This window comes from Bacillota bacterium, from assembly GCA_024653485.1.
GTDB lineage: Bacteria > Bacillota > SHA-98 > UBA4971 > UBA4971 > UBA6256.
Genome location: JANLFY010000001.1, coordinates 173,015 through 230,685, shown reverse-complemented (window position 1 = coordinate 230,685; position 57,671 = coordinate 173,015). Strand labels below are relative to the sequence as shown.

Sequence of the window (57,671 nt, the reverse complement as noted above, 5' to 3'; positions counted from 1 at the left end):
CCAACGACGTTCTTCGGATGGGTGGACGTGTACGTGTCCAGCGGAGACAACCCCAAAATGCCGACGCGGATCCCGTCCACGGTGACTATGAGAACGCCGGGGAGGATCGCACGCCCGTCAATCACTCTGATGGTGTTGGCCGACAGGAACGGGAAGTCAGCTTCGTTTGCCCTCTCGAGCAGCACCGGCTGGCCATAGTTGAACTCGTGGTTGCCGACGGCCATAGCCTGGACGCCGACTGCCTCCATCACCTCTATCATCGACTTCCCCTCGAAAAGGTTGACGATGTTGGTACCGTGAATGGAGTCGCCCGCGTTGAGTATGAGGACGTTCTCGCCCTCCTTGGCAACGATGTCTTCCACGAGAGTCGCCAGCTTGATCATGCCTCCGATTGCCTCGTTCGAACCCGATGGTTTGAAGGCCTCAAGTCTCCCGTGGACGTCGTTAGTGTACAGGATGACGATATGGCCGCTGGCGGGCGCCGCCGCCGCCGGCAGGACACAAACCACAGAAAGCAGGAACACTAGTACCCCGACGCCCGCGATCCTCTTGGAACGCAGTGACAACGAAGCCATCAGCACCCCTCCTACGTAAGTAATGGAAACCTTCCTCTCAATTTGATTCTGCGCCACGATGTTTTCCCCTGCCGACGGGAGGGCGAACTTTGCGTCAGGGCGCGCGGTGACGTGAACTCCACAGCCTTGATCCGGACGGCTCAACGCGCCCGGTCACAGCCAAAGGCTGACCACGCTCTCAAGATTCGAGGATTCGGGAAAGACGAGGATCAGGCTTGTCGAGCACACGGAATACGAGGCGGGATGGATGACAGGCGAGACGGATGAGCGGAGAGATAAAGATGGTCGGGGCGAGAGGATTTGAACCTCCGACCTCCTGCGCCCAAGGCAGGCGCGCTGACCAAGCTGCGCTACGCCCCGAACTCCAGCGATGCTCGATGTTTTCTCAAGGTAAGATTCTACAGCAATTGCCGCGGAAAGTCAAAGGCTGACCGGGTCTTCCCACGTCCCGGTCCACTAGGTCTCACGCCTAATCTTGCACGTCCCGTGGACGGACGCCAGCCCCACGCACGCAGTTCTGGCATCACTTGGCTTCTTCCGGAGCTTGCCTGGAGCGTTTCAGCGCGTTCAACCCAACGAGGTCGCGCACTGCGGGGACGGCAGCCCTGAGAGCCCTAGCTCGGTGGCTGATTTGGTTCTTCGCCTCGAACCCGAGTTCGCCGAAGGTCGCTTCATAACCTTCGGGCACGAAGATCGGATCGTACCCGAACCCGCTAGACCCGCGGGGCTCGAAGGCTATTGTGCCCGCGCATTCACCCTCCGCTGTCCGCATCTGTCCTAAGGGGGACGCCACAGCCACGACGCACCGGAAGCGTGCGGTCCTCTCACGAACTGGCACGCCTTCGAGGAGTGAGAGCAGCTTGTCGCAATTGGCCTTGTCGCGGGACGCTCCCGCAGGGAGGTACTCCCCGGCGAACCTCGCGGACCTTACCCCCGGGGCGCCTCCGAGGGCGTCGACCTCGAGCCCCGAGTCATCTGCGAGCGCAACCTCTCCTGTAGCCTTCGACACGGCGAGGGCTTTCTTCATCGCGTTCTCAACGAAAGTTTCGCCGTCCTCCTCCACATCGCTGACCCAGGGGAAGTCAGCGCACGAGAGTATCTGGAGGTCTCCAAGCCCACTCGCCTCGAGGATTTCGCGCATCTCCTCGACTTTCCCGGGATTCTTGGTGGCAAGCACGAGTCGAGACATGTCAACGGCCCACCTTGCCCGCCAAGTCCTCGAGGACGTCCCGCTGGATCGCTATGAGGGTGTCGATGCCGCTCTTGGCAAGCCTCAGCATGCGATCGAGATCCGCCCTCGAAAACGGGCTACCCTCTGCGGTTCCTTGGATCTCCACCAGCTTGCCGCCCCCCGTCATGACCACGTTCATGTCCACGCTCGCGCGGGAGTCTTCGTCGAAGGAAAGGTCCACGACAAGCTCGCCATCGACGATGCCGACGCTTGTGGCCGCGATGAAGTCTCTTACTGGGAAATGTCCGGGCATCGCTTCCCCGGCGCCTTCTCTCGAGTCCCCGCGCGCACCGTCGCCCGTGCCGCACGTCAGGCGGGAGAGAGCCTCCACGAGAGCCACGAAAGACCCGGTGACGGCGGCAGTGCGGGTGCCTCCGTCTGCCTGTATCACGTCGCAATCTATCCACACGGTGCGCTCGCCGATGCTCTCGAGATCCACAACTGCCCGCAGCGCCCGCCCTATCAACCTCTGAATCTCGTAGGTCCTTCCCGACCTTCCCTTCGTGGCCTCCCGCGGATTTCGCTCGCTCGTAGCCCTGGGTAGCATTCCGTACTCAGCGGTCACCCACCCTTTGCCCTGCCCTTTCAGGAATTGGGGCACGCGATCCTCGATGGTGGCCGTGCACACGACCCGGGTGTCCCCCACCTCAATGAGCACCGAGCCTTCAGCGTATTTCATGTATCCCCTCGTGATCTTGACCGGACGGATCTCACTGCTAGCTCTATCGTCTCGCCTTGGCACGTCGCGACCGCCTCCCCATGTCTCCCTTCAGAAAGACCGGCCTATGCCGCGCTCCAGCCAGACCTGCCCCTGAGTGAACCTCGAGCACGTCAGCCCCGGTTGATCGAGCTTTCTCGTAGGTCCACCTTGGCGGCCCGCGGCAACCGCTTCCCCAGTAGTTTCTCCGCGACACGGGTGAATCCTTCAGGATCTCCGCTCACCGCGAACTGGTCGGGTCCGGTCCTCTCATGACTCGAGAGGCCTAGGTCGCGTAGTAGGACTGACGCAACCTCAACTGTCTCTCCCGCGGGGTCAACTATGGTGACGTCCGGCCCCACGATCCGCCTGATCGCGTCCTCCAGGAAGGGATAGTGAGTGCATCCGAGCACGAGAGTGTCGATGTCGGACTCCAGGAGGGGGGCAAGGTAGTCGCGGAGCGCCTCCTCGGCTTCGCGCGAGCAAGTCCGCCCGGCTTCTATGAGAGGGACCAACATCGGGCATGCTTTGGAGAAGACGGCCGCCTCGGGCATCAGCTCCCTTATTGCTCGCTCGTACGCGCCGCTCCTCGTAGTTCCCTCCGTGGCGATCACTCCTATCCTGCCGGCGCGCGTCGCGCTCACCGCGGAGCGAGCACCCGGCCTCAGCACCCCCACGAGCGGCACGTCGAATTCTCGCCCAACTTCGTCGAGCGCGAGGGCTGAAGTCGTGTTGCACGCAACTATGACCAACTTTGCTCCGAGCTTCCGTAGGTAAGAGATGATCTCTCTCGCGAATACCTCTATCTCCGCTGCGGGTCGTCCACCGTAGGGCACTCGCGCTGTGTCGCCGAAGTAGAGAACGCGTTCTTTCGGGAGCTTCCGCCACACCTCGCGTACCACAGTGAGGCCCCCCACGCCGGAATCGAACACGCCGATAGGCCTTGAATCCACCCGGGTCGCCTCCCACACGATGCTGCGATGCTTATTATATGCATGCTCAAACCGTCACCGCAACACCGGTGCAGCGAAAGGAGTGAAAGCAGGGAAACGGGGACGCGCAAAGCCAGTTACTTCGCGGGCTTGTCATCAGGGGTGTTTGCGGGAAGATCCGACGACCTTTCGTTCCTCGCGCGGGTCTCCAGCCTGTATCCCGAAGAGAGCACGGTTTCCGCTATCCTCGTGATGAGCTGGACCTGCTCTGGCGAAGCCCCCGCGACGAGGGTGAGGAGATCTTCCACCGGGGATTCGTCGTCTCCGAGAGACTTTACTAGAAGCGCCGGGTCGACCTGGAGGGCCTTGGCAATTGCGTCGAGGGTCTTGACAGACGGGGTTCTCTGGCCTCTTTCGAGCTGTCCCACGTAGCTGACGTGGAGGCCGGCGAGCTCAGCTAGGTCTTCTTGGGTCATGCGTCTCAAGCGGCGAAGTCTTCTGATGCGGCCGCCCGTGTGCTCGAAACCTCCGTCCAACCCGCTCACCTCAAGCATGATATTACCGGCACGTCTAGGGGAAGTGAAGACGCACACAGCGTAGAGCGGAGGCGCCTATGTGGTCGCCTTGCGCGTGTGGTTCCCGGCGCAACCGGGGGATACCCGAGTAGGCGGGTCTGGAGTCCCGTGCCGGGACATTCCGACCGGTCCAGCGGTCAGTCGCGGTGTCCCGCCTCCAGCCTGTCCATGCCCCCAGCCCGTCCATCCGGATCCCGGCAACGCATGCGTGCGCGATGCGGGCACCTGCGACCTCGTCTCCGCGGCGGCTCGCCGCCCGACGCGGCGAGGCTCTGCCTGCTATGTGCTCTTCCAGGGGAGGATTCACGCAGTGGAAGAGGAAATTGTTGAACGGAGTCGAAAGAGGTCCTGATAGCAGTCGAATGGTTGGAGGCCAAGAGTTGAGACTCCCACGCTGCCGCAACAACTGGCCGCTTCCGCTCGTCCTCGCCGCGTTCGTGTCCATAGTGGCGGGCTTCGTCACGCCTGCCTCGCGAGCACACGCCTCAGCGCCCGCTGTGACGCCTCAACTAAACCAGGAAAAGCCCACCGTACGCGTTCTCGCGGTGACCTACGCTGACGTGGAAGGGCACGGAACGGTGAGAGTGTCGCTGGAGGGCCCTGGAAAGCCAACATGGAAGTCGTTCCTCCTCAAGGACCCGGCGCGACTGGTCGTCGACATAGAAGGAGCAGTGCTGCCGTCGCGGCCCGAGCCACTCCAGGTGGGAGACGGCATAGTGGACAAGGTGCGAGTCGCCCAGTTCAGCTCGAACGTCGTGCGACTCGTGATAGACCTGTGCCAGGAATCCGCCCACTCGGTGACTTCGCCGGAGGAGAACCCCCACGAAATCGTCATCACGTTTCCCCAGCGTGTGACGGGGCTGGAATTCCGCGAGGTGGATGGCCGTGCCGAGGCCATCGTGAAAGGCACGGGCAAGCTCAAGTACAAGACCTCCATCCTCATCGATCCTCCGAGGATCGTCGTGGACCTGCCCGGTGCCGTTCTCGTAGGCAACCCCGGCCCCATGCCCGTGTCCCACGGAATAGCAAGGCAGATCCGAGCGAGCCAACACTCACCGGACACCGTGCGCGTAGTCGTTGACCTCGCCAAGGAGACGACATACTCCGTGTTCACTTCGTCAGACAGGCCGGGCGAGGTTGTGGTCGACTTCGGCCACCGCATCCTGGGCGCGGCCTTCGCCACTCACCTCAAGTCCACACGCGTGACAGTGAAGTCCACCGGCCTCCCGCCGGCGAAGATCACGCGCCTCGTAGAACCGCATAGGCTCGTCATGGATTTCGAGGACTCCGTGCTTGACGCGCCCGAAGGTTCCGTCGAAGTGGGAGACGGCACCATCGAAAGGATTCGCCTCGCCCAGTTTGGACCCATGACCGTGAGGGTCGTCGTGGACCTACCATATTACGTGGGCCACTATGAGCCTCCCAGGGAACTCGGGCCCGACGGATCGTGGGGCGAGACCGCCGTCGAGATTACGCGGTCGCCGCTCTACAAGAAGACGATAGTAGTAGACCCCGGGCACGGCGGCAGTGACCCCGGAGCGGTCGGAGCGACGGGACTGCAGGAGAAAGCCGTGACCCTGGACATCTCGAAGCGCGTCGCCGCCATGTTGAGCGAAGCGGGGGCCAAAGCCGTACTTACGCGCACCGACGACGTGAGCGTCTTTCTGCCCGAGCGCGTGAAGGTCGCTGCAGAGGAGCGCGCGGATATCTTCATCAGCGTACACGCGAACGCGGGAAGAACTGAGACGTCGTCAGGCACTGAAACGCTGTTCTGCTCCAGCGTTCCGATGAGCCGTCGGCTCGCGGAGCACGTCCAGACGAGCCTCGTGAGGGCAATAGGCCTTCCGGATAGGGGGGTACGCGAGAGGCCCGACCTGTACGTCATCCGAGAGGCGAAGATGCCTTCCTGCCTGGTCGAAGTGGTTTTCATGTCGAACCTCACCGAGGAGTTGCTCCTCATGGACCCCGGTTTCCGGGATAGGGCCGCCCGGGGAATCACGAAAGGCATCTGGAGCTACTTCGAATGGAGGATGGAGGCCGGGGCCGAGGAGGCGCGAGCGCAGCCCGGCGCAACAAGAGAGACCGCCGCGGAGACCGGGGCTGGGGCCGGAGCTGGCGCCGGGACTAGCGTCAGTCCCGCGAACGGGGAGAAAGACGCGGCCGGGCGCGAATCCGGATCGGGGAACGAATCCGGGAACGCCCCCCAGACGCGGGCCGGCGCTCCGGAGGAGCCCGCGCCCCACGCGGAGCCGAATCCATAGCCGGAAGCCGGAGACCGGAAGAAGCCCTCGGGGGCGGCGACAAAGACAGGCGCCGCGTCCCGACCTGCGGCAGCGGGCGACAGCGGGCGGCAGGTCAAGTGACCGGCGCGCTCTAGCTGTGCGACGGCTCCACCAGCTCAGCGTAGAGGTCTTTAGTCTTAAGGGCGACGGCGTCCCAGCTGAAACGGGCCTCCACGTGTTTTCGACCCGCCGCACCAAAGGACCGGGCTAGTTCACCGTCACGGAGCAGTGTGTTTATAGCCCGGGCAAGTGCCTGCGGATCGCCCGGCTCAACCAGGAACCCCGTTTCTCCGTCGACCACGACCTCAGGTATGCCGCCCACGGCCGACGCCACAACGGGAGTCTCGCACGCCATGGCCTCGAGGTTGATTATGCCGAACGGCTCATAAATGGAAGGGCAGCAGAACACGGCTGCGTTAGTATATAGCTCGATGATCTTGCGTTTTGGGACCATCTCCCGGATCAGCACGACATTGGGCCTGCCCGCCGTGCGCTCCACCACCTCACGCTCTATCTCCTCTGTGTCAGGCGCGCCCGCGCACAGCACGATCTGGACGTCCTCGGGCAAGTATGGGACGGCGTCGAGAAGGTGGATTATCCCTTTCTGTCTGCTCATCCGCCCCACGAAGAGCACGTACTTGTCGCCTACGCCGTACTCGCGGCGTGCGTCGTTCGTGCGGACTGGCTTATATTCGTCGAGGTCAATGCCATTGTGGATGACCCGGATGCGGTCCTCTGGAATAGTGTAGCACTTGAGGATGTCTTTCTTCATCCCCTCCGAGACCGCGATCACCCTGTCTGACGCCAGCACGCCGGTGCGCTCCATCCACCGGCTGAGCCTGTATGCCGGACCCAGCTGCTCCTCTTTCCACGGGCGGAGCGGCTCGAGGCTATGGATTGTGGTGACTAGCGGCTTCCCGTACAGCTCCTTCGCGTAGAACCCCGCCATGAACGTGTACCAGGTGTGACAATGGACCACGTCGGACTTGATCGGGTCTTTCACCATGGCGAGGTTGGTCGATAGCGGCAAGAGCGCCTTCGCGCAGCGCGGGTCGCCGTCTCTCGCCACGAGCTCCCACGGCTCATAAGCCCGCACCGTCATATCCTCCGGCCCCGTGCGTTCATCCCCGAAACACCTGACCTCCACGTCCACCGTCTTCGCCAGCGCCCGCGACAGGTAGTCCACGTGGACCCCGGCTCCGCCGTACACATTAGGCGGGTATTCGTTTGTCATCATCGTCACGGACAGCCGCCTCTCCATCGCAGCCATCGTCCTCCTCATCACTTGCACTCTGACCGTGCTAGGCAGAAGGCCCAGACTCCGCGTGGGCCTGCGTCACGGCCTCCCAACAAGGCCGCCGAGTTCCTCCATGCAATCCAGGACTCCCGCGATGGGGATCTCCACCCATGTGGGACGGTTCCAGAGCTCGTATCTCACCTCGTAGAGGGCTTTCTCCAGCTTGAAAGACGTGAGCAACAGCCTGAAGTCTTTGTCGTCCCCCGGCACGAGGTCCGGGGCGTCGCGCCGTATTCTCTGCAGGTAGCCCGCGAGGAACGCCGCTGCCGCTCGTCTGCCCCAAGCCCTCGCCCTCTGAAAGAGCGCATGCTCGATCTCCCCTCTTCCGGCGTGCGCCGGCGCGGCAGACGCACCTCCGCCATATTCCGACCGGTTCCCCTCAGGTGCTAGGACCGCCGAGTAGGCCACATAATCGAACGACCTCTGCATCCCCGCCACGTCCCGCAAGGGGCTCGCTCTCAGTCTCCTCTCCTCGGAAGGGCGCAAAGGCTCCCCTTCGAAGTCTATCACGACGAAGTCCTCGCCGCAGTTCCTAGCTTCCCCAGCAATCACCAGGAACTGGCCGAGGTGCAGGTCGCCGTGGATTCGGATCTTCTTGCCCAGGTCTCGACCGGATTCGAGGCCGCGGCACGCCCGCTTCACTAGCGCGATGAGGTCGTCTGCGCGTCGCGCCGCGTCGCGGATCATCCCGGTATACGGCTGTTCGTAGCGTCCCTCGGCCTGCCGGAGTGCTTTCATGGACTCACTCACCGACCCGCCCAGACTTTGCTCAAGGGCAAGGACGTCGCGGGAGTCCATGTCCACAGGACGAAACGCGTCATCACCCACGCGAGCGGAAGCGCAGTGAAGCTCGGCAGTTATCTCACCGAGGCGGGCCGCACTCCGATCCTTGCCACCTTCCCCCTCTGCCTCCCCGCCGCGAACGAAGGCGGCAGCGTCGGCGAGGAATCTTCGCCACGCTTCACCATGGTTTGGCACGAATTGCTGCACCAAGAAGATGGGGAAGGACGCCCCGTCGCGCGTCCTGTACACCGCGTAGCCAGCTGTCGCGGGCATGTGGCCGAAACCCGCTTTGGTCAACCCCACGCTCATCTCGAGGTCCGGGGACGCGCCCCGGACCATCCTGCGGTAGACCTTCATGATCCATGTGGAGTCCACGGCAACGAGCGTGTTCGTGGAAGTTCCCGGCAGCTTCGTCGCTGCGCGCACCGCACCCGGCGCGCCGGGACCGGCGCCGCGAAACTCGAACGCGCCTTCCGCAGTGGCCACTACGGTCCCTTGTCTGACACCTTCCAACGCCGCCCTCGCAAACATGGCGGTATCAGCGGCGTCGTACACGAGCGCCTCGTAGCCTGGACCCCTTATCTGGGCGAGCGGCTCGCTCCCCGTCTCCACGCCTCGCATCGCGACGACCAAAGGCACATTGTAGAGGTCCGAACGCTCCTTCTCCTCGCCTCGCGCGTGAAAGACGACTTCGATCACTGTGAGGACGCACAACGCTGACTCGTCTCCAGCGAGCGTCCCGAGATCGCGCACCTTTACCTGGCTGATGGGGATGTCTTTGCGCTGAAGCCACCTTGCGCCCGCAAGCCATTCGGGAGCGACGCTCTCTACAACGGTATAGAGGTCTATCGCGACATCCCCAAAGTTTCTTTCCGTCACGTAAACGCCTGGCACTCTCTCGTCCTCCATGAACGCCCCGCCGGGCCTTCGAGCACTCATCGCACACGTCGTGGCCTCATGCACCGCAAGACGCGGGGCATCCTTCCGACCACGCTTAGTATGTCCGGGGCGAGGGCGATCCGGGCGCGGGACACGCGCCGAGATCGCTGGAATCAGACCATCGCCACGTGCACAAGCGCGTAATCCCGCGTCCCGAGCCCAATCCGCTCGCCGTGCCTCAGCTGCACGGTCCAGTCCACATCCGGATACAGGGCTGCGAACTTGTCCGCGTGAGGACCGGCTTCATCGGAGCGATCAACGGCCGACCCTGGGAGAACCGTCGCCCGGTTGACCAAATCGACCGAGGCTGCATCCACGGCAACGGGGTCGCACGAAGCCAGGATGCCGACGCTCGGCACGATGGGGACATCGTTCCACGCGTAGCAGTCGCACTGGGGCGAGACGTTCATCACGAAGTTCATGAAGCCGCACTTGCCCGCCTTGGTTTTTACGACCCCGAGCGCATACTCGGCCATCTTTTCCTGGAGGCTTCCCTCCTCGCCTTCCTCCCACTGCACCTTGATGGCTCTGTTGTTGCACGTTATCGTACACTCAGCGCAGCCGATGCAGCGCTCCGGATCTATGTGTGCCCTTCTATCATCGCCCACCGAAAGAGCCCCGGCGGGACACCACCTGACGCACCTGCCGCACCCGGTGCACTTCTCGAGACGCACCGCTGGCTTGAGGTTCGAGTGTTGCTCCTGCTTGCCACCGCGGCTCGCGGAACCCATGCCGACGTTCTTGATGGCCCCCCCGAAGCCCGTGGCCTCGTGGCCTTTGAAATGCGAGAGGGCTATCATGGCGTCTGCCTGGGCGATAGCAGCCCCTATGCGGACTTCTTTGAGGCGCACGCCGTCGATGGGCACTTTCACGTGCTCATGGCCTGTCAAGCCGTCGGCTACGATGAAAGGTGCCCCCACGGTCGCGTACGTGAACCCGTTCTCCAACGCGGATATGGTGTGGTCCACGGCGTTCGATCGTCTGCCGACGTACAGGGTATTCGAGTCGGTAAGGAACGGGCGTGCGCCCGCGGCCTTTATCTTGTCGACGACCCTCCTGACGAGCGGCGGCGGGATGAACGCGATGTTGCCCGGCTCTCCTACGTGCAGCTTTATCGCGACGAGATCGTCCTTTCCGAAGAGTTGCGCAAACCCCGCAGCGTCGAACAACAGACCGACCTTGTCCACCAAAGAAAGGCCGCTCTTCGTCCTCATGTTCGTGACGTATACCCTGCTTGCCACCTTGCTCCTCCTTTGCTGCAAACTCAACGGGAGCGGCGCCCGTGTGCCACGGCCTTCGTCGCTCCCGAGTTTGGGCCTTCAGCGCCCCCGAGTCTGCCGTCGCGTGCGACCCGTTGGGAATGGGCACGTCCGGACGGGCGGCACGTGGGCATCAGCACGCCGCGATGCTCTCGGGCTTCTTACCGTATCTCAACCACGCGAGCACCTGCTTCGCACCGAGGAGAACGCCCATGCCAAACCCAAACCCGAAGTACGCCCAGGACTGCTCGTATACTCCCAGGAACACCGGCAGCGACATGCAACCGAACAGGGAGCTCGCGTACTTGTGTCTCGTGAGGACGTAGGAGGCGCCCCACAGGGCGAGCAGATAGAACACGGACGCCGCCGAGAGCACTAACAAGCTGCCAATGCACGTCGCCAGGCCTCCTCCTCCGTGGAACCCGAGCCAGATCGGCCAGTTGTGCCCGACGACAGCCAGAAGGCCGGCTGCGAATGTCATCCAGTACAACTCGGGAGCCGTGGCTCTCGCGATGAGCACGGCCAAGACTCCCTTGCCGCAGTCACCTACGGCGGCGATGAGGCCGGGAATGAGGCCTGCGGACTTAAGCACGTTTGTCGTGCCGACGTTCCTCGATCCCACCTTCCTCACATCGGTCCTCTTGAAAACCATCGCGGACAGGTAAGAGAAGGGGATCGACCCTATCAGATAGCTCAGGACAGCAATGGCGACCGCCTTCACGACCCGTTCACCTCCGGGACCGGCGTGTGCCCTCGACCGATCCCACGTCATGTTCTCGTTTTTCGTCACCTGACTTGGTTTTCCTGCTTTGCTAGCCGCTCCTCCGCGTCTCGCTGAGTTGTTCCGTGCCGATCCGATCCGCCTTGGTTCCTCAGCTCGGGCGCTCAATCGTTACGGCCAGCGCGTCCAAGACGTTCGTGATCCTGTTGTAAAGCGTCGCCTTGTCAGAGCCGGCGAAGAGGAGTCCCACCGCTCGCATGTCGGCGTCCACCAGGACCGAGCCGGAGTCTCCTCCTTCGCCCATCGGACCGGTCACTATCTGGTCTCGGAAAGTCGCGGTCACATTGCCCGTGTACACAACCCTCGTGGTAGTGTCGACCGAGGTTATCTCGCCCGCGGTCACACCGGTGGTCCGGCCGCTCTTCCTCACCGCCATGCCAAGTTCGGGATCGGCAGCTCCCCGCAGCTCGCCGAGCCCGAGGATGGCCGGTTCGACGGAGCTCCGGTGGAGCGGACGGGCCAATGCGGCATCCACGGTGTTCACGGCCATGGTAGAGTACCTGGTCACCATCTCCACCCTGGCCGCGACGCCCGTAACCCGCAGCCAGTTGTTGAGGAGCCTTTCGGCTGCCTTCGAGGCAAGGCATGCAGGCACCCTCCCTGACATGTGGATCGGAACAAACCTGTCGAGAACGGCGATCTGATCTCGGTCGACAGTCCCCCCGTCAGCCGCGCCGGGCTGGACGATGGGGTCGCCCAGCTTCGCTCTGCCGTCCCGACCAGAGGTGGCGTTGGCGAGCACGTGGTTGCAGGACAGGATGAAAGGCTCCCCAGTCTTCCTGTCCCACACTATCGCCCCCAGCGTGCCCGCGGTCACTTGATAGTGACCAATGCTGACGCCAGGCCGAGCAGGGCGAATCCGCGCCCCTCTGCGGGGCCTTTCAGTCCAGGTCGGTGTGTCGACCGGTTCATCGCCTGCGCCTTCAGCGCCTCCTTCAAGGAACCGTATCTCCCCGACCTCCACGACGTCGGTGGGAACCCCATGCACCTCGGCGGGAGCCATTGCCTGAGTCTCGAGAACTCCCCTCGGTAGTTTCTTCTTCACGAGCACGACAATACACTCAGTGGAGCCACGGATGCCGGCGGTAACCTTGTATCCGCGGCCCACGCCTACCACGTTCGGTAGACCCAAAAGCTGCCATGTTGCGTCCTCAAGGACGCGGGACACTTGGGCCACAGCGGATCACCTCGTCACACACAGGAGTACTCCGGGTGAGAATCCCCGGGTGGAACAGTCAGGGCGACAGACGAACACGAGCGACCGCCTCCAGGGCGTTCACTATGCCCGATCCTTGCTGGTCAGGGGCAAACCCTGGCAGCCGGGTGGCTGTCTTGCACAGAATGTCCCGGACAGCGTCCCTGTCGAGGCCTGGCGAGGCCGAGAGGATCAGCGCGGCGATTCCGGCGACATGAGGGCAAGCCATGGACGTGCCGGCCAAGGTCTTGTACCCGCCGTCCCTGTGCGTCGAGAAGATATCTTCACCGGGCGCGGCGACCGCCACCTGTTCGCCGGAGTTGCTGAACGAAGCCACGCGGTCGTCACGGGTTGATGCGGCCACGGCGATCACATTGGGATCACGGGCTGGGTACAGCACGTGATCACGCTTGCCGTCGTTGCCCGCGGCCGCGACCATCACGATGCCTGCACGAGCAGCCTGTTCGATGGCGATGGTCAGGGCCTTGCTGGAATCGGGGGTTCCGAAGCTCATGTTGATGACCTGCATACGGTTGGTAATACACCACTCCACGCCCTGCACTATGTCAGACACCTGACCCTGGCCCCGAGAATCGAAAGCCTTCACGGAGTAAAGCCGTGCCTCGGGCGCCACCCCCACGACCCCGATATCGTTGTCCAGTGCCGCGATGGTTCCGGCCACGTGCGTGCCGTGGCCGTTGTCGTCGGCTATGGTCGTCGTCTCGTTGATGCAGTCGAACCCGCCGTCGACATTCGGTTTGAGGTCAGGGTGGTCGGCGTCTATGCCCGTGTCGAGCACGGCCACGCGCACTCCCCTTCCGGTGGCGCGGCTCCAGGCCTCGGGAGCCCGCACCTTCGTGATCCCCCAGGGCACAACCTGTTGACGCGGCTTGGGACGCGGTCCCGGACCGAACAAGCAAGCACTCGTAACAGAGACGACGAAATCGTCCTCCACCCACGCCACCTCGCCTGAGCGTGAAAGGAGGCTCATGGCCGTCGCTTCCTCGGGAAAGACGCACGCTGCGCCGTTCACTATTGGCAGTCGCTTCTTGAGCCTTCCCCCGCACTCCTCGACCAGGGAGCGGACCTTTTCGGGTTCCACGCCCGGCCTAAACAAGACGATTTTCCGGACCACCCTTGATCTGGTCCTCCCCGCTCCGCGGCGCGATTTGCGCGCGAGGATAGCAAGTGCCATAAGGTAGGCGGCATAAGTCGGGAGCATGTGCCTGGTCCTCCTCTACGGCGGATTTCAGCGACGCTAAATGATATTCCTGAAGGCAAGGGTCGGTGAGTGGAGGGCCCCCCCCCGGGGGAAGAGCCGCCAAGAGGCCTCTCGTCAACGCAGAAGGGCCCCGGCCGTCGAGGCCGAAGGCCCTTCTGCGAGGAGGCTGTGAGTTGGCAAGCAGGTCATGGTTTCCTAGCACGGATCGAGACGAGCGCCGCGGATAGAGAGATGAGCTCCGGGAGTAACAGAACGAACAGGAGAATGACGATCCACCAGTGTTCGAGTTGTTGGACCACGGTCCGCTCCCCCCGTTTCCCAGACTTCACCCAGCCCGCAGCAAGCGTTACGCGCCCTTGCCCCAAGAAAAGAGCGGGAGGAAGACCAAGAAGAGCGGGATGAGCAGGACGAAGAGCAGTATGATTATCCACCAGAACTCGATCTCCTGGGTCATGGGGAGACCTCCTTTCCTCGTGTGTCACGAGGTCTCGCGCGGCCTTCCCATGGAGACCCCAAGTCGCTTCCCTGGTCAGGCCGCCCGACGATCACTTTGCCGTCCCTCACTTCATGCAGCCATGTGCGGGATCAGGCCTTCTTGCTCCACGGCCAGATTGGGAAGAAGATCAAGAATATCGGGATGAGCAAGACGAATAGCAGTATGATTATCCACCAGAATTGGACCTCTTGCGTCACCGGTCATACCCCCCTTTGCTTTCGTTCGCGTGCACTTTCACGAGACCCACCCTGCCTCACCGGACTCGTCATGCCACTTTGCCGCAGGCAACCTCGTTCGTCGGTGCCTACCTCGCTACTATCATATGGGGTGCCGTGTTGGTTGGTTCCCCGCGCGCTCTCGCTCGGTCTCCGTGTATCTAGCCGCTCCCTCGTTGGCTCGGATCGGGTGGGACATCCTTGCTTTCCTCGCTCGATTGGCGTGACAAGGCATCCGTGATTCCTGGAGGCACGCCTTTCCCACTCATTTCAGTCACCACTTGGAGAGCTACCCCGAGGAGCTGGCGCCGGGCCTCCTCTGGCATCGACGACAAGAAACCTTGCGCGATCTTGGCGAGCTCCGCAGGGTCTAGCAGCTGACCGTCTGAAAAGCCCATCCCGCCGAGCAGGCCCTTCACCTTTTCCTGCCTATCGGGGGAGATGCCCGCCTCGCGCAGCACCCCTGCCAGCGACGTTCCTCCGTTCTGCTGCAGAGTCTCGCGGATTTTCGATCTGAGTTCCTCCAACTCGTCCGCCATGGGCGTCGTGTCCCACCTTCCCGGCTTGCGGCTTCCCGCGCACCGCAGTATCCGCACAGGGCCACCGCCCGGTGCTGATAGATCGTATTCCGAAGGGCAGGGTTTGGTGAGGCGTGACAGGCGATAGCCGTCGGCGCGCTCCCTCTTCCGGATGGCGCGTGCCCCGCACAGTCTTCATGAAAGGTCATATAATGTAATGCCGACCGATAAGAAACCTGGTGGGCACAGATAGGGAGCGGGGTGGTTCTCCATGGAGGTACAAGATACCAAGGATTCCCGTCGAGAGATGCCGACGCTACAGGAGGTCGTCGCCCAGCAGAGCCTTGTCTTGCAGCGTCTCGAACGAACCCTGAGACGCCTCGAGGAGTCGCACGACAAGATATCGTCTAGGCTCGACGCCATAGAGAACGCCCGGCCCGGGAACGGCACGGCGGAAACGCCTGCCGCAGCCGAGAGAGGACGCTACGGGGCCATGGGCGGCTTCGTGGGGCCCGGCACCGGAAATCGGGAGGTCCTCCGCGAGCGGGTCTCCCGCCTCCACCGCAACCCGGCTGCCTCCCAGGCGTCGGGCGGGAACGCTCCATCCTCCGATTCGGATGGATCCGCGCACGGCGGCAACGGACCAGACAAGGCCTCGCAGATGTCAGATGCGCAGGCATCGCAGCCTAACCTGCTGTCCCGCGCGAAGGTGGCACTACGCGGGGTCATCGCGGACGGGACGGTGAACGCCACTCTCAACAGGGTTCAGTCTTCCCTCAAACTCGCTGACGAGGCCACGGGGGCTCTAGCGGAGATCAGCGCCCTAGTCAAGGCCTCGTTGACCGAAGAGCCCGGTCTCCAGGGTTCCGAAGTGCCGCCAGTGCCAGCCGGTTCCCTCAGTCTTCTGCTAGAGCTGGCAAAGACGCCGCAGTTCCAGAGGTTCGTCGCAAGTATGCTCGCCCAGTTCCTCAAGGATCCAGTACCGGATGTGCCTGCGTCTACTGTCTAGCCGGCCGGGCCCAAGAGGCGACGCATCCGATTCTTCTTCCCGCTTGGTTCGAAGGCGAGCCGTCTCAACCTGGCATCGCCACCGCCACGTCGCGATCGAGGGGCGGACGCCTCATCGGCGGCCCACCCCGCGATCGCGCCTTTGTCCGCGCAGCGAGTGCTTTTCGAGCCTCACCGGCCCAACGCCTTCGCCACCAGATCCGCGATGTCCGCGATGCTATCGGCGACAGGCACCCCTGCTTCACGGAACGCCCTCACCTTCGATTCGGCTGTTCCCATGCTGCCAGACACTATGGCGCCCGCGTGCCCCATGCGTTTCCCAGGCGGCGCAGTGCGCCCAGATACGAACGCCACCACGGGTTTGCTCACGTTGTCCTTGATGAACGCCGCCGCGTCCTCCTCGTCTTGGCCTCCGATCTCGCCGATGAGCACCACCACCCTGGTCTCGGGATCGCGCTCGAATTCGGCAAGGCAGTCAACGAAGTTCGTCCCGATTATGGGGTCACCTCCGACCCCGATGCACGTGGACTGGCCTATCCCCTTCGACGTGAGCAGGTTCACTACCTCATACGTGAGGGTTCCGCTCCTGGAGATGAGGCCAACGGGCCCAGGAGTGAAAATGTTGCCGGGCATGATGCCGACGAGCGCCTTGCCACACGTCACGAGGCCCGGGCAGTTCGGGCCTATGATCCTCCCCTTTAACGCCTGAGCCTTGGCAGCGTCGAGGACGCTCATTACGTCCAGGGTGGGAATGCCCTCGGTGATGCACACGACCGTCTCGATCCCTGCGGCAAGGGCCTCAGACGCGGCATCCGCGGCCGCTGAAGCCGGCACGAATATGCACGATGTGTTGGCGCCCGTCTCTTTCACGGCTTCGAGCACAGTATCGTACACGGGAACGCCGTCTACGTCAGTGCCTCCCCGCCCCGGAGTCATCCCCGCGACCACGTTCGTCCCGTACTCCTTCATTCGTCCCGCGTGAAACCGTCCTTCCCTGCCCGTGATCCCCTGCACCACGAGCCTCGTGTGTTCTCCCACGAAAATACCCATCAGCTCACCCCCCTCGCGGCAAGCGCCACCACATGTCTCGCGGCATCCGCCATGCCCTCGGCGGCCACTACAGAAGTCCCGCGCAAGAGCTCTCTTCCTTCTTCTGCCCTAGTGCCGGCGAGCCGCACGACGATCGGCACGCGCACGCCCACGGACTCCGCCGCCGCAAGGAGACCGGAAGCTACCTCATCGCACCGCGTGATGCCTCCGAACACGTTGATCAGAATGGCCCTCACTCGGCCATCCATCAGGATGAGTTCGAGTGCGTTCTTCACCACGTCGGCTCTCGCGCCACCGCCTATGTCGAGGAAGTCCGCAGCGCGGCCTCCTTCCGCATTGATGGCGTCAAGCGTCGCCATGACGAGCCCGGCTCCGTTTCCTATGACGCCGATGTTTCCGTCCAGCTTGACATAGGTCAGGCCGCGCCTGTACGCCTCTTGCTCCAGCGGGTCGTCGCTGTCTCCCCCAGTCAGCGCTTGGTACTCGGGGTGACGTGAAAGGGAGTTGTCGTCGACGGTGATCTTGGCGTCCGCGGCAATCACCCGCCCGTCATCAGCCAGCATGAGCGGGTTGATCTCCGCAAGCGAAGCATCCTCCCTTATGAAGAGCCGAAAGAGATTGGCTATCATCGCCCCCGCCTGGCCCAACGCCTTTCTCTCGAACCCCGCCGAGAGCGCGAGCGACCTCGCTTGCCACGGTTCGAATCCGTCCCGTGGGCTGACCCAGACCTTGGCGATCCTTTCGGGCGTTCGCGCGGCGACGTCCTCTATATCCACCCCGCCCTCGCTGCTCGCCATGACCACGATAGAACGCCGCGCACGATCCACGGTCATTCCCGCGTAGTATTCGCGGGTAGCGTTAACAGCTTCTTCCACGAGCACTCTCGTGACCGTAAGACCCTTGATGCTCATTCCGAGAATCCTCGACGCTTGGCGTCTGGTCTCGTCCGGTGTGGCGGCGACCGCGATGCCACCTGCCTTGCCCCTACCCCCCACATGGACCTGGGCTTTGACGGCCACCGCGCACCCCAGCCTCGCGGCGATCTCGCCCGCCTCGTCCGGCGTGCTGGCAACCTCGCCGCGGGGCGTCCGTATCCCGTAGCGCCTCATCATGTCCTTTGCCTGGAATTCATGGAGTTTCATGTCGAACCCGAAGCCTCCCTCGCCCACTTCATCCCGAGTCTGAACGCCTTCAGGTTCAGGTCCTCCGTCCCCTTGGGAACCCGCTCTCTCACGGCGTGCTCTGCCGCCTCTGGCGTCACAAGATCCGCTAGTCCCACGAGCGCGCCGAGAGCCACCATGTTCGCGGTCACCTGACGACCCGCGTCACGCCTCGCGATTTCCGTGATAGGTAGGCGCACGACGTTCGCCGCCTCGAGATCCGGCACGGTCCTCACGTTGGTCCCGTCCACCACGAGCATCCCGCCGGCCTTCACATGACGCGCGTACTTGTTGCACGCTTCCTGAGACATCACGAGGACGACGTCTGGAGCCACCACTTTGGGGTAGTCGATGGCCTCATCGGAGATGATGACCTCAGCGCGACTCGCCCCGCCACGAGCCTCCGGTCCGTACGACTGCGTCTGAACCACCTCGTGACCGTCGCGAATAGCGGCTTCCGCAAGGATTATGCCCGCGAGGATCAGCCCCTGCCCACCACTTCCCGAGAGCCTGACCTCCTTACGCATCCCGCTCAGCCTCCTCCTTCTGCGCCGTCTCCATGAGACCAGCGTACCTCCGGCAGTACTCCTGCCTGGTCCTCACGCCAAGCTCACCTATCCTGAACTTGCCTGCAAGTTCCTCCGCGGACATCTTGGATGCAGCGGCCACGGACACGGCGTGCTCCTTTTGCCATTTCAGCATGTCTACCGCCGACCTCAACTTGTTGCGCCGTCCATAGTACGTTGGGCACTGCGTGATGGCCTCCACGAACGAGAACCCCTCGGTCGCTATGGCCCTCGCAATCAGCTTCGACAGAAGGAGGGCATGGTAAGCGGTGCCTCGGGCGACGTAGCTCGCGCCCGCCGCGTACACGAGGTCGCACAGGTCGAAGGGCTCCTCTATGTTGCCGTATGGCGCCGTGCTAGCAAGACTCCCAGTTGGAGTCATGGGCGAGTATTGTCCGCTAGTCATCCCGTAAATGCTGTTGTTGAAGCACACCGTAGTTATGCCGATGTTGCGTCGCGCCGCGTGTATGAGGTGGTTCCCGCCTATGGCGGCGGCGTCACCATCACCTGTGAGCACGATCACCTTCAGCTCTGGCTTGGCCATTTTGATCCCGGTTGCGAAAGCGATGGCCCTTCCGTGCGTCGTGTGAAGCGTGTTGAAATCCAGATATCCCGGTGCACGTGAGGCACACCCTATCCCGGAAACCACACATACCTTGTCCTTGTCGAGGCCGTTCGAATCTATCGCCCTCAACACGGCGCCAAGCACTATCCCGTGCCCGCACCCCGGACACCATATGTGCGGCATCTTGCTCGTCCTCAGGTAGTGAGTCACAGGCGTAGCCATGGTAGATCTCACACCTCCCGCAGTTTCGCCAGGATCTCGTCGGGCGTGATGGGTTCAGCGTCCACGCGGGAAAGGCCCACGACTTCGGCACGGCCCGCCGATGACCTTTCGACCTCCAGCACCAGCTGGCCCATGTTCATCTCGGGGACGACTATTGCTCGCACCCGCTCAGCCACCTTACGCACGTGTTCCTCGGGGAACGGCCAGAGCGTTCTCGCCTTGACGAGTCCCGCCTTCAGACCTTGGGCTCGCGCGTCGCGGACAGCCTTGGCTGCGGCTCTAGCGGTCACACCGTACGCAAACACCGCTACCTCGGCGTCGTTCACGAGGAACTCGTCCACGAACGTGACGTGGGGGGCCGCCCTCCTCATCTTCGCGTCCAGGCGGCGCGCAAGGGCGTCCACCTCGGAAGCCTTGGTGGTAGGGAAGCCCGTCTCGTCGTGAGTCAGGCCAGTGACGTGGTATCTGTATCCCGAGCCGAAATCCGCGATGGCGGGAACCAGGTCTTCGCCCGCCGCGTAAGGGAGGTACTCGTCCGGGGCGACCTGAGGCCTGGGCCGTTCCACGATCCTGATCGCGCTTGCTTCGGGGACCACGACCTTCTCACGCATGTGAGCGATAACCTCGTCCATCAGGAAGACCACAGGTATCCGCCAGCGCTCCGATATGTTGAACGCCTCGATTATCAACGAGAAAGTCTCCGCGACGGAAGACGGACACAACACCACTATCGGATGATCCCCGTGGGTCCCCCAGCGCGCCTGCATCACGTCGCCCTGCGCCGGCGCTGTGGGCACCCCCGTGCTCGGTCCCACTCTTTGGACGTTCACTATGACGCACGGCACCTCGGTATACGATGCGAATCCTATCCCCTCTTGCTTCAGGGAGAACCCCGGTCCGCTCGTCGCGGTCATGGACTTCGCCCCCGCGAGCGACGCTCCTATGATCGCTGATATGCTCGCGATCTCATCCTCCATCTGAATGAACTTCCCGCCCACTTTCGGAAGGAGCAGCGCGAGCTCCTCAGCGATCTCAGTGGACGGCGTTATGGGGTAGCCCGCGAAGAACCGTAGACCCGCGGCGATGGCTCCTTCCGCGCAGGCCTCGTTACCCTGCATCAAACGCGCGCCGGCACTGCTAAGCATCAGCGTCACCTCCCTGCCCGCGTATCGACGCCCCTTTGCGGGGCGCCGGGATCACGACGATCGCTAGGTCAGGGCACATGATCTCGCACAGCCCGCAACGTGTACACTTTTCGGGGTGCGCAACCTGCGCCTTTCCCCCTTCAGGTCTAGTCAGTACCTCCTTGGGACAGAAGGCCACGCAGATGTCGCACCCCTTACACCACTTTGAGTTGATCTCCACCGGCACCTCGGACCGCCGTTCATCTAGGGCCGGCCCCGCCCCATTGCTTCCAGGCATCGTCACCCGCCCCTTCTTTGCGCGATGCGCAGGTTTAGTGCTTCAACGACAACTCGTGCGACCCTGAGACCCCACACCCCGCGGCCTCTCCCCTCGACTCAACAGTGCTACAAGTGCTACAGCACCGCGGGGTTGGCACCCGGCTTGGCTTCGTGACGGGCATAGGGCGGAAGGATCATGGGCGACACCCTGTCTCTTCCGATGCCCGCCTCATCGAGCTCTTTGTGATAGCGCCTCACGTGCTCGAGAGTGAGCTTTCCAGGCTTGACGCCTCGTGCCCGCTCTGATGCGGCAAGACCGGCCCGTCTCCCGAAAACCACCACATCGAGCAGGGAATTCCCCATGAGGCGATTTCGTCCATGGACGCCTCCCGAGGTCTCACCCGCCACAAACAAGTTCTCCACACATGTGCTCGTATCCTCCGATATCTCAACTCCGCCGTTCTGATAGTGAAGAGTCGGGTACACGAGAATGGGCTCCTTCCTCATGTCTATCCCGAAACGTTTGTACTGGCGGAACATGGCCGGAAGGGTCCTGAGTATCGTGCCCTCTCCATGGATGTGCTCTATCATGGGCGAGTCCAGCCACACTCCGTGCTGCCCCGTCTCCGTGACCACGCCCGCCCTCCGTTCGTGGCACTCGCGGAGAATGGCGCTCGAAACCGCGTCTCTCGTCTCTAGAGGGAACACGAACTGCTCCCCACGGGCGTTCACCAGCTGCGCGCCCACGCCCCGGACCTTCTCGGTGATGAGGAGGCCGACGATCTGCTCCGGGTACGCGGCCCCTGTTGGGTGAAACTGCGTCGCGTCGAGGAAGATGAGGTTCGCCCCAATTCGGTAGGCCATGACGAGACCGTCCGCGGTAGCTCCGTAGTGGTTCGTGGTAGGGAACCCCGCCACGTGAAGCCTTCCGAACCCGCCCGTCGCTAAGACGACCGTCTTGGCGCGCACGATGAAGAACTCCCTCGTCTCGAGGTTCATGAGAACGGCCCCCGTGCACCTCCCCTCGCCGTCTGACAGAAGCTCGATCGCGGGCGAAAACTCGATGACGGGGATCGGCTTGTTCCGCACCTCGTCTCTTAGAGTCCTCATGATCTCCGCCCCGGTGTAGTCGCGCGCGGCGTGCATGCGTTTGCGCGACGTGCCTCCACCGTGCTGGGTGATCATGGTTCCGTCTTGCTCCTTGTCGAACATGCACCCAAGATCCTCCAGCCACTTTATCACGAGCGGCGCGTCTTCAACGAGCGCCCTCACGAGGTTGGGTTTGTTCACGAAGCCGCCGCCGCCGATGACGTCGAGATAGTGGATCATCGGAGAGTCGTTGGGCTTGTCGGCTGCCTGGATGCCGCCTTGTGCCATCATTGTGTTGGCGTCACCCAGTCTGAGCTTGGTGACTTGAAGGACGTTCGCGCCCGCAGAGTGCGCCATCAAAGACGCAGAGGAGCCCGCCCCTCCCCCTCCCACCACCAGCACATCCACATCGTAGTCGATCCGGTCAATGGTGAAGGTATCAGGATCGAGCCTGCTCCTTGCCTCGAGCACGTTGACGAGCTCGTGGGGCATCATCGAACCGCGAGAGGGCCCCACCTTCACCGCGCGCATGGTGTCCGGCCGGAAGTCCGGGTGGAACCTCCGAAGAATGTCCTGCTTCTCAGCGGGGCTCAGGCGCGGGTGCCTCTCAGTATACCGCTTCTCGCGCGACGCTTCCACGAGACGCATGGACTCCATCATCTGCGGAGTGTAAGCCACCTTTTCCATCCCTCCTACTCCGGTTCGATGTCTCGTTCGTTGTAGAGCCTTTCGAGCTCGGCTCGGTCGAGCCTCGTCAACTCCGCGAGGGCCGCGTCGAACTTGCCGTCGAGGATCTCCTGAACCCTCACGGCGAGGTGTTCGGCTCTCTTGGCGACATGCCTTGCGTACAACCTCCGAGCGAGGATCGCTATGTTGTACTGCACGGTCTCCGCAGGACAGCGCGCAGCGCACAGGCCGCACATCAAGCAGTCGAAGGACATGTCCGCGGTGCGCGCGATGTCGCCACGCATGGCCGCAGCCATGTAGTTCATCACATCCAGCTCCTGCGGGCACACCTTCGTGCAAGTATTGCAGCCGAGACACCTCGATAGCTCGGGGTACAGTTTTAGGAGATCACCCAGGGTCGGGCGCGTCTTTTCCACATCGTACACGGCCTTGTTCGCAGGGAAGACAGGAATCTGGGTGAGGTACATTCCCTCCTCGACTATCGTCTGGCAGGCGAGGCCGACCTTTATCCGATAGTCGCCTGGCATGCGGTACACTGTGCCACACGCACCACAGAACCCCCCGCGACAGCCGCAGCCGCGGACGAACTGGTAGCCGGCGTATTCCATCGCTTTCATGATGGTGAGCCCCTTCGGCACGTCGTACGCCTTGCCCATTATGAAAACCCTGACCATCTCCTGTGCCACGAACATCACCTCCTGCCGGTGCCGCCCCCGAACTACCTCGGCTCGAGTTCGTCCTCCCTGAACGTCGTGAAGGGCAGCTCCTCTTCCAGGCTCCTGCCGGGGACGTACCCGAAGAGCGCCTGCGTGCGTCTGGAAGCCATCGCGAACAGGTGGAAGAGCGGCAGACGGGCAGGGCACGCCTGCTCGCACTGCCCGCACGCCACGCACGAGAGCGACATGTGGTTCATCCTGGTCAAGTGGTAGAGAATCGTCTCGGAGGGCACCTTCAGTGCACCTTTCCTCTCAGCCCTTCTTACGAACTGGCCGAGCTCGCCCTCGAACGTGTCCGTGTCGAAGATGCACTCCCTGCAGTAGCACACCGGACACGCGACGCGGCAGTTGTGGCAGCCCGTACATGCTCCGAGCTCTCTCGCGAAAGCCTCGATTCCCGAGACCTCTCTAGCCGCAAGGAAGGCATCGTACGCGCTTTGGCGTTCCTGGACCAACCCGCGGACCGCCTCGCTGCGTTTGCGCCCGGCGTCCTCGCCGCACGCCAAGCCGAGTTCGTCTACGACCGCAGCCACATCAGGGTCAAGACGATCGTGAACCGACACGAGCACGCCGTCTCGTTCGTCCAGACCAATGAAGCCGAGCACGATGCCAGGCAGGGCGTCTTCGAGAGGAGTAGGATTGAGACACACTCGGCACGCTTCCCTCAACGCGAGGCCTTCGACGCTCCCGTGTGCGTCCCGATACGCTACGGGGTCATACGTCCCTGTGCAGTCGACGCATATGGAGACGACGTTCTCCGGGGCAGCCTGTCTCACCTTGATGAGCTCCACGAGGGCCCGGCTCTCGCACGGCCGCAAGACGGCCCCGACCCTGCCCGAAGGCCGCTTGCGCACGACTTCCGACACCACCTGCGAAGCGTTCGAGGGCATGACCGGCGAGAGCGGCCGAGCCCAACGTTCCACGAAACGCGGGTCCTTCGCGAGAACGTGCGTCGTTACTCCCGGCGCGACTTCTGCCAGAACCACCATCGCGTCAACAGCCCCGGTTTCGAGAAGTCTGGCAAGGAAGCTCGACAGCGCCTTCTCTCTCCCCTCTTGTTCCACCGCGATTAGAAGGTTCTTCATGGCTACACCTCGCTGCTGCACGCGGCAGGGACGCGCTATGTGATCCACAGCGCGCGCGCAGGATTGGGTCCAAGCGACCTCAGCGCGTCTGTCATGTCGCGCACGGTCCTCGCGAAGAGCGCGCCCTCGCTCGCGCTGATGAACCTGAACCAGACCCGCCGGCTGTCTATCTCGAACTCGTCCAGGATCGCGGAGAGAACCGCCAGGCGCCGCCTGGCCTTGTAGTTCCCACTCACGTAATGACAGTCACCGGGATGGCATCCGCCGACGAGGACTCCATCCGCCCCGTCCAGGAGGGCTTTGATAATGTACATCGGATCCACCGAACCCGAGCACATGACGCGAAGCGGCAGCACGTTGGGCGGGTACTGAATCCTGGACACACCTGCGAGGTCAGCGCCCGTGTATGTACACCAGTTACACAGGAACGCTACGATTCTCGGCTCGAACTCCTCACCAGCGCTCATCGCAGCTCCCCTCCCTTCGTCCTCGCTACATCGACGGCGCCTATCCGCCCAGCGCCGCGTCTAGAGCAGACATGACGCGCTCCGTCTCGAACCCGGCATGCGAAGCCGCGCCCGACGGGCACGCCGCCTGGCACGCCCCACACCCTCGGCAGAGGAATTCGTCCACCACGGCTCGCCTCGTCTCTTCATCGAGAGACCGCGCGCCGTGAGCGCACACGGCTACGCACACGCCGCACCCCGAGCAGCGCCTCGCGCGCACGCGCGACACGTTCCCGACCGTGCGCTCCTCCCTTGAGGCAAGGCACACGCCCGCGCGCGCCGCTGCGGCCTCCGCTGAGACGAGCGCATCGCTCAAGAACCCGGGTGCCCTCGCAAGTCCGCAGACGTACACCCCTGGCACGCATGTATCCACGGGTTGGACCTTGACGTTGGCCTCGGTCAGGAAACCGTGGCCATCGACCGGCACCCCGAGGGCCATCGCGAGATCGCGGTCGGCCGCGCCCACCGCCCCCGTTGACAGGACTACGAGGTCCGCAGGAATGATGATGGTCTCTCCCAGGATGTCGTCGAGGACTTCGACGGCGAGGGCGCTGCCGCCCGGCTCGTCGCCATCATTGACCACCCTGGGCGGGGCGTCGTCATGGTGCCTTACGAACACCACTCCCATCTCGCGCGCCCGTTCATAGAAAGCCTCCCACGCACCCGGCACCCGGACATCGCGATGCAACACGTAAACCTCGACATCCGGGCGCTCCTCCTTGAGCCTGATAGCGTTCTTGATGGCCTGAGAGCAACAAACCTGGCTGCAGTACGGCCTCGTTTCATCGCGAGATCCCGCGCATTGTATCATCACAACGCTCCGGATCGCGCCCGGGATATCCAACGAAGGCCAGAGACGGGCCTCGAGCTCCGTTTGGGTCAAGACGCGCGCGCCGTCGGGAGGCGGAAGGCTCGCAGGGCCAGGGGCCTCGCGCCCCCCTGTGGCCACGACCACCGCGCCGCACGCGATCGCCGCTCCGCCCTCTTCCGCGCAACCGCCTCGACCGCCTCGAAAGCCGCTGCCTTCACCGGTGCAGCGAAGGTCGTCTGCAAGCCTTTCAGGCTCCGCACCACCCGAGTCGCGGTTGCGGACGATGGACACACTGAACCCTCCATCTCGCCTGTGAACCGACGCGACCCGCGATGACGTGTGAACGGTGATGCGGTTGTCGGAGCGGACACGCTCCTCGAGTTTCTCGAGGAGCTCTCGAACGTCTGTCCCGTCAAGCGTCCGGGCTAAGGCCCGAGCCCTGCCCCCGAGAATCTCGTCCTTCTCCACAAGGTGAACGTGGTGGCCCAGGTCGGCAAGGCAAGCAGCAGCGTGCATCCCGGCCGGCCCTCCGCCGATCACCACCGCCCCCGCCGGCACCGGTCTGGCTCGTTCCACGAGCACAGTTGCCATCCGAACGCTGGCAACTGCCATCGCCACGAGATCGCGCGCCTTTCGCTCAGCCTTGCCAGGGTGGTCGTGCACCCACCCGCACTGCTCGCGGATGTTCGCTACCTCGACCATCCCGTGCTCCACGCCGGCTTGCGAGAGCCTGCCACCTATGAGGTCCTGGACCCGCCTAGGCGAGCATGCGGCTACTACCACGCGGTTGACCCGGTGGGACGCAGCTTCCCTCGCCAGAGCTTCCACGCCTTCTCGCTTGCACACGGGAGGAATCCCTTTCACCACGACCACGTCAGGCATCGGCTCTCCCGACAACACATGGACGAGGCGCGCGGGGTCTACGCTCCCCAAGGACGCCTCGCACTCGCAAACGAACACCCCGACTCGCGTCTCACCAGCCGCGGACGCCGGCGCCACCTGTGTCGCAGTCGAAACCTGGTTCTGCACCGTGGCCTCTGAACCCAGGTCCGCGGCCCTCCCCCCGCCCGGTCGATCTGTCTGCTCTCCCGCGTCGAGTCGGAGCGCGGGCCACTCATCCCAGTCAGCCTCGGGTCCAACCGCCCTAAGCGCCTGGAGCGCGCACGCTCCCGACCACAGGACTGACGTGGGGATGTCCTGGGGCCCGGCCGCCCCTCCGCAAACGTACACCCCTGGTCGGGACGTCGTCACCCGTGAGCGCCCTTGAGATAGCGGCCTCACGAACCCGAACTCGTCCCGCTCGAGCCCGAGCACGGCTCCGATGCTGATGAGGCTCCCTGCGGGTACAAAGCCGTTCGAAAGCACCACGAGGTCAAAGCTATCGCGCCTTACCACACCGCCGGACTCCGCGCGCACCTCGAGAGCGCCTTCGTTGTCCTCGACGCTAGACACCCTGCAGTTCTCAAACTCGACGCCGAGGGCCTTTGCGCGGACGTAGTACTCCTCGTACCCCTTGCCAAGAGCCCTCACATCCGTATAGAAAACCTTCACCGACGCCTCGGGCACCAGCGTCTTCGCAATGATCGCCTCTTTGACGGCGTACATGCAACAAACCGAAGAGCAGTACGGGCTCGCCCTCGACCTGTCACGCGAGCCCACGCACTGGATGAAGGCGATCCTGTCGGGCCTCGCCCCATCGCCCGGTCTGAGGAGACCCTCATTGCTCAGGAGAGCGGCTGCCGAGACCCTCTCGAACTCCAAGCCAGTCATGACATTCTTCGACAAACCGTACATGTATTCCGGACGTACGCTGGGATCACACATGGCAGCTCCGGAACACACGATGATGGCTCCAACCGCAAGAGTGGTCTCGGTTCCCTCGGCAGCAAGGTTTATGGCGCCCCTGGGACACGCCCTGGCGCACTCCCCACACCTTGTGCAAGCCTCCTCGTCCACAGCGTACCCTCCGAGGACGGCGCGACCGCCCGGTCGAACAATCGCCTTGCGGTCATCGAGTCCGAGGTGACGCGGCAGCCTGACCTCCACTGGACAGGCTCTCTCGCACTCGCCGCATCCGTCGCAGAGGGCGCTCTTCACGAATTCCGGGCGAGTGCTGACCCGCACTCGGAAGTCCCCTATGTCACCCAAGACCTCTTCCACTAGGCTGTTGACCATGAGCGTGACACGGGGATGCCTCGCGACCTCGATCACCGGACAGTAGGCCGGGTTCTTCGTGGACATGTGGCAGATCCCGCAGCTATGGGTCGGGAATGTCTTGTCGAGGAGGTTCCAGAGCCCGCCCACCGTGGCGGACGAGTCCACCAGGTACACATGCACGCCTGCCTCCGCCAGGATGAGCGAGGCGTGCATCCCAGCCACGCCGCCTCCGACTACCAGCACGGACCCTCTCGAACGCGCTTCAGCTGGCACCATCCCTAAAATCACACCTCATCCCAAGCTGTGTCGTCATAGCCATTGCCGCGCAAGCCGCGACGGCAGCCCCGCAGGACAAATCCGACCGCTCTGACCGCTCCGAGCAGCTTTCCGCCTCCTCGTGTGCGCGGTCTAGCCCATCACTGCATCGATCATCGACAACACCTGGGATCTCGTCATGTTCTTCTGTCTCGTGGCACCATTCGGGCACGCCACGACGCAGGCGCCACACCCCTCGCACAGCACGTCATTCACCGTCGCCACGCGCCGTGTCGGGTCAAGCGTTCGGGCCTCGTACGCGCATGCTTTCACACAGATCCCGCACCCGCTGCACAGTTCCTCATCTACGGCGGCCACAGTCGGCGAATGGGAGAGCCTCTCTGCGGAGAAGAGCGCGAGCACCTTCGCTGCCGCGGAACCCGCTTGAGTCACCGTGTCGGGAATGTCCTTCGGCGCCTGGGCGCACCCCGCGATGTAGATGCCGCGCGTCAGGCTCTCCACCGGGCGCAGCTTGGGGTGAGCCTCGGACAAGAACCCGAATTGGTCCACGGCGGTCTTGAGGAGCTGAGCGAGGTCTTTCGCCCCACTCGAGGGCACGATGGCCGTAGCGAGAACCACCATATCCGCGCGGACCTCCACCTTCTTGCCGGAGAGAGTGTCCACCCCGAGCACCGCAAGGCCGTCGCCATCCTGGAACACCCGCGCCACCCGGCCTCTCAGGTACAGCACGCCCTCGTCCATGGCTTGCTGCACGAACTCCTCGTAACCCTTACCGCCTGCGCGCACGTCCATGTAGAACACGTAAGGCTGGCCGTCAGGCACTTTGTGCTTGTATAGCCGAGCATGCTTGGCCGTGTACATGCAGCATATCTTCGAACAATAGGGGTACCCGTTCTCTTGATCCCGGGATCCCACGCACTGAATGAACACCACTTCTTTAGGAACCTTGCCGTCGGACGGACGCCTTATCTCGCCCTGCGTGGGACCGGACGCGGAGTTGAGTCGCTCGAACTCGAGCCCGTCGATGACATCAGGGTACACACCGTAACCGTACTCCCCCACCTTCGCCTTTGGATGGAGGTCATATCCCGTAGCAACCACGATCGCGCCGACCTGTTCTTCGACAAGCGAGTCCCTTTGCCCGAAGTCGATTGCCCCGGCCGGGCAGGCCCTCTCGCACACTCCGCACTTGCCCTTCGTGAAATGCCTGCACGCTTCGGCGCTGATCACAGGCTTGTGGGGCACCGCCTGCGGAAAGGCGATGGCAATGGCGGGCTCCTGGGAAAGACCTCTCTCGAAGACGGACGGCTTCTTGGATGGGCACTTCTCCGTGCACAGGCCGCAGCCGGTACAGACATCCCAGTTCACATAAGTCGCCTTCCTGCGGATCTTCACGGAGAAATTCCCCACGTACCCTGAGACCGATTCGATGTCGCTGTTCGTGAGGAGTTTGATCCGAGGGTGTCTTCCCACCTCTGATGTCTTCGGCGTGAGTATACACTGCGAGCAATCGAGGGTCGGGAACGTCTCCGAAAGCTGAGCCATGTGGCCTCCGATGTGCGCCTGCCGTTCCACCAGCACGACCTCGTGGCCCGCCTCTGCGATGTCGAGAGCGGCCTGCATTCCGGCGATCCCCGCCCCTATGACGAGGGCGCGCCTCGTCAGAGGAACGGATAGAGCCGAGAGCTCTTCGTCGCCTCGAGCCTTTTCCACAGCCGCTCGGACGAGCTCCAAGGCCTTGCTCGTGGCCTTGCCGGGTTCATCTTGATGAGGCCAGCTGCATTGCTCGCGGATGTTCGCGATCTCGCACCTGTACGGATTCACCCCGGCGCTTGCCGCCACCGACTGGAACGTGGCCTCGTGCATAGCCGGCGAACACGCCGCAACGACCACGCTGTCCAGGCGCTCCCTCCTGATGGTGTCCTTGATGAGCTGTTGGCCCGGATCGGAGCACATGTATCGATAGTCAAGGGCGCACGCAACCCCCGGATAACTCGAGATTACCCGGACGACCTCCGGCACGTCCACGACTCCGCCGATGTTCAGACCGCACCAGCACACGAACACACCCGTCCTCATGCCGTAGCCTCACTTCCCATGGCCCCGACGGACCGCAGGAGCGGCCCTGGAGAGATCATCTGGTCCTCAAAGCCCAAGACATCCTCTGAAAGACCGAGGGCGACGGCTAGAAGCTGAGTGAAGTAGATCACGGGGACCCCTGCTCCGGCCAGGCCGTGAGGTCTTCCCTGCGAGACCTCGAGATTGTACTGGCACAGGGGGCAGCTCGTCACGATGACCTGGGCGCCCCTTGTCTTCGCCGACTCCACCACAAGCCTGCTCGGCTCCAAAGCGGCCTGTCCGGGCTCAAGCGCTACGTAGCTACCGCAACACTCTATCTTGTACGGATGGTCAACGACCTTGCATCCCAGAGCGGCGAGGAAATCCTCAAGGATGTGGGGCGACTCCGGGTCGTCGAATTCGAGCTCGTCGGCGGGTCTCAACAGCAGGCAGCCGTAGTAGGGCGCGGCCGCGAGGCCGCCGAGGGGCACCTTCGCGCGCTTCGCAATCTCGTCGAACCCGACGTCATCACGGAGCACCTCTAGCAGATGCGCGACCTCGACATCTCCACCGTAATCCTCCTCTATGAAAGCGTTCACCTTGAAGCGGCGGTCGGCGTCCGTACGCATCACGTGGTTCGTTCGCTTGAGCACATTGTAACAGGCGGAGCACAGGGTCACGAGTCGTCCGCCCATCTTTCTGGCGGACGCAAGGGTCCGAGCTGGGGACACGAGCGGAAACGCGTTATCCACCTGCAGCGGAAATGTCGCCCCGCAGCACTGCCAATTCGGCAGCTCTTCGAGATGAACGCCGAGCGCACGCGCTGAAGCGAGAGCCGACGACTCGAAGCCTTTGGCCCTTACCCGCAGCGTGCATCCTGGAAAATACACGTAGCCCATCTCGCCTGGCCGCAAGTCGTGCCCGCCCCGGGGTCGCGCCGTCGGGCTGCGTCCTTGCGGCGACCCTCCTCCCTTTCTCCCCGCCCCCGCGTCCGGCCAGGAAAGCCCATAGTGCAGCCACATTCGCGGCTGTGGCAAGCGCGGCTGTGGCAAGCCACGTCTCACCGCGATCGGCGGTCTCGGCTCGAGCCTGCGCGGCATCCGAGGCCAAGCCCAGGCGGAAACACCGCCCGACTGGCTCAACTCAGGCTCCCCGCCGCCGCGACGCAGGTCACGTGTACTTCCGGAGACCGGCCACGAAAACTTGCTCCGGAGCGTTCTCGAAGACATCCGACGGGAGGCGCGAGAGGTCGAGATGCCGCCCACCCGAACGCAGGAGCGTCACCCTGAGCGCTTCCATGACGTGCGGCAGGCTCACGCCCCTCGGACACCGCGCACTACATGCTAGGCACGAGGCACACAGCCAAATCGTTCGGGACGCGAGCGCGTCATCAATCTGCCCGAGCTGCACGAGTCTAATCACCTGGTGAGGGAGGAGATCCATCATCGCCCCCATCGCGCAGCCGGCGGAGCACTTGCCGCACTGGTAACACGCAGCGACGTCCTCCCCGCTGATGTCAAGCAGCTTGCGTCTGCTATCGCCCCTTATCACATCGCGCGTGAGCCTCAAAGCAGATCTCTCCCTCGCCCGGCGATGCCGGCACCAAGCTCTACCGCTGACAGCTTGAAGCCGGCTCTGAGCCGCTCCCGAGCTGGCACGAGGATGCTAGTTTCCGCAAGCGTGCGTCACGCCAAGCGCGTCTGGCGGCGCCCGCGAGCCTACCCCCTTGCCGCTTTCGGGATGATCCCCTTCTCCATCAGCAGCCTGGCGGTCTCCCGCGACCGTGAGATCATGGCCTCGGCGTTCTTGTACAATTCATCCCAAGTCAGGGTGATCCGCGCGACCCCCTGCTCGATGGCTTTCGTCCCCACGGCGGCCGCCTCTCTGGGGTACACCTCCCATTCATCCATGGTGGGGATGATGTACTCGCGCGAGAGCCCCCTGTCCTCCGCGCACCTTGCGAGCTCCAGCGCAGCGGCAAGGCACATCTCGTCGGTGATGGTCTTCGCCCTGACGTCGAGGGTGCCCCTGAAGATCGCCGGGAAGCCGAGGGAGTTGTTAACCTGATTGGGGAAGTCCGACCGTCCGGTTGCCACGACGGCTGCCCCAGCTTCCGTCGCATCCCATGGCCACATCTCCGGCACCGGGTTCGCGCACACAAACACTATGGGATCCTTCGCCATCGATTTCACCCACTCTGGGTGTATGACGTCGGGGCCAGGCTTCGAGAGGGCGATCACCACGTCCGCTCCGCGCATGGCGTCGGGTATCTGTCCTTCAACGCACCGCTCGTTGGTCCGCTGCGCCAGCTCCCACTTCTCCTTGTGGGTCCTCGCAAGTTCGGTTCGGCCCTTGTGGAGGGTGCCCTTGGTATCGCACATCACGATTCTCCCCGGGTCCGCGCCTGCCGCGATTATGAGCCACGCCGTGCGGATGTTGGCGGCACCCGCCCCTATCATGGCGATATCGACCTTGCTGATGTCCTTTCCCACGAGCTTGAGAGCGTTTACAAGGCCCGCGACGGTCACGGCCGCCGTTCCTTGCTGGTCGTCATGCCATACGGGAATCTCCGCTTCTTCGCGCAGCCGCTCGAGCACATAGAAGCACTTGGGCTGCTCTATGTCCTCCAGGTTCACTCCGCCGAAAGACGGCTGTATCCACTTCACCGCGGATATTATCTCATCAGGGTCCTTGGTCCCAAGGCATATCGGGAACGCGTCCACTCCACCCAGGTACTTGAAGAGCAGAGCCTTGCCCTCCATCACGGGCAAGCCAGCTTCAGGCCCGATGTCGCCCAATCCCAAGACCCTCGTGCCGTCCGACACCACCGCCACGGTGTTCCATTTGTTCGTGTAGGAGTAAACGAGCTCCCTGTTCTGAGCGATCTCCTTGCAGGGAGCCGCAACGCCCGGCGAGTACCACACGGCGAAGTCCTGAAAGTCACGAATCTCACACTTGGGAACCGTCTCGATCTTGCCCCGGTAGAACGGGTGGAGTTTGAGGGCGTCCTCCGCGGGCTTCTTCGCCCTGGCAACAAGATCTTCTTTCCGGCCCATGCTTACCGCTACCTCCTTCTCTCGTATCGGCACTAGTCTCGCCCGCTGGGCGGACCCGGATGCTCCGACCGTAACCAGCAGGATCGCTAGCCGCCCTCAGCAGCGGATAAAAACAAAACCTGACCCCGCGTGGTCCGATGTCCTCACCGGACCGCTCGAAGCCAGGCCATGTCCGCTTTGCGGCCCGGGGTACTCCCCCTCGCGCCGCGGCCAGGGTGGCAACCGGCACTTCCACGCCAGCCGTAGTTGCAAGCGTGTCCCTGCCGGTACTCTTGTTTGGCTATCATCAGCCTTCGTTTCCCTCACCCGTAGCGCCGTCGGCCTCACCCGCCGGCTGCTTGGCCGGGCCGAGGCACGTCGCCCGGTATTTCTCGCGGATGGCCCTGAGAGCCGTCAGGAGCGCTCTCTGCGCAGCACCATGGTAGTACGCCCTCAGGTCGTCCACGATGGCTCCCATGTCAGCGTCGATTCTGCGCCCGGTCACGAGCTGCCTGAAGACTTTCTTGGCGGTCGAAGTAGCGAGGGTGCAGTCCGCGTCAACTATCTCGCCGGTCACGGGCTCGATCTCCAGGCCCACCCCCACCACCTTGTACAGTTCCTCCGCCGTGATTCCGGTGGGCAGCTTCGCGTACCCGCCGAAGAACATTGTTCGCCGCGTTGCGCGGTTTTCCTTCGACACAGTGTTCACAGAATCCTTCTCCGCCACCCTCCGTTGGTGTCCATGGTGCGCGGTCTTCACGCGGTGACTCCTCGGGACACGCCTCTACGACGCAGCCTCGCCATTTGAGCCAACCAGACGACGCCTATCAGCAATATGCCTAGGAGATCCGTGGAGATGTGAGGATGGATGAGCAGAAGCCCTGCGACAAATAGGACCGGCCTCTCGACGTTGCGCGTGGATGTCAACAGCCACCCCTCAACGGCCGCTCCCACTGCTATCATGCCGACCACGGCTCCCGCGACGACTCTCAGCGTGTCGAGCCAAGACATGGTGCCCACGAGGAGAAGCGAGGGAGCGTATACGAAGAAGTACGGGATAAGGAAAGCGGCTATTGAGAGCTTAGTCGCCTCGATCCCCGTCTTGATCGGATTCGACTTGGCTATCCCCGACCCCGCGAATGCAGCGAGAGCCACGGGCGGCGTCACGTCGGCCACGATGCCGAAGTAGAACGCAAACATGTGAGCCGCCATGACGGGGACACCCAGTTTCAGGAGTGCGGGCGCTGCTATAGTTGACGTGATGACGTAGTTGGCCGTCGTTGGTGCTCCCATCCCGAGTACCAGCGACGTCACCATGGTGAAGAAAAGGGTTGGAAGAAGCTGTCCACGAGCCAGCAGGATGAGCCCGTTCGCCAGCTTCAGGCCGAGGCCTGTCAGAGTCACCGTTCCCACTATCATGCCCGCCGCAGCGCACGCTATCACGACACCGAGGGCGTTGCGGGCGCCTTGCTCGAGTGCGGCCAAGATGTCAGCAGGTTTCATCCTGGTCGCCCTGGAAATGCAGCTGGCCAAGACGGCAACCACAAGGCCCCATAGCGCGGCCTTCATGGGCGTGCTTCCCTCAACGAGAAGGTATATGATGGCGACCAACGGGAGGAAAAGCTGGCCCCGCTCACGCATGATGGCCCAAAACCGCGGCAGGCGCTCTCGCGGCAGCCCGCGCAGCCCGGTCTTCTTCGCCTCGAGATGGACCACGATGAACACGCCCGTGAAATAGAGGATGGCGGGGATGATCGCGGATTTCGCCACCTGGAGATATGGCACGCCGATGAACTCAGCCATGAGGAACGCAGCCGCTCCCATGATCGGGGGCATGATCTGCCCTCCAGTAGACGCCGACGCCTCTACCGCCCCCGCAAACTCCGGTCTGTAGCCGAGCCTCTTCATCATGGGGATCGTGAAGCTGCCGGAGCCCACGGTATTCGCGACGGAGCTTCCGGAAACCGTGCCCTCCAGCGCGCTCGTTATCACCGCCACTTTGGCCGGGCCACCGGCGGCGTGGCCCGCCACGGAGTTGGCGATGTCGATGAAGAACTGACCTATCCCTGTCTTCTCGAGGAACGCACCAAACAGGATGAACAGGAATATGAAGGTGGACGACACACCTAGTGGGATGCCGAACATTCCCTCGGTCGTGAAGAACATGTGTCCGACGAGCCTCGTGATCGAGGCGCCGCGATGTTGGAAGAACCCCGGCACGTATCGCCCGAAGTAGGCGTACGCAAGGAAACAGCACACCACAACCAAGATGGGAATCCCCACGACGCGCCTGGTGGCTTCCAGCACCAACAGGATGCCGATCGCGCCGATGACTATGTCAAAGGTGGTGTACGCTCCCGCGCGAACCAGGAGCTCCTTGAAGTTCCAAACGAGATAGCTCATCACGAACGCACCGATCACTGCCAACACCACGTCGTACCACGCCAGTTTGCGGATACCTCTTTTCGACGCGGGATAGAGCAGGAACGCGAGGAGGACTCCGAAACCCAGGTGGACTGCCCGTTGTATCTGAGCCGGCAGCACGCCGAACGCCGCGGTGTACAGCTGAAAGAGTGAGAAGGCGATGGCAATGACGCTGATGACAACGGAGTACAGCCCAGGAATCCTCCGATACGCGGACTCCCTGTCGTACTTCATCAGGATGTCTTCGATCTCCGCCTGGCTCACGGACTCCGTTTCGACCCTGTTGGAAACGTCGCCTGGGCTTGAGATGATGTCTCTCTGGACATCGTCCGCTCTTTGATCCACCAGCATCTCCCCCTGAACAGAAACGCGGCCATAGGCGCACGAACCGCCTTGATATTGAGGGCCGTCCCGGGCCTGGCGACGTCCGCGAAGGCAAACATCTTGCCGGAGACCACAAGCGAATGCCCGGGAACCGGGCTTACCGCCAGGTCTAGCTCGCCGATGCGCCGGCGGATACCGGTGATGCGCACCTCCCCATCTTCCAAGGCAAACCGGGCGCCTTCGTCTGCGATCGTGGGGAGCCCAGCCCCGAAAGACTTGTACCTCGTCTCAACAAGGTAGATGACGCCGCCGGACTCGACTGCGAAGACCTCGCAAACGGGCGTCCTCTCCACCGAGTGAACGAAGCGCACCTCGAACCTGCCCCCTGCGGGCACACGCGCGAGGTAAACCAGACGACCGGTCCGCTCCTCCCTCACCTCCAGCGCGCCTACGAAAGGGGCGAGCATCGCCGCCGTAGCCAGGATAGCACCGAGCGCCAGGACGGCGATGACGGCGCCGCCCTGGCGACCGGCGAGACGCGCTTCGGGTGCGTTCGGGACACTTGCGCCCATTCGTCCACCTGACCTGTCTTCGTCTCTGCTACTTGATAATGCCTTTCTCCTTGAAGTACTTCTCTGTCCCGGGATGCAGCGGCGTGCTCACGCCCGCAAGAGCGCCGGCAAGGCTGATCTCCTTGCCCTTGGCATGTGCTTTCGCAAGCTCCGGCAGGTTCTCGAAAAGCGCTCGGGTCATCTCGTAAACGAGACCTGCGTCGAGATCCGACCGGGCTATGAGCATGGCTTGCACGGCAACTGTCTTCGCGTCCTTCGTCTGGTTGATGTAGGTGCCGGCCGGAATCACGGCTTGGCCGTAGAAACCATACTTGTCGTGCAGTTTCTTGTACATCTCGTCCGGGACCTCAACGATCTTGATCTTATGCTGAGTCGCCACGTCCTGGATCCCGGCGTTCGGAATGCCCGCGGTCACGAAGAACGCATCGATGTGTTTGTCCTTGAACGCCTCCGCGGACTCCGCGAAGCTAAGATACTGCACCTGAGCCAGGTCCTTATAGCTCAGTCCGTACGCCTCGAGAATCTGTCTTGCGTTCGCCTCCGTGCCGCTGCCCGGCGCGCCCACCGACACTCTCTTGCCCTTCAGATCGGCTACGGAGTTTATGCCGGAGTCGGCCGACGCCACGATCTGGATGAGCTCCGGATAAAGCGACGCCACCACGCCGAAGCTTCTCATCTTCCCGTCTTTCTGGAAGAACTCCGTTCCGTTCCATGCGTAGTCCGCTGTGTCAGTCTGAACCAGCGCAAGATCGACTTCCTTCGAATGAATCATCCTGAGGTTCGCGATAGAAGCGCCCGTGCTTTGGACGGTTATGCTGACGTTCTTCACTTTCTCGCCGATGAGTTGGGCCATCGCCCCGCCCAAAGGGTAATACGTGCCCGCTGTCCCCCCGGTGGCCATGACGAGCTGCGTCACGGCAGCAAACGATGTGGACCCGATGGCAAGCACGAGACACATGGTGACCGCCGCCAATACGCCTCTTCTCATTCTCTCTTCTGCCTCCTCACCCTCGGAGATTTCCCGGTCCCGCTTGACCGAACCTCTCACATGTTTGATTCTACATGCTCCCCGGTGTTCCTTCCAAACCATCTCGAACTAATCCCGTCCTGCTTGCCAGGCAGCTTCTGGATCAAAGGCGCGGAGGAGGAAAACGGCGCGCGACATCGAATGTCTCGCCTGGCGGTGGACGGAGCGCTCTTCCGAAGGGAGTTGGTGAACCTGAACGAACTCTTGGCGGGTGTGCGGGGGTTGAGCTTCGGCAACATGGTAATGTTTGCCGTCGGCGGATTTCTCATATACCTTGCGGTGAAGCGCGACTACGAGCCGATGCTGCTCCTCCCCATTGGATTCGGCGCCATCCTCGCGAACATACCATTTACGTCTGTCCTTGGCGAACACGGCGTGTTAGAACTGCTTTACAACGCGGGGATCAAGACCGAGCTCTTCCCCATACTGATCTTCGTGGCCGTTGGGGCGATGGTGGACTTCACGCCACTCCTGCAGAGGCCGGAAACGCTCCTTTTCGGAGCCGCGGCGCAGCTGGGAGTGTTCGCTACCATGGTGGTAGCATCGTACTTCGGCTTCAACCTGAAGGAGGCGGCGTCCATAGGGATCATAGGGGCGGCAGATGGTCCGACCTCGATCTACGTAGCCACCAAGTTCGCGAGCCACCTCCTCGCGCCGATATCAGTCGCCGCATATTCATACATGGCGCTGGTACCGATCATACAGCCCCCCGTGGTGACAGCCCTCACGACGAGGGCCGAGAGGCGTATCCGCATGGATTCGCGGGAAGTCGCGGTGCCTCGGATCGTGCGCATCCTGTTCCCCATAGGCGTGACCCTCGTAGCAGGGGTGATCGCTCCGATCAGCGTCGCCCTTGTCGGCATGCTCATGTTCGGCAATCTGATAAGGGAAAGCGGTGTGTTGGAGAGGCTGTCCAAGGCCGCGCAGAACGAGCTCGCCAACTTGGTCACGCTCCTCCTCGGCATCACCATTGGCTCGTCGATGCGGGCGGATTCCTTCCTGAACTTCAGGACTCTCCTCATCATGGGCATGGGCCTGCTCGCCTTCGTGTTCGATACAGGAGGAGGTGTGCTGTTCGCGAAGGCTCTTAACCTGGTGCTGCGCCGCAAGATAAACCCGATGATAGGAGCGTGCGGGATATCGGCGTTCCCGATGTCCGCACGGGTCATCGCGAAGATGGCCCTCAAAGAAGACCCGACCAACTACATAGTGATGCACGCCGTGGGGGCGAACGTTGCCGGCCAGATAGCGTCCATAGTGGCTGGAAGTCTGATACTCGCCCTCGTGTCTTAGGGCGTCCGCGATGCGCTGCGCGCCCAGGGCGTGATTCCCGCGTCGCGCGTGAGAGGCGACGCGAGAAAGGTCTCGAGGCAGGGAACCGAGCACGGGCCACGGAACGGCGGGCGCACCCGAACGACCAACAAGCGGCAGCAACGGGGCGCCGCGCGAATTGCATAGCGCGAGCTGCGACGAAGGCTGCGCCGAGGGGACTCGCGCACCTGACAACGAGGGGAGGGAAAGAAGTCGGCAGACGACGCGAATGCCCACGGGCTCAAGCGGCAAGCAGAGGCAAGGCGGTCGCCCTGCCTGGCGGGCGGCGTGCGTCCCTTGCAACCGCCTCGCGGGGCGGTCTGCTCCGTTCGATGGGAGACGAAAGTCCCGTACGGGGCGCGAGCCAGAGGTCGGTCGCTTGAGTGAGAGGAAGAGAAGAGACGTGGATAGGAGGCATCGTCGGCCGCGACTTCAGAGGATGAGCGCAGTGGTTCAGAGCTGGCGTGTTCTGGGCATCGGTATGGCAACCATTTTCGGCGTCATACTTGTCTTCTACGCCATGATCAGGCTGATGCTGAGAATGTGGCGCGAAGGCTGATAGCACGACGCTCCGACGTTCACCGGACGCCGGATCGGCCTTCCGGGTCCTTCGCTACCAGCTTCTTCAATAGGTCCTCCATGCGCGCCCTGGCAGCTTGAGTGGCTTGCTCGTCAGGCGTGATGGAGATCCTGAGGACCATCCCCTCGCGGACGCCCTCCGGCAAGGCCCGCACGGGCCAGAGTATAGCCTCGGCCTCCTGGCCGCTTACGAGGAGAACGGCGTTGTCCGCTTCGATTCTGTCCACTGTGACTTGGATCTCAACACATTTTGGGCGTCGCGTCACGAGATGACAGCCTCCCGCTCATTGAGTTCACATCTTGGCGCCCGCGCATCCGGCGGGCGTGCCGTCGGCGGGCACCGAAACGCCAGACACCGTCGGACACCGGAAGAAGGTCACGTCAGACCTCCCTTCCTGTCTTCGGCGCGAGTGGTCCTTCTCCTCCTCTCTCCTCCTCCTCCCTCGTCCGCTGAGATGGCCGCGCGTGCCTGAGCGACGGAGAATTGGGGTGGATGAGGGCTCCTGTAAGAAAAATACTGAAGCAGGTGCGCGCCTTAAAGAGGAGATTAGCTCTCCGACGGAGAATACCCGACTATGACAGACTGTCTACGCGGCTTGTCTATGACGCACTGGGCGCGAATCGCGTGAGGCTCGTGCTCCCATTTCAGTGAAAGGCTTCTGCTCTTGCCTGCGCTCGCACTTACGTCGGGCCCTAAGGGCGCGACGAGTCTGGGACAAAGCGAAGCGATGCTCTCGTCGGTGAGCCGGTGAGCGTACGGCTTGACTGTGCACGCTTGCCATGATATAGTGGCTGAAACAAGTGATGCCAGCCCCGCCGAAAGACCCATCATCCAGGCGGGTTGGCACAGGTTCCCCGAGGATGGTCTTGACCGGTCGGCTTGCACGTCGGGAGTTCGCTCCTTGTCGCGGGACAGCCGTCAGGACTGGTCCGGAACGGGTTTAGGACATTTGAGACAGTGGAAGAGAGAGTGACTCTCTCTTGCCGCGGGGGAGGTGACTGGTGACCCTCAGATAGACTTGGACGACATGGGACGGTTCGGAGATTCCGTGGTAGAGAGGGTGGAGGAAAGCACGAAGTGCACAAAGCGAGGAGGTATTGAGCAGTGAGGAGGTACATACTGAGTCTGGTCTTGGTTGTCGCTCTAGTTTCGTTGGGAGCAGTGGCCTATTCGGCCGAGCCGATCGTCATAGGGTTCAACCTCGAGATGACCGGCCAGGTGGCCGCATACGGCCAGGCAGCGTGGGAAGGTGTCAATCTCATTGACGATATCGTAAAGCCCGAGGTCCTTGGCAGACCGGTCGTATTCAAGCTCCTCGACAACAAGTCCGACAAGGTTGAGGCAGCAAACGTGGCCTCTCGTCTCATCGAGAACGACAAAGTCGTCGCCATAATCGGGCCCACCATCAGCGGTAACATGCTCGCCGCCGGTGAGATTTGCGAGAAGAAAGAGGTCCCCATCATAGGGCCGACTACGACGAACCCTCTGTGTACTCAAGGTAAGAAGTACGTGTTCCGCGCGTGCTTCATCGACCCGTTCCAGGCGTCCATCGCAGCAACCTATTGTTACAGGGACTTGAAGGCCAAGACTGCTGCGATCCTGTCCGACATAGCCAACGACTATTGCATAGCCCTTGGAACCATGTTCGAAAAGGAGTTCACCAAGCTTGGCGGCAAAGTGGTCACCCACCAGAAGTGTAAGTACGGTGACCAAGACTTCAGCGCCCAGCTGACGGAGATCAAGAACAAGAAGCCGGATGTCATCTATATACCCAACTACTACCAAGAGACCGCGCTTGCCGTACGGCAAGCCAGGGATCTCGGCCTCACTCAACCTGTCTTCGGAGCTGACGGCATAGCCACCGAGGAGTTCCTGTCCATCGGCGGTAAGGCCGTGGAGGGAGTCCAGCATACCACGTTCTGGCATGAGAAGGCAGCGGCGACAGACATCGGCAAGAAGTACGTCGAGGCGTATAAGAAGAAATTCGGAGCCGACAGCGAGGTCAACGTGTTCGGCGCTCTCGCGGCCGACTGCTATCTCATAGTCCTCGACGCCATCAAGAGGGCTGGCTCCGCCGATCCCAAGAAGGTCGCGGTGGCCATAGAGGACACGAAGAACCTCCAGGTCGTGACTGGGCCCGTCACGATAGAGAACGGCGACGCCATCAAGCCCGTGGTGTTCAACGCCGTGAAGAACGGCAAGTGGGAGTACCAGTCGATAGTTTATCCGTAATGAGTCGCGCATTGGCTCGGGCGTGCCCCTGTCCTGCCTGAGAAGGGACATCAGGCAGGCCCGGTTGGCTCGGCGTCGCAGCCTACGATGATGAGAAGGCAGGTCGGGTGCATCTCGTGACGCCGTGACAAGCGGAAGAAGTCCCGGTACACTACAGGGGGCAAGGAGGGCCATCCCTACCAAGACGGCAGGCTTCCTCTTTGCCCCCGTTGAGTGTCTTGCGGACCTTCCCGGCCGGCGGCAACGGACACGGACGACCGGTCCGTGTCCGGAGGCAAGGGCAGGCGACAGACCCGAGAGCCACATCTGTCGCGCTGGCCACCAGCGCAGGAGGGCGCGCGTGACGCGCGCACCAAGACGGAACCTTCCGACGAGGCGAGATTCCCGACGGTTGGAACGCCGTCTTTTCAAGGAGTAGATGTGAATGACGCTCGAGACCTTCATTCAGCAGCTGATGAACGGCATCTCCCTTGGAAGCTTGTATGCCCTCATCGCCATCGGCTACACGATGGTCTATGGCATCCTGCGGCTCATCAACTTCGCCCACAGCGACATATTCATGGTAGGCGCATACTTTGCGTTCTTCCTCGTGGCCGTGTTTCGTCTGCCGTGGGGGGCATCCGCCATTCTTGCGGTCGTTTTGACTGCCCTCGTCGGCATGATCGTGGACAGGGCAGCCTACCGGCCCGTAAGGAACGCTCCGCGCATATCCGCCCTCATAACCGCGGTGGGCGTGTCGTTCTTCCTGGAGAACTTGGGCTTGGTGACCGTGGGCGCCCGGCCGAAAGCGTTTCAGAGGCCCGACGTCATGGCGAGGGTGATACCGATCGGACCGGCGGCCGTGTCAGGCGTGTCCATCTGGGTGCCCATCCTCAGCCTCGCTCTGCTTGCACTGCTGTTGTTCATCGTATACCGCACGAAGGTCGGCATGGCGATGAGGTCCGTGTCAACTGACATCGAAACCACCCGCTTGATGGGGGTGGACGTAGACAGAGTGATATCCTACACTTTCGCCATCGGCTCTGCCCTGGCGGCTGCGGGAGGCATAATGTGGGCTTACAAGTACCCCCAGATCAACCCGCTCATGGGCATATACCCCGGATGGAAGGCGTTCACCGCCGCGGTGGTAGGAGGCATCGGTAATATCACAGGGGCGATGCTCGGGGGCTTCCTCATCGGGCTCGTCGAGATCATGACTGTGGCGGTCTTGCCCAGCCTCTCGGGGTACCGCGACGGCATCATCTTTACGCTACTTCTGATATTCCTGCTCCTCCGGCCAACCGGGATCCTTGGTGAGCCCCTAAAGGAGAAGGTGTGACATGGAGAGAAGACGTCTGCACCTCATCTTGACGCTTGCGCTCATTGCAGTGATCTTTCTCGCCCTCTGGTGGGCCGACACGCATCTCGGAGAGTTCCCGTTGCGAGTGGCACGCACGGGCGCGATCTACGTGGTCGCAGCGGTCGCGTACAACCTCGTGAACGGCATCACAGGCCAGTTCTCATTGGGCCCCAACGGCTTCATGGCACTCGGCGGCTATACCACGGCGCTCCTCATCCTGCCGCTTCAGCAGAAGCAGTTCGTGTGGTTCCTCGAGCCGCTCATGTGGCCATTCAACTCGTTCTCTCTTCCGGCGTACATGTTCGGTCTCGCCGTCGTGCTCGGAGGCGTCGTCGGCGCTCTTGGGGCGCTTCTCGTGGGGATTCCGTCGTTCCGGCTGCGCGGCGACTACCTCGCCATCGCAACATTCGGTTTCGGCGAGATAATCTTCGTGCTTGCCAACAACCTCATCCCCTTGACCAACGGCCCTCTCGGGATGAAGGGAATACCCGAATATGCCAACGTATACTGGTGTTTCGGGGCCGCGGTAGTGGCGACGCTCGTGGTGAGCAACATCGCGAACTCCAGTTACGGCCGGGCGATGAAAGCCATCCGAGATGACGAAATAGCCGCGGAGGCCATGGGCGTGAACGTGTTCCGCACGAAGATGCTTTCCTTCGTAACAAGCGGCTTCTTCGGAGGAGTGGCAGGTGGGCTCCTGGTATCGCTCATCACGACCGTCTCCCCGACACTGTTCACCTTCGGCATGACATTCAACCTCCTCATAATCATCGTGCTCGGCGGCCTCGGTAGCATAACCGGGTCGGTGTTCACGGGGTTCGGGTTTGCACTCATGTCCGAGGTGCTGCGGGTCGTGGAGGCACCAATAAACATCGGAGCTCTCCACATCCCGGGCGTTCCAGGCATGAGAATGGTGGTCTTCTCCGTGCTGCTCATCCTTCTCATGATCTTCTACCGACGAGGGCTCTTCGGCCAGTTCGAGCTGTCGTGGGATTGGGTCCTGTCCGTGCTCAGAGTCTCCAGGGGGGTGCAAGAGTGGAAGCGCGAACGCAAGACGGAGTCGTCCTGACTCTCGATCACGTGACCATCAAGTTCGGCGGGCTTGTGGCCGTGAACGACTTCTCGCTCGACATAAGGAAGGGCGAGCTCGTCGGGCTCATAGGCCCCAACGGCGCTGGAAAGACCACTGTCTTCAACATAATCACGGGCCAGTACACGCCGACCCAGGGCCGGGTGGCATTCGAGGGACGGGACATCACCGGGTGGCGTCCGGACCTCATCGCTGCCGCAGGCATAGCAAGAACCTTTCAGAACGTGCGACTTTTCACAGGCCTCACGGTGCTTGACAACGTGCTGGTGTCACAGCACTTGCGGGTGAGGTCGTCTTTCCTCTCCGCAGCGTGTCAACTACCGGGCTACGTCAAGGAAGACCAAGAGACCAGGATGCGCGGGATGGAACTCCTTGAGAGAGTCGGGCTGGCTGACCTTGCCAGGGAGCAAGCCGGCGGCCTTCCGTACGGTCAGCAGCGTCGTCTCGAGATCGCTCGGGCGCTGGCGACAAACCCTCGCCTTCTCCTCCTGGACGAGCCCGCGGCGGGGATGAACCCCGAAGAGACCACGCAGCTGATGAGGTTCATCTGCCGCATCAGGGAGGAGTTCGGTCTGACGATCTTCCTCATAGAACACGACATGCGCCTAGTGATGGGGATCTGCGAGCGGATCCGTGTGATCGACTACGGAGTCTCAATCGCTGAAGGCACTCCGCAGGAGATCCAGTCGAACCCCCGAGTCATAGCGGCTTACCTGGGTGAGGAGGAAGACTAGGATGCTCAAGATAAGGGACCTCCATGTATACTATGGCGGCATTCACGCGCTCAAGGGGATCTCCCTGGACGTGCCAGAAGGCAAGATAGTCACACTCATCGGAGCGAATGGGGCCGGAAAGAGCACTACTCTCCGAGCCATAACGGGCCTTGTCAAGGCCCGGCGCGGGTCTATCCAGCTCAAAGCGGAGAACATAGCAGGCAAGCCTAGCCACCACATCGTCCGCTCCGGGGTGGCGATGGTGCCCGAGGGCCGGAGAATCTTCCGCAACCTCACCGTCCTAGAGAACTTGATGATGGGCGCGTACCCTAGACAAGACACCGCAGGCATACAACAAGACCTTGAGTGGGTCACGACGCTCTTCCCAAGGCTCAAAGAGCGCCTCACTCAGAAGGGCGGCACCCTTTCAGGCGGTGAGCAGCAGATGCTGGCGGTGGGTCGCGCCCTCATGTCGAGGCCGAGACTTCTGTGCCTTGACGAGCCGTCGCTCGGGCTCGCGCCCGTCTTGATGCGGGAGGTCTTCAGGGCGTTGTCCAAGATACATGCAGAGGGGTGCACTATCCTCCTCATCGAGCAGAACGCCAAGGCAGCTTTGAGACTAGCGGACTACGCTTACGTTCTGGAGACAGGAACCATTACGATGGAGGGGCCAGGACGGGAACTACTCGAGAACGCGGACATCCGCAAAGCGTATCTGGGAGAGTGACGCAGGGCGGGCGGCTGACCGCAACTGGCCAGCGGCCCGCTGCCTTCCGCGACGGATCGGCCTGCATGGCTGAGATGAGATCGCGACAAGTCAAGGCGAGCTGATTCCCGACCGCTTGAGGAGCGCAATCACCTCGAAGACGAACCTCATCTCCTTCTGATTCAGAGTACACACCGCGCTCAACAGCATCTGCACGTTTGGGTCCTGCAGTAGGTCGCGAAGGTCTTTGGTCATCGCCGGGACGATCTCGTCGATGCCCTCGCTATCCAAGACGAGGTAACAAGGTGACACACCCAATGCCGAGGCTATCTTGTTGACGGTTCTGAGTGACGGCGAAACCCGCCCTAGCTCGATTTGGCCGACGAGGGCGGACGAAACGCCGGCTTTGGCAGCCACCTCCGCCTGGGTCATACCCAGTATGGCTCTGAGCCTCTTGAGCTTCTCGCCCAGGAATCCCTTGCGTTCCGCTGGCGACATGAGCACAGAGAGAGGGATGTGCAGCACGCGGGCCAGCCTCTTCAGGACGGACACAGCTGGTTGCACGTTGCCACGCTCTATTTCGCTCAAGTAAGTGCTTGATATGCCCGCCGCGGACGCCACCTCACGAAGAGTCATGCCGCGGTCCTCCCGGGCAACCCGCAGTCTGTCACCAGGCCCGATGCCTTGATCGCCGTCTTCCTCGGATGCCTCCACGAGATCCGCCCTGTTGAGGTTGAGCGCGTCGGCGAGCCGCGCCAGTGCATCAGAGGATGGAGTCTTGGAACCGCGTTCTATCTCGCTCAAGTACGAATATGAGAGTCTTGCCCTCGAAGCAAGCTCGACGAGCGTGAGCCCCCTTGCCTTTCTCGCGTTCCTAACCTTCTCACCGGAAACCACGAGCCCGGCCCCCCCTTCAAGCCCGGTGGCTGGTCCAGCTCGGGAGGATAGTCGTGGAACCACACGCAGCACCACAAGCGACAGCCTACTGACGTAATCGCGAGGACACCGCGCGGTGGTGATCCGAGGTCTGTCGAACCCACTTGGACCCGCCCCTAAGTCCGTCCACCCCATTCTAACACTTTGTGGCATCATTCACAAATCCGTCTTGCTAGCCCCTCTGACTCAGCGTCAGGGTTGGGTGGCTGAGCGGGCTTGCAGGCTTTCGCGTTCTTGACAGGAGCCTAAGAGCGGCGTATAGTACGTAGTTGGCGCGGGCCTCGCGGCGCTCCAGCTTACCTCATCAAAGCAGCGCCCGCTGTGCGCCGAGTTCTCTCGAGGAGGGATTGTCGCGACATGCCTACTTACGAATACCACTGCGAGAAGTGTGGCCGGTTCGAAGAGCTCCAGCGCATGTCGGATGAGCCCCTCTCCCGCTGTCCCACCTGCGGCGGCCCGGTCAGGCGGCTCATCAGCAGAAACGTGAGCATCATCTTCAAGGGGTCCGGTTTCTACACGACAGACAATCGCAGCACCGACTACAAAGAGAAGGCCAAAGAGGACACTCAAGTCAAGTCCTCGCAAGGGTCGTCCAAAACGCCGGATGCGGCGGGAGCCTAGACCCTCGGGACTCTGCCCCAGAAGACCCTGCTCCCTGTTTTTCCGGGCGCCTGGAGCTCCACTCCCATCCCGTGAGCCCAGGCGCCCGCCCATTGTCCACCATCCACGCGCTGCCGTCCCCGGCGTCCATCGCCTCTTGCAAGCCCGATTCGCTGCGCACGGCGCGCCCCGCGAGCCCTACCTCGCCGCGCCAGCCTGAGGAGTCCGCGAGCCGGACGCGAGCCGCCCCTTGGGAAGCATCCCTCTTATGACCTCTCCCAAGATGGGCATCACATAGTAGTCCAACCCGAAAGCGCGCCCGGCTCCACCGAGCATGGCGATGGAGACCATTACGAACCAGATGTTCCCTCCGGCGCCAGCAAGAGCGAAGTTGACGTTCATGAATATCGACCCAAGCGCCGCAATGCTGGTGAAGAGACCGAAGATCAACGCGAGCCCCAGCGCCAGTTCTGTCAGGGTCACAACCCACTGGAAGAAGAGCGCATGCGGGAAGACGAAGGTGTCCATGAGCCACCTGTACCACTCGGGCGTCCCCGGCCCCATGGGCATCAAAGACGAGCCAGACACGAGCTTGTCGCCGGAGACAAGGAAACCATCGCGTATCTTGCCTAGTCCAGATACGAGCCACTCATAGCCAAGGAACACCCTGAGAATCACGAGCCAAGCAAGGCTGACCTTGACGTTAGCGTGTTTCATGAGCTCTGAAAGCACTCCCCTCGCGTTTATCATCTCGTGTCTGAGGTACTTGAGTATGACCCTCATGCCTCCGACGCCCCACTGGTAATGAAGGTTCACGAGGTGCTTCATGGCGGTGGCCGGATAACTCCACAGGGACATCCCCATGAGGTCGGCCACCGAGTAGTGGCTGCCGACGGATACCATCACCCCATGGAGACGGGGCCTGAACCTGCGTTTGGGCGTACCTTTGATATCAGCTGCTATGTTCCTGGCAGCGCATGCCCCTCCCTGAAGCGCCGACTCAACGAGCGCAGGAAGCTCTCCATTCTCATCTGCGAAGAAGCAGTTGTCGCCGACTGCGTACACATCGTCATGCCCGACCACCTGGAGATACTCGTTGACCGTCAGGCGACCACGCTTCTTGCAGTCGAAACCTTTGTCCCTCAGAAAGCTGGTCGTTCGGACTCCACCCGTCCAAATCACGGTGCGAGTCCGTATCTTCGTGCCTGACTTGAGCGTAATCTCGTCACGCCCGACCTCCACTATGGGCGAGTCGGTCAACACGGTGATCCCTTTCGCCCGCATGGCGCGAGCTGCCCTTGCCGCAAGGTTGTCGGCAAGGGTAGGGAGTATGCGAGGGAGGGCCTCGATCACGTACACCGTCACCGAAAACGGCGACAAGCCGAACTCGCGGCACAGCTCCGGTACCCATTCCGCAAGCTCGCCAGCCATCTCTACTCCAGTAAAGCCACCGCCACCCACCACGAAAGTGAGTAGCTCCTGCCGCTTGATCGGATCTCGTTCCGCGACCGCCAGTTCGAACATGGCCCGCACTTGCGCCTTTATCTTCCGGGCGTCTTCTAGCGACCAAAGGGTGAACGCGTTCTCGGCCATTCCAGGGATTCCATAGAACTCCGGTTCGCTTCCGCACGCTAGAACAAGATAGTCATACGGGTATTCTGCCGTCTCTGACCTCAGCACTTTCTTATTGAGATCGATGCCGGTGACCGTGTCCTTAACCACGCGTACCTTGCTCCTGCGGAAGATGTCCGAAAAGGGGATCCGCACGCTGTCCTCGTTAACTCGAGCCCCCGCCACCTCATGGAGCTCGGTCAGGAGGGTGTGATGATCGTTCTTGTCGATGAGCGTGATCTCGGCCTCGTCGCGTCCAAGCAGCCTGTCCAGGGTCTGCGCTGCATGGATCCCCCCGTAACCCCCTCCGAGAATGACCACTCTCTTCTTGTGAGCCATCCACCATTCCTCCCACGCGCTCTTGTCCGATCATGTCTGGTAGTCTCGTCCAGTAGTCTGAGAGACGAGGACGAGCGGTCGGGTCAGCCGCGGTCTGCCGCGGCCACCTCCTTGTGATTGTGACGCCAATCACACACGCCGCCCCGACTGTTGTGTATTTCGCCGAGTGCCAGGGGAATCCTCCATGATAACGCTGATTACCATCGGCTCTTTCAACTATACCATAGACAGTTTCGCCGCACAAATGGTACAATCACGGGTGGCACGATAGTGCAATCACAGCGTTCAGAAAGCCGGCCGCAACAGACCGGCCACGAGCTCGGTGCGAGCCTGGCGGAGTCAGTGCGGCCACGTGGGGGTTGCCGACGCGCTCCGACCGGACAGGCCGGGTAGTGATCGGGCGGTGACCCCGGAAGCCGCAGGGCGGGCTGTGCAGCATGATGTGAGCGAGTGGCGGTACACCGGTACAGGTGAGTCCACGAAGCCTTGCGGACGACGCACTGGGCGGCTGATGAATTGAGACGCAAGAGCAAGCACGACTGCAGGCGCGCCCATAGACGTGCCCACGAGGAGCCGCGAGGGCGCGCCCTGGGGGTGTTCCCCGAGGATGTCTGCGAATGGAGAGACTCGCGTGAAGAGGCGCGACTTGCGTGGCAGTCGTCAGGACCTCTCACTCGATTGGCTATACGCAGTCGCCCTGGTGTCGGCCTTCACGGTTGCGGGGTGCCAGCTTTCCGCAAACAAGCCGGTCGCGTCAGTTAGAACCGGCTTCGCCCTCGGGACGCTCGTCCAAGTGCGTGCGTACGCTAGCGGCGAGGGTGCCGGCAAGGCCGTAGACGAAGCCTTCCACCGCATTGAGGAGATAGAGGCTCTGATGAGCGCCAACATCGCATCTAGCGATGTCGCAGAATTGAACCGAAACGCCGGAGGCTTGCCAAGCTCGGTGGCGGGCGATACACTGTATGTGGTGAAAAGGGCCAAGGAATACGCCGATCTAAGCAACGGCAAGTTCGACGTGGCCATCGGCCCGCTCGTCCAGTTGTGGGGCATAGGTACGAAGCACGCGAAAGTGCCTTCTCCTGAAGATATCGCTGTCGCGAAGCAGCTGGTCCATCATGGCGAGGTGGAGGTGGACGAGTCTGGGGGCACGGTGCGTCTTCCGAAGGCCGGGATGGCCCTCGACCTGGGTGCGATAGCGAAAGGTTATGCCGCCGACGAAGCCGCGGAGGTTCTGACGGAGCGCGGAGTGGAGAGCGCTTTCATCGACCTGGGTGGAAACATCTTGGTGGTTGGCTCGAGGCCAGACGGGTCGCCGTGGCGCGTGGGGATACAGGATCCCTGGAAGGAGCGCGGCGCGACTTTCGCGGTGTTGTCCGTGCGCGATACGGCCGTAGTATCGTCGGGCACGTACGAACGCTTCTTCGAACAGCACGGAAGACGGTACCATCACATAATCGACCCTGACACGGGGTACCCCGCCGAGACGGGGGTGGTGAGCGCAACCATCGTAGCCCGCCGCGCGGTGGACGCGGACGCGCTGTCCACCGCGGTGTTCCTCTTGGGACCGTCGGATGGGATGGGTCTCGTGGAGCGCCTCCCCGGTATAGAGGCGGTGATAGTGACCGAGGTCCGAGAGGTGCTCGTTTCCCCGGGACTCAAGGGCGCCATAGAAATCAGTGACGGGTGGACTGTCAAGTATCATGATGGTGAAGACGTTCAAGAAAGCTGATGTCATACTCGCTCTCGTCGTCGTGAGCTGCGCCGCAGCGATTTTCGCGTGCCAAAGCGTCAGCCGAAGCCGCGAGCGGGATGCCGTGAGCGCGAGAGAGGTGTCTATAGAGCTAGACAACCGTCCTTTCTGGACGATCCCTCTCTCACAGGTCACGCACACTATGACGGTGGACGTCCCTGCGAGCAGGGGGCACAGCGTCACCGTGGAGATCACGGAGGATGGGCGCGCCAGGGTCCTCGATTCGGATTGCCCTGATAGAGTATGCGTCAGGACAGGCTGGATCGATCAGCCGGGCGAGACCATCGTGTGCCTTCCCAACAGAGTCGTGGTGAAGATTCAGGGTGGGACACGATCGCCACGACCGGAACACGCGCTCGACGGAGTCGCGTATTGACGATGACGAGGGAAGACGCCAAAGGGAGGGCAAGGGTTTTCTGCGCGTCACCCGGTTGCCGCGGCACCCGCGCAGATCTCATGCGGAATGACGAGAATACAGAGATTGACGCACATATCGATGTACACCGCACTCGCTCTTGTACTGCATGCAGTCGAGAGCCTGATACCCGTGCCTTTCATGATTCCGGGGGCAAAGTTGGGAATCGCGAACATAGTCACGCTCGTGGCGATCGTGCTTTCCGGCCCTGTTGACGCGTTCGTCGTGGTCGTCCTGCGCACCTTCCTTGCGTCGCTCCTCTCCGGAGCTCTGACCAGCTTCGCCTTTAGCGTGGTCGGAGGAGCGCTCGCGACGGCCGTGATGTCGCTCGCGTACAGACGACTGGGAAGCGTCTTCGGCCTGGTAGGAGTGAGCGTCCTGGGGGCGATATCCCACAACGTGGGCCAGCTCTTCGTCGCGGGAATGGTCGTGGGCACCATGGGCATTTACGGCTATCTCCCCGTGCTCCTGGTGGCCGGAGTCGCCACAGGTTATTTCGTTGGAATCGCAGCCGGGTTCGTCCTCAGCTTCCTCGCGAAGGCTGTCGCGTTTCCCTCCGCCCGCCAGCAGAGGGAAACGCGGGGCAAGCAAGTCGCGAGGACGCTTTGACAACATACACGACGGCGGATGGAGGAGTCTCATGGAGAAAGCTTCGTCATCCAGGTGGACGCATCACCCCGAGCTCGCCGACGGCCTCAAGAGAGTGCAAGCCTGCCTCGAGGAACAGCTCTCCACAGGACACAAGCTCATCTCGGACGCAGTGATGTCCCTCCTGCGAGCGGGAGGAAAGCGCGTCCGTCCGGCCCTCGTGCTGACATCGGGCATGTTCGGTCATGCTGACCCCGAGAAACTCGTGGTGGTCGCGTCCGCCGTCGAAGTCGTCCACATGGCCACGCTCGTCCACGACGACATCGTGGATGACGCCGATACCCGAAGGGGGATCGAGACCGTTCAGGCGCGACACGGGGCGAATGTGGCCGTCTTCACCGGTGACTACCTTTTCACGCGCGCCTTTCAGATGCTGTCCCGGTATGCCGACACGGGGATTCTCTCATCTGTGGCCAACGCGGTTCAGCAGGTCTGCGAGGGTGAGATCGAGCAATACGAGGCCCGAGGCGATGTCACCGTGTCCTTCGGTCAGTATCTGCGGAGGATCCGCCAAAAGACAGCCATGCTCTTCGCCTTGAGTTGCTATGCCGGCGCCCTTGTGGCGGGAGCTCCGAGAGATACTACGGACACGCTTCGCCGATTTGGCCTTCACCTTGGCATCGCGTTCCAGATAGCAGACGATGTCCTTGACTTTTCGCAAGACGAGGCTGCCACGGGAAAGCCCGCTGCGCACGATCTCGCGTGCGGCGTGTACACTCTGCCCGTGATATATGCGCTGGGAAGCAGGAAATGGGGACCCGAGTTGAGGGCTCTTCTCACCGAACTCAACGCAACCGGCCGGGATGGGCGCGACAGCATGAGCTGCCAAGCTCGCAAGCGAGTCATCGCCGCGGTGAGGGAATCCGGCGCCCTCTGCCGAGCGTTGCAGGTCGCGGAGAGATACGCGGACCGCGCGAATCGCTGCCTCGCGCTCCTCCCTGACGGCACGGGAAAAGAGATCCTCGCGGATATCCTAGCAAGCGTGGTGCACCGCACCAGTTGAACACTGCTCGGGACAGCGTATGGAGACCGCCGCGCCAAGCAAGACCCAGTTGAACCTCCGGGTTGAACCTCCTACAGCAGCCCTGCGAGGCCTTGACGTGCCGTCAGTCGCCGTGATCCTCACGCGCCCGTGCGCGATGGCGCCATGCCCGAGGCCGCCCGAGCTCGAGGTGCTTCGTCCCGCTGCAGTTGTCCGAGAAGCTCGAGCCCGTTTATGACGAGCCTGAACCTGCAGCCGAGGAGCGCCGCCGCCTGCTTGCACATCTCCATTCGGGTTAGGTAGATCTCGAAATAGTCCATTATCTGGCACTCCGTCGTGTCGAAGGATATGTCCAGCGTGATGGTCTTACGCACGTCATCCACGACCAAGGATGAATCGGTTATGGCAAGGTTCACTCTGTCATGGATGTCATGCGCCCGCCTCATCCTCACCCGGGTCCGGTGCGCGTCGCTCTTGTCCGCGATGATCAATGCAGCGGACACTGGACTCACGGGGATGCCTATCTCCTCCTCGTGATTGGCGATGGCAGTGGTGATGGTGCAGATCTCCTCCAGGGGCATTCCGAGCATTCTGAGCTCTGTGAAGACTATGTTCGCGCCGGTGGGACCATGGTACTTGCGATTGTGCATATTCCCGATATCATGCAAGTAACCGGAGATCGCCCCGAGCTCGACGGTCCTATCGTCGTGCCCAAGGCTTCTGAGAATGTACGCCGTCGTCGTGGACACATAGGTCACGTGACGAAGCCCGTGTTCGGTGTAACCGAGAAGCGACAGGTAGTCGTTGGCCTTGCCTATGAGAAGGCGGAAGTTGGGATTGCCTTGAATGTCCTTTAGCGTTAGCATGATCCTCCCCCCTGACTCGTCCCCCGCTACATCATAATACCACACTCCTCTCGTCGTGCGCACCGCCTAACCAGGTCTCCCGCCCCATTAGATTTCACACGAACCCTGGGCCAACCGGACCAATAGCAGCGCGGCGACTGTGCCCCTCCACCAGAAGCACGCCGCGTGTGGCAGGTGTGCCTTCGCCTGGAAGGATCTGAAGGATGACAAGCCCGCTCCATCCAGATATCATGGCCAAGAGGGTCGGGAAACTCGCAATAGCATTGTTTCCCATCCTACATTCTGTGTGAAAGGGGAGAGTTCCTTTGCATCGCACCATGCGACGCTCGATAGTCGTAGCGATCGTCCTCGCCGCCGCGTTAACGCTCCAAGCGGTGGTGTGGGCCGCGGGGCCTGGGGAGGAGCGATCAGGACTCGATTCACTGGCCCATCCCTCGTTCAGGGCGGGTCAAGACGGCCAGGTTTACTACCGCGGGACGCCCGCCTCGCCGCCCGCTGAGGTAGCGACCGGTCCGGTAACCCTCAACTGGCAGGCTTTGTACCAAGCGCAGCTGCGGGTGTACCAGGGGCAAGACACCTGGAGGCTGGACCCGGTGCAGGTAGCGCGGCAGGAGGGAGCGATTCTGGGGTTCGATCCGTGGCAGGACACGTACACCCTGATATCCAGGGTCGATGTTCAGAAGGATTCCGGCACCGGCGAAGCCCAGGTTCTCGTCCAGCACTTGGAGAGGGCGTACATCGTTCAGCTCATCCAGCCCTTCGGGCCTGGACCCGGTATGATGTGGACCGTCAACTCCGTGCGCGAGATCACCTCGGCGAACGTGGCGAACCGGATAGCCCGCCAAGCATGGATCGCTTTCAGGTACCGCGGTCCCAACGGGCCGGCCCTTGCCGCCTGGTGGAATCAAGACTACGTGAAGCCCACGGCGCCCGTGACATCGGGAAGGCCAGGGCGAGTCTACTACGTTCAGCCTGGTGACACACTGTGGGCGATCTCGGTGAAGAACGGTGTCACCCTATACAGGCTCATTCAGCTCAATCCGAACGTCGACGCGAACGCGCTCTGGGTGGGGCAGATCATCATCGTGCAGGCTTCGGAGGACGCCTCCACGACCTCACAGCCGAGCGGGAACCCATCGCAGGGTGGAGCGGCCGGGCGGACGATCCACATCGTCGAGCCGGGGGACACCCTCTACCAGCTCGCTCTCAGGTACGGCGCTTCGGTGCAAGCCATCATGCAGTCAAACGGCATCACCGACGCCAACACGCTGTGGGTTGGTCAGCGGCTCGTGATCCCGTGAAACGTCCATCGTAACCGATATCGGTCACCGATAACGTCGAGAGGCCTGGCGCCCTGAGGCGCCGGGCCTCCCACTGTTTATCAAAGATGCCGGGCCCTGAGCGCTCCGCGTTTCCCGCGTGGCGCCCGCAGGCCCTGCTCTCCAGCAGGCATCCATCCCGATGGCACGGACTATTGGACCTCCTCGGGTCCATCGGCCGGATCCATCGGCCGTGCATGGACGGTGGCCTAGAGCAGGCCCGCCTGCCTCAGGGCGTTCTCGTATGCATGCAGGTACTCATGGTAGCTGTGCGTCGCGCCGCTCACAGCGTCGATCTTCTTGAGATCCGTCTGCACCTTCACGGCCAGCTGCGGGAAGCTGTCGAAGAACTCCTTTGCAGGCTTCGATTTGTAGTCCGCTCCTTTTGCCGCCATGAGCGTGTCGTAGTCTGTCTTCTTCGTTATGAACTCGACCTTCGTGACTTTCTTACCTTGCACGGTCACGGCCAGAAGGGTGTGCCCGTTCACGGGGTTCTTGGCCAATCCGTAGAACACGTTGCCCTTGTATTTCCCACTCGCGATATCCAGAGCCATCTGGGTGGCCTTCGTGTATTGGTTACGAGAGCTCGTGGCGCCGCTCACAGCGTCGATATCGGCCTTCTGATTCTTGACAACCATCAGAGGATACTCGCGGAACAAGGCCTTCGCAGCCTCATGCTTGTACGACTGGGGCTTGTCAGGGTTTATCATATTGACATCGACTATCTTGCCAAACTGGATCACAACCTCGATGACAACGTCACCGTGATCGTCCGGAACATATCCTATGTATGAACCGTCCTTGTACGACGGCGCCTCGGCTCCAAACGCCACTGAACCGATGAGCGCAACCAAAGCAACTGCCACTGCCAGTAGCACGTTGGCTCTTCTCACTTTCGCCGCCTCTCCTTTCGACTTTGTGAAAATGACACTTTTCACAGACGCCCGCGTCCGAACACCTGACCCGCATCCCCCCTGATACTCTGACGTTTCACAACCGCTACGCACTCTTTCTCGGCCACTAGCACACGGACTCCACCTGGGCTAGTGAACCATTACAATTATACTATGGCCCGTCCCTGTCCGCAACGCGGAATTTCCGTTCGCCCTGAGGCGCACCACGCTCTCCCACTCCAGGCGCTGTCACCGGGCAACGCGCTCTCGCCTGACGATGGCCGCCACTCCCATGCCTCCGCCCACACAGAGGGTTGCGAGGCCGAGCTCTGCCCCGGCTCTTTTCATCTCGTGAACTAAGGTCACCAGAATCCTAGCTCCGCTCGCTCCTATCGGATGTCCTAGAGCTATCGCGCCTCCGTTCACGTTGACCCTCTCCAGGTCCCACCCAAGCTCCCTGCCGACCGCAAGGGATTGCACCGCGAACGCCTCGTTCGCTTCGATGAGGTCGACTTGGTCGAGTTTGAGACCCGCCTTGGCCAGCGCTTTCCGGGTAGCGGGAACAGGGCCCAGCCCCATCTCCGACGGTTCTACTCCCGCCGACGCGTAACTCACGATGGTCGCCATGGGCTCGAGCCCGCGTGACTCTGCGCCTTCCCGCGACATCACCACCACTGCCGCCGCACCGTCGTTGATGCCGGAGGCGTTCCCGGCGGTGACGGTGCCGTCCTTCTTGAAGGCGGGTCGCAGCGCGGCCAGGTTCTCAATTGTGACTCCGAACCGCGGGTGCTCGTCCCTGGCGAACTTCACGGCCTCGCCTTTCCTGCCCCGGACCTCCACCGGCACGATCTCCTCCTCGAACCGCCCTTCCGTGATGGCGCGCTCAGCCCTCCGCTGACTGCGAAGGGCGAACTCATCCTGTTCCTGCCTGGAGATGCCGTACTTCGCCGCGAGGTTCTCCGCCGTGACACCCATGTGGACGCCTGTGATGGCGCACCACAAGCCATCCCCTATCATGCTGTCCACGAGGTCGCCGTGGCCCATTCGGTAACCCGTTCTCGCCCTCGTCAAGAGGTACGGCGCCTGGTTCATGCTCTCCATGCCGCCCGCAACGACCACATCCGCGTCGCCAAGCATCACGGACTGGGCAGCGAGAACGATCGCCTTCAACCCAGACCCGCACACTTTGTTGATGGTCATCGAGGGAACCTCGACCGGAAGTCCGGCCTTGACTGCGGCCTGCCGGGCGGGGTTCTGGCCTTGCCCCGCCTGGAGGATGTTGCCCATGATGACTTCGTCAACTTCCGAAGGCTCGAGCCGGGCGCGCCTGAGCGCTTCCGCGATCACAACCGCGCCGAGATGCCAGGCGGGGACGTCCGCCAAGGTTCCGCCAAAAGTCCCGATCGCCGTTCTAACCGCACTGACGACTACAGCCTCCTTCACCGTGCATCCCTCCCTCACTCGACGTCCCTTCGTCGGAACCTCTCCGACCACGATCTCCCCCTCCCCTTCACCTGATGGTATCGAGAGCCTCGCGAGCGCTCGAGCGGTTTGCACGATCTCTTGCTCGAGCTCGACCGACGACCTCGACCGACGACGTGGC

Annotated in this window: 52 protein-coding genes, 1 tRNA gene and 2 pseudogenes (1 of these 55 cut by a window edge); 15 read left to right on the top strand and 40 right to left on the bottom strand. The window is 62.4% G+C overall.

From position 1 onward, the window contains the following. The 6 genes from NUW12_00955 to NUW12_00930 all read right to left on the bottom strand — a co-directional run. Positions 1–575, bottom strand: the beginning of a protein-coding gene (locus tag NUW12_00955) for a 5'-nucleotidase C-terminal domain-containing protein (GenBank protein ID MCR4401342.1). It extends 964 nt beyond the left edge of the window; only the first 575 of its 1,539 coding nucleotides appear in the window; the start codon lies at positions 573–575; the stop codon falls past the left edge of the window. A 282-nt stretch (positions 576–857) separates the two neighbouring features. Further along, positions 858–935, bottom strand: a tRNA-Pro gene (locus NUW12_00950). 163 nt (positions 936–1,098) lie between these two features. Further along, the gene (locus NUW12_00945; GenBank protein ID MCR4401341.1) at positions 1,099–1,764 is read right to left on the bottom strand and encodes an XTP/dITP diphosphatase; all 666 of its coding nucleotides are present in this window, start codon (positions 1,762–1,764) and stop codon (positions 1,099–1,101) included. Between the two features lies 1 nt (position 1,765). Beyond that, complete coding sequence (gene rph / locus NUW12_00940) at positions 1,766–2,485, bottom strand: ribonuclease PH (protein ID MCR4401340.1); 720 nt, start codon at positions 2,483–2,485, stop codon at positions 1,766–1,768. A 152-nt stretch (positions 2,486–2,637) separates the two neighbouring features. Further along, on the bottom strand, positions 2,638–3,456 hold the full coding sequence (gene murI / locus NUW12_00935) for a glutamate racemase (GenBank protein ID MCR4401339.1): 819 nt from the start codon (positions 3,454–3,456) through the stop codon (positions 2,638–2,640). A gap of 116 nt (positions 3,457–3,572) precedes the next feature. Beyond that, the gene (locus NUW12_00930; protein ID MCR4401338.1) at positions 3,573–3,971 is read right to left on the bottom strand and encodes a helix-turn-helix domain-containing protein; all 399 of its coding nucleotides are present in this window, start codon (positions 3,969–3,971) and stop codon (positions 3,573–3,575) included. A 419-nt stretch (positions 3,972–4,390) separates the two neighbouring features. Between NUW12_00930 and NUW12_00925 the strand changes: the two genes are divergently transcribed. Then, entirely contained in the window at positions 4,391–6,271 is a 1,881-nt protein-coding gene (locus tag NUW12_00925) for an N-acetylmuramoyl-L-alanine amidase (GenBank protein ID MCR4401337.1), read from the top strand. A 112-nt stretch (positions 6,272–6,383) separates the two neighbouring features. On the opposite strand, the gene glgA is transcribed toward NUW12_00925, so the two are convergent. From glgA to NUW12_00890, 7 genes are all read right to left on the bottom strand, one after another. Then, complete coding sequence (gene glgA / locus NUW12_00920) at positions 6,384–7,562, bottom strand: glycogen synthase (protein MCR4401336.1); 1,179 nt, start codon at positions 7,560–7,562, stop codon at positions 6,384–6,386. A 66-nt stretch (positions 7,563–7,628) separates the two neighbouring features. Continuing rightward, a complete protein-coding gene (locus NUW12_00915) occupies positions 7,629–9,311 on the bottom strand; it encodes a hypothetical protein (protein MCR4401335.1) in 1,683 nt (560 codons plus the stop codon). A 113-nt stretch (positions 9,312–9,424) separates the two neighbouring features. Continuing rightward, positions 9,425–10,552, bottom strand: a complete 1,128-nt coding sequence (locus NUW12_00910) for a DUF362 domain-containing protein (GenBank protein MCR4401334.1) — start codon at positions 10,550–10,552, stop codon at positions 9,425–9,427. A gap of 151 nt (positions 10,553–10,703) precedes the next feature. Then, positions 10,704–11,360 (bottom strand): glycerol-3-phosphate acyltransferase, encoded by a 657-nt coding sequence (locus tag NUW12_00905; protein MCR4401333.1) that lies wholly within the window; start codon positions 11,358–11,360, stop codon positions 10,704–10,706. A gap of 82 nt (positions 11,361–11,442) precedes the next feature. After that, positions 11,443–12,528: a S1 family peptidase gene (locus NUW12_00900; protein MCR4401332.1), complete on the bottom strand. Its 1,086-nt coding sequence runs from the start codon at positions 12,526–12,528 to the stop codon at positions 11,443–11,445. 58 nt (positions 12,529–12,586) lie between these two features. Continuing rightward, positions 12,587–13,681 carry a S8 family peptidase gene (locus tag NUW12_00895; protein ID MCR4401331.1) on the bottom strand — a complete coding sequence of 365 codons (1,095 nt, stop codon included), beginning with the start codon at positions 13,679–13,681 and terminating at the stop codon, positions 12,587–12,589. A 959-nt stretch (positions 13,682–14,640) separates the two neighbouring features. Then, the gene (locus tag NUW12_00890; GenBank protein MCR4401330.1) at positions 14,641–15,075 is read right to left on the bottom strand and encodes a hypothetical protein; all 435 of its coding nucleotides are present in this window, start codon (positions 15,073–15,075) and stop codon (positions 14,641–14,643) included. Between the two features lie 193 nt (positions 15,076–15,268). On the opposite strand from NUW12_00890, the gene NUW12_00885 reads away from it, so the two are divergent. Then, positions 15,269–16,006: a hypothetical protein gene (locus tag NUW12_00885; protein ID MCR4401329.1), complete on the top strand. Its 738-nt coding sequence runs from the start codon at positions 15,269–15,271 to the stop codon at positions 16,004–16,006. 170 nt (positions 16,007–16,176) lie between these two features. Here the strand turns inward: NUW12_00885 and sucD are convergent, their stop codons facing one another. The 21 genes and pseudogenes from sucD to NUW12_00780 form a co-directional block, all read right to left on the bottom strand. Further along, entirely contained in the window at positions 16,177–17,055 is an 879-nt protein-coding gene (sucD, locus tag NUW12_00880; GenBank protein MCR4401328.1) for a succinate--CoA ligase subunit alpha, read from the bottom strand. Further along, on the bottom strand, positions 17,055–18,197 hold the full coding sequence (gene sucC / locus NUW12_00875; protein MCR4401327.1) for an ADP-forming succinate--CoA ligase subunit beta: 1,143 nt from the start codon (positions 18,195–18,197) through the stop codon (positions 17,055–17,057). Before sucC ends, sucD begins: the two co-directional genes overlap by 1 nt. Continuing rightward, positions 18,194–18,742, bottom strand: a complete 549-nt coding sequence (locus tag NUW12_00870) for a 2-oxoacid:acceptor oxidoreductase family protein (protein ID MCR4401326.1) — start codon at positions 18,740–18,742, stop codon at positions 18,194–18,196. Before NUW12_00870 ends, sucC begins: the two co-directional genes overlap by 4 nt. Beyond that, the gene (locus NUW12_00865; protein ID MCR4401325.1) at positions 18,735–19,568 is read right to left on the bottom strand and encodes a 2-oxoacid:ferredoxin oxidoreductase subunit beta; all 834 of its coding nucleotides are present in this window, start codon (positions 19,566–19,568) and stop codon (positions 18,735–18,737) included. The genes NUW12_00870 and NUW12_00865 overlap by 8 nt, the downstream gene beginning before the upstream one ends. A gap of 8 nt (positions 19,569–19,576) precedes the next feature. Further along, positions 19,577–20,713 (bottom strand): 2-oxoacid:acceptor oxidoreductase subunit alpha, encoded by a 1,137-nt coding sequence (locus tag NUW12_00860; protein MCR4401324.1) that lies wholly within the window; start codon positions 20,711–20,713, stop codon positions 19,577–19,579. Next, complete coding sequence (locus NUW12_00855) at positions 20,706–20,990, bottom strand: 4Fe-4S binding protein (protein MCR4401323.1); 285 nt, start codon at positions 20,988–20,990, stop codon at positions 20,706–20,708. The genes NUW12_00860 and NUW12_00855 overlap by 8 nt, the downstream gene beginning before the upstream one ends. Positions 20,991–21,106: 116 nt before the next feature. Then, complete coding sequence (locus NUW12_00850; GenBank protein ID MCR4401322.1) at positions 21,107–22,720, bottom strand: FAD-binding protein; 1,614 nt, start codon at positions 22,718–22,720, stop codon at positions 21,107–21,109. 32 nt (positions 22,721–22,752) lie between these two features. After that, a complete protein-coding gene (locus tag NUW12_00845) occupies positions 22,753–23,439 on the bottom strand; it encodes a 4Fe-4S dicluster domain-containing protein (GenBank protein MCR4401321.1) in 687 nt (228 codons plus the stop codon). A gap of 26 nt (positions 23,440–23,465) precedes the next feature. Beyond that, positions 23,466–24,548, bottom strand: coding sequence for a 4Fe-4S dicluster domain-containing protein (locus tag NUW12_00840; protein MCR4401320.1), 1,083 nt, complete (start codon positions 24,546–24,548; stop codon positions 23,466–23,468). Between the two features lie 35 nt (positions 24,549–24,583). Continuing rightward, positions 24,584–25,015 carry a hydrogenase iron-sulfur subunit gene (locus NUW12_00835; protein MCR4401319.1) on the bottom strand — a complete coding sequence of 144 codons (432 nt, stop codon included), beginning with the start codon at positions 25,013–25,015 and terminating at the stop codon, positions 24,584–24,586. A gap of 40 nt (positions 25,016–25,055) precedes the next feature. Then, the gene (locus NUW12_00830) at positions 25,056–25,274 is read right to left on the bottom strand and encodes a 4Fe-4S dicluster domain-containing protein (GenBank protein ID MCR4401318.1); all 219 of its coding nucleotides are present in this window, start codon (positions 25,272–25,274) and stop codon (positions 25,056–25,058) included. Positions 25,275–25,403: 129 nt separating this feature from the next. Then, a pseudogene (locus NUW12_00825) lies at positions 25,404–26,408 on the bottom strand (FAD-dependent oxidoreductase). 648 nt (positions 26,409–27,056) lie between these two features. Then, positions 27,057–28,298, bottom strand: a pseudogene (locus NUW12_00820) (FAD-dependent oxidoreductase). A 132-nt stretch (positions 28,299–28,430) separates the two neighbouring features. After that, positions 28,431–30,377 carry a CoB--CoM heterodisulfide reductase iron-sulfur subunit A family protein gene (locus NUW12_00815; protein MCR4401317.1) on the bottom strand — a complete coding sequence of 649 codons (1,947 nt, stop codon included), beginning with the start codon at positions 30,375–30,377 and terminating at the stop codon, positions 28,431–28,433. Then, entirely contained in the window at positions 30,374–31,270 is an 897-nt protein-coding gene (locus NUW12_00810; protein MCR4401316.1) for a CoB--CoM heterodisulfide reductase iron-sulfur subunit B family protein, read from the bottom strand. Before NUW12_00810 ends, NUW12_00815 begins: the two co-directional genes overlap by 4 nt. Before the next feature lie 256 nt (positions 31,271–31,526). Further along, on the bottom strand, positions 31,527–31,925 hold the full coding sequence (locus NUW12_00805) for a 4Fe-4S dicluster domain-containing protein (GenBank protein MCR4401315.1): 399 nt from the start codon (positions 31,923–31,925) through the stop codon (positions 31,527–31,529). Positions 31,926–32,074: 149 nt separating this feature from the next. Continuing rightward, positions 32,075–33,412 carry an NADP-dependent malic enzyme gene (locus NUW12_00800; GenBank protein ID MCR4401314.1) on the bottom strand — a complete coding sequence of 446 codons (1,338 nt, stop codon included), beginning with the start codon at positions 33,410–33,412 and terminating at the stop codon, positions 32,075–32,077. Positions 33,413–33,698: 286 nt separating this feature from the next. Continuing rightward, positions 33,699–34,100 (bottom strand): DUF3870 domain-containing protein, encoded by a 402-nt coding sequence (locus NUW12_00795; GenBank protein MCR4401313.1) that lies wholly within the window; start codon positions 34,098–34,100, stop codon positions 33,699–33,701. A gap of 47 nt (positions 34,101–34,147) precedes the next feature. Next, a complete protein-coding gene (locus NUW12_00790) occupies positions 34,148–36,049 on the bottom strand; it encodes a TRAP transporter permease (protein ID MCR4401312.1) in 1,902 nt (633 codons plus the stop codon). Positions 36,050–36,075: 26 nt separating this feature from the next. Further along, the gene (locus tag NUW12_00785; GenBank protein MCR4401311.1) at positions 36,076–36,711 is read right to left on the bottom strand and encodes a DUF1850 domain-containing protein; all 636 of its coding nucleotides are present in this window, start codon (positions 36,709–36,711) and stop codon (positions 36,076–36,078) included. 28 nt (positions 36,712–36,739) lie between these two features. After that, positions 36,740–37,699 carry a TAXI family TRAP transporter solute-binding subunit gene (locus tag NUW12_00780; protein ID MCR4401310.1) on the bottom strand — a complete coding sequence of 320 codons (960 nt, stop codon included), beginning with the start codon at positions 37,697–37,699 and terminating at the stop codon, positions 36,740–36,742. A 231-nt stretch (positions 37,700–37,930) separates the two neighbouring features. Here NUW12_00780 and NUW12_00775 point away from each other — a divergent pair, with 231 nt between their 5' ends. Then, positions 37,931–39,031: a sodium ion-translocating decarboxylase subunit beta gene (locus NUW12_00775; protein MCR4401309.1), complete on the top strand. Its 1,101-nt coding sequence runs from the start codon at positions 37,931–37,933 to the stop codon at positions 39,029–39,031. Positions 39,032–39,428: 397 nt separating this feature from the next. After that, the gene (locus NUW12_00770) at positions 39,429–39,608 is read left to right on the top strand and encodes a hypothetical protein (protein MCR4401308.1); all 180 of its coding nucleotides are present in this window, start codon (positions 39,429–39,431) and stop codon (positions 39,606–39,608) included. 19 nt (positions 39,609–39,627) lie between these two features. On the opposite strand, the gene NUW12_00765 is transcribed toward NUW12_00770, so the two are convergent. Continuing rightward, positions 39,628–39,894: a DUF3006 domain-containing protein gene (locus tag NUW12_00765; GenBank protein MCR4401307.1), complete on the bottom strand. Its 267-nt coding sequence runs from the start codon at positions 39,892–39,894 to the stop codon at positions 39,628–39,630. Between the two features lie 839 nt (positions 39,895–40,733). Here NUW12_00765 and NUW12_00760 point away from each other — a divergent pair. The 5 genes from NUW12_00760 to NUW12_00740 all read left to right on the top strand — a co-directional run bounded on the left by NUW12_00760 (position 40,734) and on the right by NUW12_00740 (position 45,730). Further along, entirely contained in the window at positions 40,734–41,861 is a 1,128-nt protein-coding gene (locus NUW12_00760) for an ABC transporter substrate-binding protein (protein MCR4401306.1), read from the top strand. A gap of 424 nt (positions 41,862–42,285) precedes the next feature. Next, on the top strand, positions 42,286–43,179 hold the full coding sequence (locus NUW12_00755; protein ID MCR4401305.1) for a branched-chain amino acid ABC transporter permease: 894 nt from the start codon (positions 42,286–42,288) through the stop codon (positions 43,177–43,179). A 1-nt stretch (position 43,180) separates the two neighbouring features. Continuing rightward, a complete protein-coding gene (locus NUW12_00750) occupies positions 43,181–44,269 on the top strand; it encodes a branched-chain amino acid ABC transporter permease (protein MCR4401304.1) in 1,089 nt (362 codons plus the stop codon). Then, positions 44,236–45,024 (top strand): ABC transporter ATP-binding protein, encoded by a 789-nt coding sequence (locus NUW12_00745; GenBank protein ID MCR4401303.1) that lies wholly within the window; start codon positions 44,236–44,238, stop codon positions 45,022–45,024. The genes NUW12_00750 and NUW12_00745 overlap by 34 nt, the downstream gene beginning before the upstream one ends. Position 45,025: 1 nt before the next feature. After that, positions 45,026–45,730 (top strand): ABC transporter ATP-binding protein, encoded by a 705-nt coding sequence (locus tag NUW12_00740; GenBank protein MCR4401302.1) that lies wholly within the window; start codon positions 45,026–45,028, stop codon positions 45,728–45,730. Positions 45,731–45,820: 90 nt separating this feature from the next. On the opposite strand, the gene NUW12_00735 is transcribed toward NUW12_00740, so the two are convergent. Then, entirely contained in the window at positions 45,821–46,606 is a 786-nt protein-coding gene (locus NUW12_00735) for a helix-turn-helix domain-containing protein (GenBank protein ID MCR4401301.1), read from the bottom strand. A 396-nt stretch (positions 46,607–47,002) separates the two neighbouring features. Here NUW12_00735 and NUW12_00730 point away from each other — a divergent pair, with 396 nt between their 5' ends. Further along, positions 47,003–47,266: a zinc ribbon domain-containing protein gene (locus NUW12_00730; protein ID MCR4401300.1), complete on the top strand. Its 264-nt coding sequence runs from the start codon at positions 47,003–47,005 to the stop codon at positions 47,264–47,266. 177 nt (positions 47,267–47,443) lie between these two features. On the opposite strand, the gene NUW12_00725 is transcribed toward NUW12_00730, so the two are convergent. Then, on the bottom strand, positions 47,444–49,195 hold the full coding sequence (locus NUW12_00725; protein MCR4401299.1) for an FAD-dependent oxidoreductase: 1,752 nt from the start codon (positions 49,193–49,195) through the stop codon (positions 47,444–47,446). 607 nt (positions 49,196–49,802) lie between these two features. Between NUW12_00725 and NUW12_00720 the strand changes: the two genes are divergently transcribed. The 4 genes from NUW12_00720 (at position 49,803) to NUW12_00705 (ending at position 53,011) form a co-directional block, all read left to right on the top strand. Next, complete coding sequence (locus NUW12_00720; GenBank protein ID MCR4401298.1) at positions 49,803–50,924, top strand: FAD:protein FMN transferase; 1,122 nt, start codon at positions 49,803–49,805, stop codon at positions 50,922–50,924. Beyond that, entirely contained in the window at positions 50,896–51,321 is a 426-nt protein-coding gene (locus tag NUW12_00715) for a NusG domain II-containing protein (protein MCR4401297.1), read from the top strand. The genes NUW12_00720 and NUW12_00715 overlap by 29 nt, the downstream gene beginning before the upstream one ends. Positions 51,322–51,426: 105 nt before the next feature. After that, the gene (locus NUW12_00710) at positions 51,427–51,969 is read left to right on the top strand and encodes a Gx transporter family protein (GenBank protein MCR4401296.1); all 543 of its coding nucleotides are present in this window, start codon (positions 51,427–51,429) and stop codon (positions 51,967–51,969) included. Positions 51,970–52,000: 31 nt separating this feature from the next. After that, the gene (locus NUW12_00705) at positions 52,001–53,011 is read left to right on the top strand and encodes a polyprenyl synthetase family protein (GenBank protein ID MCR4401295.1); all 1,011 of its coding nucleotides are present in this window, start codon (positions 52,001–52,003) and stop codon (positions 53,009–53,011) included. Positions 53,012–53,130: 119 nt separating this feature from the next. Here the strand turns inward: NUW12_00705 and NUW12_00700 are convergent, their stop codons facing one another. Beyond that, positions 53,131–53,856, bottom strand: a complete 726-nt coding sequence (locus NUW12_00700; protein MCR4401294.1) for an HD domain-containing protein — start codon at positions 53,854–53,856, stop codon at positions 53,131–53,133. Positions 53,857–54,161: 305 nt separating this feature from the next. Between NUW12_00700 and NUW12_00695 the strand changes: the two genes are divergently transcribed. After that, positions 54,162–55,157 (top strand): LysM peptidoglycan-binding domain-containing protein, encoded by a 996-nt coding sequence (locus NUW12_00695; GenBank protein ID MCR4401293.1) that lies wholly within the window; start codon positions 54,162–54,164, stop codon positions 55,155–55,157. A gap of 227 nt (positions 55,158–55,384) precedes the next feature. On the opposite strand, the gene NUW12_00690 is transcribed toward NUW12_00695, so the two are convergent. Together NUW12_00690 and NUW12_00685 are read right to left on the bottom strand one after the other, a co-directional pair. Continuing rightward, positions 55,385–56,068, bottom strand: coding sequence for an FMN-binding protein (locus tag NUW12_00690; protein ID MCR4401292.1), 684 nt, complete (start codon positions 56,066–56,068; stop codon positions 55,385–55,387). Positions 56,069–56,317: 249 nt separating this feature from the next. Further along, complete coding sequence (locus NUW12_00685; GenBank protein MCR4401291.1) at positions 56,318–57,511, bottom strand: acetyl-CoA C-acetyltransferase; 1,194 nt, start codon at positions 57,509–57,511, stop codon at positions 56,318–56,320. Between the last annotated feature and the right edge of the window lie 160 nt (positions 57,512–57,671).

What these genes read in the sequence shown, in the direction of transcription:
- rph (MCR4401340.1), bottom strand. Translation starts at nt 2,485, where the DNA reads ATGAAATACGCTGAAGGCTCGGTGCTCATTGAGGTGGGGGACACCCGG.
- NUW12_00840 (MCR4401320.1), bottom strand. Translation starts at nt 24,548, where the DNA reads ATGAAGAACCTTCTAATCGCGGTGGAACAAGAGGGGAGAGAGAAGGCG.
- sucD (MCR4401328.1), bottom strand. Translation starts at nt 17,055, where the DNA reads ATGGGTATTTTCGTGGGAGAACACACGAGGCTCGTGGTGCAGGGGATC.
- NUW12_00800 (MCR4401314.1), bottom strand. Translation starts at nt 33,412, where the DNA reads ATGGGCCGGAAAGAAGATCTTGTTGCCAGGGCGAAGAAGCCCGCGGAG.
- glgA (MCR4401336.1), bottom strand. Translation starts at nt 7,562, where the DNA reads ATGGCTGCGATGGAGAGGCGGCTGTCCGTGACGATGATGACAAACGAA.
- NUW12_00720 (MCR4401298.1), top strand. Translation starts at nt 49,803, where the DNA reads ATGTCTGCGAATGGAGAGACTCGCGTGAAGAGGCGCGACTTGCGTGGC.
- NUW12_00885 (MCR4401329.1), top strand. Translation starts at nt 15,269, where the DNA reads ATGGAGGTACAAGATACCAAGGATTCCCGTCGAGAGATGCCGACGCTA.
- NUW12_00870 (MCR4401326.1), bottom strand. Translation starts at nt 18,742, where the DNA reads ATGCGTAAGGAGGTCAGGCTCTCGGGAAGTGGTGGGCAGGGGCTGATC.
- NUW12_00850 (MCR4401322.1), bottom strand. Translation starts at nt 22,720, where the DNA reads ATGATGGAGTCCATGCGTCTCGTGGAAGCGTCGCGCGAGAAGCGGTAT.
- NUW12_00730 (MCR4401300.1), top strand. Translation starts at nt 47,003, where the DNA reads ATGCCTACTTACGAATACCACTGCGAGAAGTGTGGCCGGTTCGAAGAG.
- NUW12_00740 (MCR4401302.1), top strand. Translation starts at nt 45,026, where the DNA reads ATGCTCAAGATAAGGGACCTCCATGTATACTATGGCGGCATTCACGCG.
- NUW12_00755 (MCR4401305.1), top strand. Translation starts at nt 42,286, where the DNA reads ATGACGCTCGAGACCTTCATTCAGCAGCTGATGAACGGCATCTCCCTT.
- NUW12_00835 (MCR4401319.1), bottom strand. Translation starts at nt 25,015, where the DNA reads ATGAGCGCTGGTGAGGAGTTCGAGCCGAGAATCGTAGCGTTCCTGTGT.
- NUW12_00750 (MCR4401304.1), top strand. Translation starts at nt 43,181, where the DNA reads ATGGAGAGAAGACGTCTGCACCTCATCTTGACGCTTGCGCTCATTGCA.
- sucC (MCR4401327.1), bottom strand. Translation starts at nt 18,197, where the DNA reads ATGAAACTCCATGAATTCCAGGCAAAGGACATGATGAGGCGCTACGGG.
- NUW12_00945 (MCR4401341.1), bottom strand. Translation starts at nt 1,764, where the DNA reads ATGTCTCGACTCGTGCTTGCCACCAAGAATCCCGGGAAAGTCGAGGAG.
- NUW12_00865 (MCR4401325.1), bottom strand. Translation starts at nt 19,568, where the DNA reads ATGGCTACGCCTGTGACTCACTACCTGAGGACGAGCAAGATGCCGCAC.
- NUW12_00855 (MCR4401323.1), bottom strand. Translation starts at nt 20,990, where the DNA reads ATGCCTGGAAGCAATGGGGCGGGGCCGGCCCTAGATGAACGGCGGTCC.
- NUW12_00790 (MCR4401312.1), bottom strand. Translation starts at nt 36,049, where the DNA reads ATGAAGTACGACAGGGAGTCCGCGTATCGGAGGATTCCTGGGCTGTAC.
- NUW12_00785 (MCR4401311.1), bottom strand. Translation starts at nt 36,711, where the DNA reads ATGGGCGCAAGTGTCCCGAACGCACCCGAAGCGCGTCTCGCCGGTCGC.
- NUW12_00725 (MCR4401299.1), bottom strand. Translation starts at nt 49,195, where the DNA reads ATGGCTCACAAGAAGAGAGTGGTCATTCTCGGAGGGGGTTACGGGGGG.
- NUW12_00705 (MCR4401295.1), top strand. Translation starts at nt 52,001, where the DNA reads ATGGAGAAAGCTTCGTCATCCAGGTGGACGCATCACCCCGAGCTCGCC.
- NUW12_00715 (MCR4401297.1), top strand. Translation starts at nt 50,896, where the DNA reads ATGATGGTGAAGACGTTCAAGAAAGCTGATGTCATACTCGCTCTCGTC.
- NUW12_00700 (MCR4401294.1), bottom strand. Translation starts at nt 53,856, where the DNA reads ATGCTAACGCTAAAGGACATTCAAGGCAATCCCAACTTCCGCCTTCTC.
- NUW12_00915 (MCR4401335.1), bottom strand. Translation starts at nt 9,311, where the DNA reads ATGAGTGCTCGAAGGCCCGGCGGGGCGTTCATGGAGGACGAGAGAGTG.
- NUW12_00780 (MCR4401310.1), bottom strand. Translation starts at nt 37,699, where the DNA reads ATGAGAAGAGGCGTATTGGCGGCGGTCACCATGTGTCTCGTGCTTGCC.
- NUW12_00815 (MCR4401317.1), bottom strand. Translation starts at nt 30,377, where the DNA reads ATGAGGACGGGTGTGTTCGTGTGCTGGTGCGGTCTGAACATCGGCGGA.
- NUW12_00860 (MCR4401324.1), bottom strand. Translation starts at nt 20,713, where the DNA reads ATGCTTAGCAGTGCCGGCGCGCGTTTGATGCAGGGTAACGAGGCCTGC.
- NUW12_00845 (MCR4401321.1), bottom strand. Translation starts at nt 23,439, where the DNA reads ATGTTCGTGGCACAGGAGATGGTCAGGGTTTTCATAATGGGCAAGGCG.